The organism is Nocardia nova NBRC 15556, assembly GCF_001613005.1.
In the GTDB taxonomy this organism is placed as follows: Bacteria; Actinomycetota; Actinomycetes; order Mycobacteriales; family Mycobacteriaceae; genus Nocardia; species Nocardia nova.
Genome location: NZ_BDBN01000002.1, coordinates 1 through 57,671, shown reverse-complemented (window position 1 = coordinate 57,671; position 57,671 = coordinate 1). Strand labels below are relative to the sequence as shown.

The window sequence follows — 57,671 nt, the reverse complement described above, 5'->3', positions numbered from 1 at the left end:
GGCGCTGACGCGACCGGCCCGGCCGCCATCGGCCCACCACGACGCACGCCACTTCCCCTCTGACACAAAGGATCCGAGTACATGTGGGATTTCCGGACCGAGCCCGACTTCCAGGCCAAGCTGGACTGGATGGACACATTCGTGCGTGAGGAGTGCGAGCCCCTGGACCTGCTCTTCCCGCACATCGGCCAGCCCTACAACACCGAGAACGCCGCGGCCCGGGCGATCCTGAAACCGTTGCAGGACCAGGTGCGCGAGCAGGGTTTGTGGGCCTGCCACCTCGGTCCCGATCTCGGCGGACAGGGCTACGGGCAAGTGAAACTCGCACTGATGAACGAGATCCTGGGCCGGTCGATGTGGGCGCCGACGGTATTCGGTACTGCGGCTCCGGACACGGGGAACGCGGAAATCCTGGCCATGTTCGGGACCGCGGAGCAGAAGTCGCGGTATCTGCAGCCGCTGCTCGACGGCGATATCGTCTCCTGCTTCTCCATGACCGAGCCGCAGGCGGGCGCCGATCCGAAGGAGTTCGTCTGTGCCGCACGCCGCGACGGCGACGAGTGGGTCATCAGCGGAGAGAAGTGGTTCTCCTCCAATGCGCGCTACGCGGCCTTCTTCATCGTCATGGCCGTCACCGACCCGGACGCCTCGCCCTATCGCCGGATGTCGATGTTCGTGGTGCCCGCCGAAACGCCCGGCATCGAGATCATCCGCAATGTGGTGGTGATGCCGGACCGGGAGGAACTCGACGAGGGCACGCACGGCTACATCCGCTACAACGATGTGCGGGTGCCCGCCGATGCGATCCTCGGCGGCGCCGGCCAGGGATTCGAGGTGGCCCAGGCCCGGCTCGGCGGCGGCCGGGTCCACCACGCGATGCGCACGGTCGGCAAATGTCGACGTGCCTTCGACATGATGGCCGAACGGGTGCTGTCGCGGCGCACTCAGGGAGAACTGCTGGCGGACAAGCAGATGGTCCAGCAGTTCATCGCGGATTCGTGGATCGAGCTGGCGCAGTTCCGGCTGCTGGTGCTGCAGACCGCATGGATCATCGACAACGAGCCGCACGGTACGGCTCGCACCGATATCGCGATGTGCAAGGTGGCGATGGCGAAGATCTTCGCCGACATCATCAGCCGTGCGGTGCAGATCCACGGCTCCCTCGGTGTTACCGCCGAACTGCCGCTCTACGAGTGGTGGACCAGCGTGCCCTCGCTGGCGTTGGCCGACGGTCCCACCGAGGTGCACAAGGCGACTGTGGCCAAACAGGTGCTCAAAGGCTACAGGCCGGCCGCGGGACTGTTTCCCTCCGAACACATTCCGACGCGACGCGAGGCCGCTCGCGCGCGGTACGCCGACATTCTGAAGGAGCACGGACTCGCATGACGGATCTGTTTCACTCGCGGGTAAGGTCGCGCTCGTCACCGGGGGCAGCCGAGGACTGGGCAGACAGATGGTGCTGGCTTTCGCCGCGGCCGGCGCCGATGTCGTGATCACCAGCCGCAAGGCCGAGGCGTGCGAGGCGGTGGCGAAAGAGGTTGCGGCACTGGGACGCCGAGCGCTTGCGGTGAGCTGCCACGTCGGCAAGTGGGATCGGATCGATGCCCTGGTCGAGGCCGCCTACGCGGAGTTCGGAAAGGTCGACGTGCTGGTCAACAATGCCGGGATGTCGCCGCTGGCCCCGTCGTCCGCGCAGACCAGCGAGGAGCTGTTCGACAAGATCGTCGACGTCAACTTCAAGGGCCCGTTCCGGTTGTGTGCGCTGGTGGGGGAGCGGATGGCCGCGGGCGAGGGCGGCTCGATCATCAACGTGTCCTCGTCCGGTGCCCTCATGCCGCAGCCGGGATTCGGTCCGTACTCCGGCGCGAAGGCCGGACTGAACGCGCTGGCACAGGTCTTCGCGCGCGAGTACGCGCCGAAGGTCCGGGTCAACACCATCTCGGCGGGCCCGTTCCTCACCGATATCTCCAAGGCATGGTCCGAACAGGCGCGGCGGTTCACTCCCAGCGCTGTCGGACGTCCCGGTGATCCGGCCGAAATCGTCACCACCGCATTGTATTTGGCGAGTCCCGCGTCGAGCTACACCACGGCCTCGCTGATCCGGGTGGACGGTGGTCTGTATTGACATCGACGGAGGGGACACGATGCGACCGCCGGGAGCCGGGAGGACCGCATGGATCACGCTGAACTGGTCGCCCGGGAGCAGGTGCGCGACCTTGTCGCGACCTAAGCCGGTACTCGCTCATCGTGGCCGTATCGTGGGGTCGAGGACGATCTTCCCGCGGGCTCCGCGGTCCCGCATCAGGGTGAGCGCGCGCGGCGCATCCTCGAGTGCGAACACCTCGGAGACGTGCGGCCGCATGCCCTCGGAGATCATGCGTGCGATCGCCGTCGTGCCCTCGGATACGGCGTCGGGCCGGTGTTCGGCGAGGGTTCTGATCTCGAAGCCGCGCAGGATCGCCCCCTTCAGCAGCACGAGATTCATCGGTATGCGCGGAATCTCGCCGTTCGCGAAGCCGACGCATACGTAACGACCGCCCCAGCCGGTGGCGCGGATCGACTGTTCGGCGTGGGCGCCGCCGACGGGATCGATAACCACGTCGGCGCCGCGACCGCCGGTGATCGCCTTGATGCGGTCCTTCAGGTTCTCGTCCTCGTAGGCGATACCCGCGACCGCGCCGAGGCGGCGGCACAATTCGACCCGCTTGTGCGACGACGCTGCCGCGATCACCCGGCCCCGGAGCCGGGTCGCGATGTCGACACACGCGGTGCCCACTCCGCCCGCGGCGCCCAGGACGACCACCCAGTCACCGGGCCGCATCTCGCCGATGGTGACCAGCGAGTGATACGCCGTCCGATACGTGACGCCGAACGCCGCGGCATGAATCATGCTCAACCCGTCCGGAATCGGCGACAGGGCACCTTCGGGTACCGCGATCTGCTCGGCGAAGGCGCCGGTGAACGCCACGCCCATGACCGGATCCCCGGGTGCGACGGCTCGTACTCCCGAGCCCACCGCCAGTGCGGTGCCCGCGAACTCGCTTCCTACGGTGAATGGTGTCGGAACACTGATTTGGTACCGGTCGGCGGCAACCAGTACATCGGGGTAATTGACGGCGGCGGCCGCTACTCGGACGACCACCTGTCCGGGACCCGCCTCGGGGGCCGGAATGTCTGTGACAGTAAGGGATTCGGGCCCACCGTAGGTCTCACACCGCACCGCGCGCACGTGTCGTCTCCTCGTCGTTCGGCTCTCCCCGGAAAGGGCCGCGTCATGCCAATTTCAGAATAATATTTCAGAATAGCGTTCTAGATTGGTATGCCGGCTGGTGGACCCGGATTCGTGAGGATGTGAGCACCCCCTCCGGTGGACGGCGGCCGCTGTGACCGCCGTCCGAAGCTGGACTCAGCGGACGGAGAAGCCCGCGTCGACCGGCAGGGAGACGCCGGTGATCCACTTCGCCTGATCGGAGACCAGGAAGGCGATGGCGTCGGAGATATCGCTCGGCTGCAGGATCTCGATCGGCATCGCGTTCTGCATCTGCGAGATGGAGTTGTCGCCGCCCGCCGCTGCCTCCTGGGCGAGCCGGGCCATGGCCTCGTTCATCGTCATGCCGGATGCCACGCCGGTCGGATGCACGATGTTGACTCGAATCGAATGTTCGGCCAGCGATGCGGCGTACTGCTTGCAGATGCCGACCAGGCCCCATTTGGACGCGGTGTAGGCCAGCGCGGCGGTGTTCAGGCTCGCGGTGGGGCGCACGCCCGCCGTCGATCCGGTGAAGACGATCGAACCGCCTCGTCCGCCGGAAACGATATGCGGCACAGCGGCATCAACCACGTGGAAGCCGCCGCTCAGATTTGTCGACACCACGTCCTGCCACGCCTGCGCGTAATCGTCGGGCCCATCGCTGAGCCGGACGATGCCGGCATTGGACAGCACGATGTCGATCCGCCCGAAGGTTTCGTGACCGCGGTCGACCGCGGTGCGGGTCGCGGCGGCGTCGCGGACATCGGTCTCGATCGCGACGATGCGGCGGCCGAGCGCCTCGACTTGGGCGGCCGTTTCCTTCAGGTCCTCGGGGGTGGCGTTGGGGTAGTCCATCGTGTCGATATCAGCGCAGATATCGAGGGCGATGATGTCGGCGCCTTCGCTCGCCAGGCGCACCGCGTGTGAGCGGCCCTGTCCGCGTGCGGCTCCGGTGATCAGGGCGACTTTGCCTTCGAGTCCGGGCATGGGGGTCCTCCGTCGGTTCGACACGGGTTCGCCGCGCAGGAGGCCCCCGTGTACGGGGTATGGAACATGCGGTGCATGTGAACCTAAGGTAACCAACGAAGTTATCTATGTGCAATTACTATTTCGGTGGTCGCACCGAACGAGCGATGACATCGACGAGCGGTCCGACGTGCTCGGCGGGGTGGGCGCGGGCGTGGGCGCGACCCTCCTGGGTGCGCGAGAGTGTGTGCATCAGTACCGCGCCGAACAGGGATTCGATCAGCGGTTCGTGGGCGATGTCCGCGGCCATCTCGCCGCGCTCGACGGCGCGGGTGAAGGCTCCGTCGGCGAAGGCGCGCAACGAGTTCACGATGCGCTGCTGGAAGGGTTGCAGATCGGTGAACTCGGCGGTGACATCGATCGTGATCCGCAGGGTCGCCCAGCCGATGGGGTCCAGGAAATGTTCCAGCAGTGCGGTCGCGAGCACGGTCAGATCGCCGGTCAGCGAGCCGGTGTCCATATTGACCCGTAGAGTCAGCGCTACCGATTCGATGCTGTCGAGTAGGAGCTGTTCTTTGTTCGCCCAGCGCAGATAGAGGGCGGACTTTCCGACGCCCGCGCGTCGGGCCACGCCCTGCATGGTGAAGGCGCCCCAGCCCAGTTCGGCGTATTCGAGTAACGCCGCCGTCATGAGCTTCTCGTCCAGTTCGGGGTCGCGCGGACGTCCGAGTGGTGTGGCTTGCCGACCCATGGAGTGCCTCTCTTCGTGCGAGCTGTCCGTGCGTTCGCCTCGAATCAAACCAACCACAGTCGGACGGCTGAGCTGTCCGGTGGTAGTCATATGGTGCTACTTGCGGACTTTTGCTGTCCGTAATACTGTGTGAGCTGCGCAACATCGTTAACTAAGATGGCGTTGTCAAAATTCGATCGCAATGAAGCGCGGTGACTCATCCATGACCAGTCAGACAATCGACACGACCAGGCCCGCGGTCCACCTTCGGATCGGCGCCGAGCGGATCACCAGCGGATCGGGCGGAGCGCATCAGCACATCAACCCCGTCGACGGCAGGGTGGACGCGACGATTCCGCTGGCGGGCCGGGCCGAGGTCGACCTGGCGGCACGCACCGCGCACGAGGCCTTCGCCGACTGGCGCCGCACCCGGCCCTCGGAGCGCCGCCGGCTGCTGCTCCAGCTCGCCGACCTCATCGAAGCCAACGCCGACGAGTTCGCTCGCTTGGGTGCCATCGACAACGGCACGCCCATTCCGGTCGCTGCCGGTCTGGTCGCCTCCTCGATCGAGTGGACCCGCTACTACGCGGGCTGGGCGGACAAGCTCACTTCGGAGGTCACCGGATCGTTCGGCCCGGACGGCGAGTTCTCCTACTCCCTCGGGCAGCCCTATGGCGTGATCGGCGTGATCATCACCTGGAACGGACCGCTGATCTCGCTGGCGATGAAGATTCCGGCCGCGCTGGCGGCCGGGAATACCGTCGTGGTCAAGCCGTCCGAGCTGACCCCGTTCACCGCGGAGCTCTTCGCCGACCTCGTCGAACAGGCCGGCATTCCGGCCGGCGTGGTCAATATCCTGCCCGGTGCGCCCGAGGCGGGGGCCGCGCTCGTGGAGCATCCGCTGGTCAAGAAGGTGACCTTCACCGGCGGTCCGGACACCGCACGCAAGATCCTGCACAGCTGCGCTGATCTGATGAAGCCGTCGGTGCTGGAACTCGGTGGCAAATCGGCCAATATCGTGTTCGCGGACGCCGATCTCGACCAGGCGTGCTCACACGGCACGATGATGTCCATCGGCGCGCTCAGCGGTCAGGGCTGTGCGCTACCCACCCGAATGTTGGTGCAGGACAGCATCTATGAGGAGATGATCGGCCGGGTCAAGGCGTTCGCCGAATTCATCACCGTCGGCGATCCGCTGGCCGAGGGGACCGTATCGGGCCCGGTCGTCAACGAGGCGGCGCTGCACCGAATCCTCGGCATGATCGAGCGCGCTCGAGCAGACGGCGCGCGGCTGGTCACCGGCGGCCACCGGATCGAAGGGGCGCTGGCCGATGGATTCTTCCTCGAGCCGACCGTCTTCGCCGACGTCGACCCGCAGTCCGAACTCGCGCAGAAAGAGGTGTTCGGCCCGGTGCTGGCCATCACCCCGTTCGCGACCGAGCAGGAGGCGATCGAGATCGCCAACAACAGCGAATACGGCCTGTCCGGCTACATCCAGACCAACGATCTGCGCCGCGCGCACCGCGTCGCGGAGGAGCTGATCACCGGTGAGGTGCTGATCAACGGCGCCATGAACCTCGGTGTGAACCGGGCGTTCGGCGGCATCGGGCTCAGCGGCCTGGGCAAGGAAGGCGGCCGGCAGGGCATCGAGGAGTTCCTGCGGCTCAAGAACATCGCCATCGCTTGATCTCTCGCCCGGCCACGGACCGGGCATGGCACCGCGGTGCCGAGCGGATTCGCACGAAAGGACATCACCGTGACGACAGGACCGGACCAGGGAAGCTCGGGTCCCCTCGCGGGCTTGGTGGTCATCGACCTCTCGACCACATTGCCGGGCGCGCAGGCGAGCCAGTTTCTGGCCGACTGCGGCGCGGACGTCATCATGGTCGACCCCCCCGGCGGCAGCGACCTGCGCAATCTCCCCGGCTGGCCAGGTCTGTTGCGTGGCAAACGCAGCGTCACGCTGGACGTTCGTGCCGGCGAGGATCTCGCCACGCTCAGGGCGCTGCTGAGCACCGCGGACGTCGTTATCACGACGATGCGGCCGGCCTCGGCCACCAGGATCGGGCTGACGCCGGAATCGTTGGCCGAGAAGTACCCGCGGCTGGTCTGGGCCTCGATCACCGGGTGGGGCAGTTCCGGCCCGTGGAAGGACTACAAGGGCTGGGAAGGTCTGGTGATGGCCAAGACCGGTGTCATGTTCGAGAAGCGACAGCTGACCATCCGTCCGGGACCGGCCTTCGTCGCCGCTCCCTATGCCTCCTTCGGCGCATCGCAGGCCGCCGTCCACGGCATCCTGGCCGCGCTGATCGAGCGTATGTCGAGTGGCCGAGGGCAGGCCGTCGAATCCAACCTGGTGACCGGGATGGGCGCGATGGATCCGTACAACTGGTTCTACGAGATGGTCCTCGAGCGCTACCCCGACGCGTTCAGCCCGATGGATGTGGCCTACGACGATGCGGGACGCCCACAGGCGTACCTGATCTACGCGCTGCTGATCGCGGCCACCAAGGACGGTCGCTGGCTGCAGTTCGCGCAGACCGCGCCACGGTTGATGCAGGCATGGCTCGCCGAACTCGATCTGGTGAAGGAGCTGGCCGATCCGAAATGGACCGGCTTCCCGATGTTGCCGACCCCCGGCCTCCGCACCGAGTTCTGGGAGATGATGCTCGACCGTGTCGGCGCGCGCACCTTCGAGGAATGGCAGCACGTCTTCGAAACCAATCACGACATCAGCGCCGAGGCCTTCCGCACGCCCGAGGAGGCCTTGGACCATCCGCAGGTCGTGGCGGAGGGACGAGTCATCACGGTCGACAACCCCGCGGTCGGGCCGGTGCGCCAGCCCTCCACTCTCATCCATACCGAAGGTAAGCCGTTGACCGTGCCGGGTCCGGCACCGCTGGCGGGCCAGCACGATGACGAGGTGCGGGCCGCAATCGCCGCACCCGCGGTGAATCGAGCTGTGGCAGTGTCGAATTCGTCCGAGGAGAGTGCCGCGCCGCAGGAATTGCCGTTGCACGGCGTGACGGTCCTCGAATTCGGCACCATGTTCGCCGGACCCTACGGTGCGACCCTGCTCGCCGACCTCGGCGCCAGGGTGATCAAGGTCGAACCGATCGGCGGCGACAATATCCGCAATCTGGTGGCCTTCCCCGAGGCTGGTGGGGCAAAGGTGTTGCAGGGTAAGGAAAGTGTCGCGGTAGATCTCACGACGCCCGACGGACTGGAGCTCGTCTACCAGCTGGTCCGGCGCAGTGACATTGTGCTGCAATGCTTCCGGGGCGCGGCCGCCGAGCGGGCACAGATCGACGAGACGACACTCAAGGCGATCAACCCGGACATTGTGTATCTGAGCACCCCCGGCTATGGCGTCGAGGGTCCGTACGCGGCCCGGCCCGCTTACGCGCCCTCGATCGGCGCGGCCACCGGACTGTCGGCATTGGACGGTCGCGACGCTGTGAACCCGCCCCGCGACCGAGACGCTCTGCGAGCCGGAGCGCGCACGCTGCATGCGGCCGGTGCGGTGCCGGCCGTGCAATCCGACGGCATCGCCGCATTGGGCGTCGCCTCGGCCATGTTGGTGGGCCTGTATGCCAAACGCAATGGCGTAGAACTGTCGAACATGGTGACCACCATGCTCGGCACCGTGCACCAGGCGCTGATCTCGTACAACACCAGCTATGCGGGGCGGCCGGAGATCGACGTTCCCGACGCGCAGTTCTACGGGCTGGGCGCGCTCTACCGGATGTACCAGGCCGCCGACGGCTGGGTCTTCCTGGCCGCGCCGCTGTCGAGCGAATGGGAGGCGCTGGTCAAGGCGCTGTCGCCCTATGCCGATCTGGCCTCGGATTCCCGCTTTTCCACCGTGCAGGATCGCCACACCAACGACGCCGCACTCGCGGACGTGCTCGCGGACGTGTTCGCGGGCAAGGAAAAACAGCAGTGGGAGGACGAACTCACCGCCCTCGACGTCGGGTGTGTCGCGATCCTCGAGCGCAACTCCGAGTCGGCACTGCAGTCCGATCCGTTCTTCGAGGCCGGATACAGTGTGGAAGCGATCAGCCCGATCTTCGACGAACACCGTCGGCTGGCCCCGCTCACCCGTTTCTCGCGTTCGCGGACCAAGGCCGATGCGGGTTGCACCGTCGGCCAGCACACCCGGCCGGTGCTGCGTGAGATCGGGATCGGGGAGGAGCGGATCGACGAGTTGGTCGAGCTCGGAATCATCGCCTGCGACAACTGAATTGGTGAGGGCACACGGGCGCTCGCCGGCGCCCGCGGCTCACCACTGTGCCGGCTCCCGCGCGAATCACCCGCCCGATGCCGGTCGGCTACCGAAGTACGACGAGGAGAGACTCCGATTGTCCGCCGCATCGACGCTCGCATCCAAGGTCACCGATCCGGCGTCGGTGCTGCCGGCCCAATTGCGTTCTCGCGCTGCATCGGAACCGAATCGGCTGTTTCTGCAGGAGGTGTCCGGCGCCCGTGCCACCTACGGCGAGACGTGGGAAGGGGTGCGCAACTGGGCCGAGTGTCTGCGTGATCTCGGTGTGCGGCCCGGCGCCCGGGTGGCGACTCTGCTGCCGCCATCGATCGACGCGGCGATGATCTGGCTGGCGCTCGGTTGCCTGCGGGCGGTGGAAGTTCCGGTCAATCCCGAACTGAAGGGCGCCTTCCTCGAACATGTCCTCGACGACGCCGCGCCGATCCTGTGCCTGGCCCGGCCGGAATTCGTCGACCACCTCCGAAATGCCCGGCCGGCCTTGGTGGTTCGCGCGGTCGAGCGTGGTGCGTGGCAAACGCTGAGCGCCGCCACCATGGCATTCGATGCACTACCGATGCCGACCGATATCGCGTGCGTGATCTACACCTCCGGTAGTACGGGACCCGCCAAGGGCGTGATGCTCGATTGGGCCCAGTTCGCCACCATGGCCGATCGGATCCCTCTGGGCCCGGACGATGTGACCTACAACTGCCATCCGATGTTCCATGTCACCGGGCGCAGCCCCCTGGTGTCGATGTGCGCGACCGGCGGCCGGGTCGTCTTCCGGGAACGGTTCTCGGCCGGGGCCGCCATGGACGACATCCGCGAATTCGGGTGCACCACAGCCACTCTGATCGCCTCACTCCTGCTCGCGCGGCCACCGCGCGCGGACGACGCCGACAACCCGCTACGGTCGGTGTTCGCGGGCCACAACGTCGCGCTCGCCGCGGAATTCGCGCAACGATTCGGCGTGAAATGCTATGACCTCTACGGCTCCACCGAGGTCGGTTTCCCCTTGGTGCTGAGCGAGCCACCCGATCTCGCGCACACGTGGTGCGGGCGGGTACGCGAGGGTTATCGGGCTCGAGTCGTCGACGAAAACGGACGAGCCGTAGCCGACGGCATGCCCGGAGAGCTCTGGATTCGCCCCGGCAACCGGCTCATGATCATGGTGGGTTATCTGAACCAACCGGAGGCGACCGAGCGCGCACTGGCGGGCGGCTGGTACCACACGGGCGACATCGTCATCAAGCACGTCGACGGCACCTTCGAATTTCTGCACCGAGCCGGTGACACCGTTCGCCGGCTGGGCGAAAACATCTCGGCCACCGCCATCGAGGCGGTGATAGACGAGCATCCGGAAGTCGTCGCCAGCGCGGTACTCGGTGTACCTGATTCCGTTGCGGGACACGAGGTCCTGGTCGCCGCCGAGGTCGTGGAAAGTTCCGCTCTGAACGAACCGGCACTCTACGAGTGGATGACGAGCCGCCTACCCAAACACGCGCTGCCGAAATACCTCACCCTGACCGATGCTCTACCGCGCACGCCGACGAACAAGATTCTCAAGGCCGGCCTGCTCGACAGCATCGAGTTGAACTCCGTATGGAGCCCGCCGGGACGACGAAGCTGACAGATCACACCGCCTGAACTTCATGGAAGGAGTGACCCGACACCGCTTCACCTGGTAGTACTCCCAGGTGTTTTCGGCATCGGGTGCGGTGCGGGCGGCGATGCTCGGATCGCGGGCATCGGTCACGAACACGTGACGGGCCGACATCGATGCCCGTTTTCCTGCCGGGACTTCCGTGGACCTCAGGAAGACAGCACGTCCAGCGCGTTCTGGTACGTGGCGATCGGCCGGCCGACCTCGTCGGCGAGCGCGATGGCTTGCTTGATCATGTCCGTGTTGGTGTGGCCGACGGTGCGCAGCGGGTCTTCGAGGCCCATCCGCAGGTTCCCGCCGGGGTCGAAGGCGAACATCATCATCCGGCCGGATTCCGCGAGCGGACGCAGATGCAGCATCTGTTCCTCGACCTTGTGTCCCGGCATATAAGCGGGGTACACCATCGCCCCCGGTATTGGCGACGACGGGGGACATGGCGACCTACTCTTCGGATGCGCAACCCGACTACTGACATATGAAGGATAACTTAGTAAGCTTTGTTGATATCGGCGCGACTGCAGGAGGAATGGTGGATCTGAACGGTTTGACCACGGTCATCGCGGAGCTGAAGGAGCACGTGCTGACCATCACGCTCAACCGGCCGGATCGGTTGAACTCCTTCACCGACGCGATGCGCGCGGAGTTCAAGGCACTGTGGCGGTTCGCCGCCAACGAGGACGACGTGCACGCGATCGTGCTGCAGGCCAACGGTGATCGCGCATTCTGCACCGGTGTCGATGTGAAGGAAGGGACCTTCCTCGCCGACAACCCCTTCAGCCGGGAGGATCCTGGTGTCGATCTCTCACCCAAGCAGAATGGGTGCTGGAAGCCGCTGATCTGCGCGGTGCACGGTATGGTCGCCGGGGGAGCCCTGTATTGGCTCAACGAAGCCGACATCATCATTGCCGCCGACGATGCCGAGTTCTTCGACCCGCACGTCTCCTATGGCATGGTGGCGGCCCTCGAGCCGATCGGTCTCGCCCATCGAATCCCGATCGGGGAGGTGCTGCGCATGGTCCTGCTCGGACTCGACGAACGAATGTCGGCCCAGCGTGCGCTCGAGATCGGTTTCGTCACCGAGGTGCTGCCCCGGGGGCAGCTGCGCGATCGGGCGCAGGACCTCGCCGCGCGGATCGCCGCCAAGCCGCCGGCGGCGGTGCAGGGCAGCGTCCGGGCGATCTGGGAGTCTCGCGACACCGGCCGCTCGCACGCCCTCGCCACCGCCATGTCGTACACGATTATCGGCAATCCGATCGGGCAGGAGCAGGTCGTGCGTTCCGAGGTGCCTACCCGCAAGTACGAGGTTCGCTGACCACGGGGTCGCCCAGGCGCATCCGCAGAAGGAGTAGCTGAGATGGACTATGGAATGAGCCCGGAGCTGGAACGGTTCCGGCTGGAGGTGCGGGAATTCGTCGAGGCCAACGCGCCCGCGATCCCGCCGAAGGCCGGTGTGCGCAGTGCCGAGAATCGGGCCGAGCACGCGCTGATCACCGAGTGGATCGGCAAGCTCTACGCTGCGGGGTACATGGGCGGGGACTGGCCGGAACAATATGGGGGACAAGGTAGTTCGTACTCGGCCGAGCGTGATGTGGTGGTGGGCGAGGAAATCGCCCGCGCGCAGGCCCCGCATTTCGCGGGTGCGGGCACGCTGGTCTCGTATGCTTTGATCGACTTCGGGACCGAGGAACAGCGTCAGCGCTATCTGCCCGGCATTCGCTCCGGCGCCGACACCTGGTGCCAGCTGTTCAGCGAACCCGGCTCCGGCAGTGACCTGGCGTCGTTGCGCACCAAGGCCGTTCGCACCGAGGGCGGTGGCTTCCGGGTCACCGGTCAGAAGGTGTGGACCACCAACGGCCACTGGGCCGACTACGGCTATCTGCTGGCCCGCACCGATCCGGGCGTGCCCAAGCACCAGGGCATCAGCGCCTTCATCGTCGATATGAGCCTGCCCGGCGTCGATGTGCGGCCGCTGCGCGAAATGACCGGGACGTCGGACTTCAACGAGGTGTTCCTCGACAACGTCGAACTGCCTGCCGACGCCCTGATCGGTGAGCTCAATGCCGGTTGGGCCATTGCCAATTCGAGCCTCGGACACGAACGCAGTGGCGTCGCGACCAGCGTGGTGCGGTTGCGTGGGAATGTGGACGCGTTGGAAGATCTGGCGAAGCGAATCAACCGGGATGGGCGACCCGGCATTCAAGATGGGGCGGTCCAGGAGACACTCGGCAAATTCCGGGCCGAGGTCGAGGCGCTGTCGGCACTGGTCTACGCCAACATCAGCCGATGGTCGCGCGGCACCGAGCGGGTGCAGGACGCGCCTATGGCCAAGCTGATGTTCAGCGAACTGGGCGTGGACATTTCACGGTTCGCACTGGAACTGTGCGGCGAGGCGGGCATCCTGGTCGAAGGTGACCCGGCCGCCGTCGACCGCGGCCGCTGGCAGGACGAGTTCCTCTACGCCCGTGCGTACACGATCGCGGGCGGCAGTTCGGAAATCATGCGCAACATCATCGCCGAGCGCGGACTGAAATTGCCGCGCTGAGGCCGGATAGACACCGCTGTCGAGTGAAACCAGCCCCGGAGCGCATGCGCTCCGGGGCTGGTTTCCTGTGATTCGCGCCAGTTGGGGCTCGGCGAACTTGGCATCCGCACCGGCCGGTGGGGCGCGATGCGGATGTCTCGTATTCGATCGTGCTACTGGGTACCCGCGGTGTGGGCGCGGGCCAGGGCCAAACCCTCGTCGCGAGTGGGGGCCTCGACGTCCCAGCGGCCACAGGTGCAGTGGCACAGATACCTGCCGTCGGCGGGGAGGATGGACTGTGCGTCGCAGTAGCCCGAGGCGGCGGCCATGTCGGCGAAGAACTCCGTCGGCAGGTCGTAGAGAACGCTGTCTTCCATGAGGTGTTCTCGATTCTTTCGGAGGCGGCGGGCCGTCAGGCAGTCGCCGCGGCCGGCGCTACGGTGCCCGGGGCGGGCGGCAGCGGGGCGTCGGGGAACAGTTCCTGGAACGCGCCGAAGGTGATGCGGTCCCGCGTCTTCTGGTCGACATTGTCGAACAGGTGGTGCAGGGTCTTCTGGGTGTGCCCGTAGGTGCCTTCCATGTGCGGGTAGTCGCTGCCCCACATGACGTTGTTGTAGCCCATCGCGGTCATCGCGTGGACGGCCGATTCGTCGTGCTGGAACGACGCGTACACCTGCGAGTAGATGATCTCCTTCGGCGAGCGGTTCAGCTTCGGGCGCACCACCTGCGAGTGCTGGCGATAGCCCTCCTCCATCCGGTCGGCGATGAACGGCACCCAGGTGGCACCGCCTTCGGAGACAAGGACTTTCAGGTTCGGATGCCGGTCGAGCGCACCGGAGGCGACCAGTTTCATCACCGCGCGCTGGCCGCCGAAGGTGGTCTCGGTGTAGTTCAGCACCGCGCCGCCGGGGCCCCGGTACATGACGCCGGCCGCGCCGCCGCTGGCCATATCGATCGGTTCGGTGCCGATGTGGAACGAGATGACCATGCCGATGTCCTCGGCGAGCGCCCAGAACGGCTCCCACGCGTCGTGGTTGTAGTCCTTCTGCTGAGGATGCGGGGCCACGGTCAGGAATACGGCCTTGAATCCCATCTCGCCGCAGCGCTTCAACTCGGCACACGCGTCCTCGATGGACAGCGTCGAGACCTGCGCGGTGGGGAGCAGGCGCGGCGAGTAGTCCATGATGACCTCTTTGGCCCAGTCGTTGGAGGCCCGGGTCGCCTCCCGCAACACCTCGGGGGTGCGGAACGACGATGCCCACATGCCCAGCGACGGGAAAACCAGCTCCGACCAGATGCCCTCCTCGTCCAGGTCGGGCAGCCGCTTGGTCACGTCGCCGGAGCCGGGCGCACGGTGGCTCGCGGCGAAGAACTCCTCCTGCGAGATGGTGGGGAGCCGGCGGCGGAAGGCCTGGCCGTCGACGAATACCGTCTCCCACTTGCCATCCGGATCCTTCTCCGAACGGGGGACGAGTTCGGCGAGCCGCTTCGGCAGCCGGGTGCGCCACAGGTCCTCGGGCTCGAGGAAGTGCGAGTCCGCCGAGTTCGCCCATAGCTTGATTGTCATGTGATGCCTCCTGATCGCTCACCGTGAGGGTGAGACGGATTGTGCTGCCGATGCCGGGCGGGGTGGTCCCCGCGGGCCGGCCGCTGTGCTCCGGTGCCGGGAACGGCCAGACGAGCAGAATTAGTTTCTAGAATGACATTTTAGAATGTAAGGTGATTATCACCACCGAGGGTGGGAGAAGTCAAGGCGCAGATCTCGGGCTACGGAGGATCGATCGATGACGGAGACGAAGGGCCGCACCCGCGGCTGGACGAGTTCACCGGAAACCAAGGATCGGGTTCTCGACGCCGCCGCGGAGATCTTCGGCGAGCGCGGATTCACCGCCGTGACGATGGCGGATATCGTCGACAAGTCGGGAGTCAGCGTCGGCAGCATCTATCACCACTTCGGTGGCAAGGCTGAGGTGTTCCTGGCGATCTGGGCCGATCTGATCGAGCGGATCGACGGGCGGGTGCGCGAGGCGGTCGACAAAGCCCGCGCGGACGGCATCGACGATCCGATGCGACTGTACGGGGTGAGCACCCGAGCGTATCTGGAGCTGTTGTGGGAGAACCAATCTCGCGCGCGAGTCGTGGCCATGGGTGATACGCCGCCGGGCTTCGACGCGATCCGCCGGGGGCAGGCCCGCCGGGGCAGCGATCACGACATCGCGCTGCTGCGGCTGGGGTCGACGCGACGGGAGAAACTACTTCGCGATTTTCTGCTGGCGATGCGTGCGGAGTCGGCGCGCGTCGTGCTCAAGTGCCGCACCCGTGCCGAACTGAACGAGGCGATAGACACCGCGCTCGAGTACATCGGGTGCCTGGATCCGGCGAAGTTCGGACTGGGTCCGGCGCGGGACCGAGCCCGGCCCGGGAGCTCATGAGTCGCCGCCGGAAAGCTGTCTGCCCGCATCGAATGACGCTGCGGGAGAGCTGAACCGGGCCCAGTGCGAGCTCAGGCGCCGACGAGTCGCCTGCGGTGCCAGCTGACCGAACCGTTCAGCAACTCGTCCACTTTGATCCGGCGGGTCAGCAGGTGCAGGTCGTGTTCCCAGGTGAAGCCGATCCCACCGTGCACCTGCAGTGCGAGAGAGGCGACGGTACTGGTCGCCTCGCCGGCGTAGGCTGCGGCAGCGGACACCGCGGTGGCGCGGCGAGCGGCGTCGGCCCCGTCGAGGGCGACGGCGGCGGCCCACAGTGACGCCCGCGCCGCCTCGGTCCGCAGTGCCATATCGGCGCAGTGATGTTTGACGGCCTGGAACGAGCCGATCGGCTGGCCGAACTGGGTGCGCTGACCGGCGTACTCAACGGTCTGTTCCACCAGACGTTCGGCGGCGCCCAGCGCATCCATCTTCCGGTAGAAGGCGAGCGCGTCCGCCAGCGCGGGCACGGTGCCGGCCGGCACGGTTGTCCAGCGCTGTCCCGGAACTGTCACGTCGAGCTCGATGACTGACCAGGATCTGGTGAGGTCGAGCGTTTCCAGGGTGCGTACACCGGCGCCTGCGCTGTTCGCCGGCAGGTGGACGAGAACCTCCCTGCCGTCGGAAGTCGGTGCGGCAACCAGGAATCCGGTGGCATCGAGCAGTGCTGTCGCCGGCGCTGTGGTGCCGGTGATCCGCAGTTCCGTGCCGCTGATCTCCACGGTGAGCGGGGCTCCGTCGACCGAGGTCAGGGCCAGGGGGACCGACTCCTTCCCCTCGGCATTCGCGGTGGCGAGAGTATGCAGCGGATGGTCGAGCGTGTCGAGTGCGGCGGTGGCCAGCGCCAGTTCGGCGAGCGGCACGGCGCTGGCGGCCCGTCCGTGCTCTTCGACCAGGACTGCCAGGTCGACGTGGGTCCCACCCGTCTCGGCGGTGAGCAGGCCGACCAGTCCCGACTCCACGACGTGGCGCGCGGCGAGATCGGGAACTCGCGCCGGACCGTCATCGATGCTCGGCCGCCGCGCGGCGATGGGGTCGTTCTTGACCAGCCACGCGCGCTCGCCGGCGGCCAGGTCTTCCTGTTCGGCGCTCAGTGCGAAATCCACGGCGTTCCTCCCTTGAAAGCCTACTGAATGTTGACCTAGTTAACCATGTCAGCTATCTTCTGAATAGAGCATACGACAGCCGGATTTCCGGCTCGCGTGATCATGGCGATCGATACGGCCGGGCCGCCGGAGCACGGTGTCCCGACTCGGTGGCCCGCTACCGCAAGAGTGGGAGGAAACAATGACGAGCATCAGAGGCGCGTTGGGGCGGCTATGGGAGGCCGACGACGACGCCCCCATGATCCAGCAGGGTGACACCTGGTTCACCTGGGGAGAGGTGCGGGTACTTGCGGAGACCCTGGACGCCGAACTGGCCGCGGCCGGATGCAACGGCGGTAGCCGGATCGGTGTGGTGCTCGACAATCGGATGGAGTCGATCGCGGCGCTCATCGCCATCCTCGGCAAAGGGCGCACGGTCATCACGCTCAACCCCATGCAGCCGGTGGCGCGCCTGAGTGCCGATATGGCAGAGGCGCATCCGCACGCCGTGCTGGCGCCGGAGTCGCTGTGGAACGAGCCGTTGTTCCGGTCCGCGGCCGAAACCGGTGCCATGATCGGGTTCGCCGTGGACGGTGCGCGGGTCGTCGCGACCACCGAGGCGGGCGCGGCCACGCCGCCGGAGGCCGACGGTGCGATCGGCGATGCGGTGGGCGTGGAGATGTTCACCTCCGGTACCACCGGGCCGCCCAAGCGGATCCCGCTCACTTGGCGGCAGCTCGAGGCCGCACTCATCGCCGTGCACGGACATACCGGAGCGGCCGGACCGCCCGACCGGAAGCTGCTCACCGGTCGCGTCGCGCTGGTAACGCTCCCGATCGTGCACATCGGCGGTCTGTGGGGTGTGCTGCAGAACCTTGCCGAGGCGCGGCCTTTCGTGATGCTGCCGCGCTTCACCGTCGAGGGCTGGTGCGCGGCGGTCAAAGAACATCAGCCCAAGGTGGCCGGCCTGCCGCCGGCGGCCATGCGTGCGGTGATCAACGCCGACGTCCCGGCCGAGGATCTCGCCAGTCTGCGTGCCATCACGGCGGGTACGACGTTCGTCAATCCGGATCTGGCCGACGAATTCACCGCGAAATACGGCATCCCGGTGCTGATCATGTACGGCGCCACCGAGTTCTCCGGCGCGATCGCCGGATGGACCAAACCCATGCACGCCCAATGGTGGACCAAGAAGCGTGGCAGCGTCGGGCGGGAAATGCCGGGTGTGAAACTGCGGGCGGTCGCCGAGGACGGCACGGTCCTGCCCATCGGGGAGTCCGGGCGCCTCGAGGTCAGATCCAGCCAGACCGGCGACGGCAAACACGAGTGGGTTCGCACCTCCGACCTGGGCCATCTCGACGAGGACGGCTTCGTCTACATCGACGGTCGCGCGGACGACGCGATCGTCCGCGGCGGGTTCAAGGTTCACCCCGAGACGGTCGCCGACGCGCTGCGTGCGCACGAGGCGATCGCCGATGCGACGGTCTACGGCCGCGACGACGAGCGGCTCGGAAAGGTGCCCGTGGCGGTCGTCGAACTACGCGACGGCGCTGCCGAGGTCGCCGAGGACGAATTGAAAACCTTCTGCCGTGACCGGCTCACCGCCTACGAAATCCCGGTGCGGATCTACACGGTAGCCGAGTTGCCGAGAAGTGTGTCGTTGAAGGTGGATCGGCGTCGCCTGCTCGAAATGGTTTCGGAGATGGACGAATCCGCGGCGGCTCCCGCGGTCGCCTCGGGAAGGTAGACAACGATGCAACGAGAAATCTTCGACAGCGAACACGACCAATACCGCGAAACCGTTCGAGAGTTCTTGGCTCGCTACGCGACTCCGCATCAGGAGCAGTGGGAAAAAGACGGGATCATCGACAAGCAGCTCTATGTCGAGGCCGCCAAATTCGGGTTGATCGGCTTCTCGGTCCCCGAGGAATTCGGCGGCGGCGGGATGTCGGGCGACTTTCGCTACAACGCCATCGTCGCAGAGGAAGTGGTCCGGGCGTCCTCCGGTGGTCCGGCATTCACCCTGCAAAACGACGTGCTCGCCCCCTACATGCTCGAACTGACCAATGATGAGCAGAAGGCGCGATGGCTACCGGCGTTCGCGAGCGGGGAACTCGTCGTGGCGGTGGCGATGACCGAACCTGGCGCGGGCAGCGACCTGCAGGGTATTCGGACCTCGGCGCACAAGGACGGCGACGACTGGGTGCTGACCGGAGCGAAGACCTTCATCTCCTCCGGTATCCACGCCGACCTCGTCATCGTGGTCGCCCGCACCGACTCGGACGCGAAGGCGAGCGCTGCGTTCACGCTGCTGGGTGTCGAGCGTGGGATGGCCGGATTCACCCGCGGCCGCAACCTCGAGAAACTGGGCATGCACTCCCAGGACACCGCCGAACTGAACTTCGATCAGGTCCGGGTCCCGTCCGCGAACGTGATCGGCGAGGTCGGCAAGGGCTTCCTGCACCTGATGCGCAACCTGCCGATGGAACGGCTGTCCATCGCCGTCGCAGCGGTCGCCTCGTGCCGGGCGCTGCTGGATACGACTCTGGAATATGTCAAGTCCCGCAAAGCTTTCGGGACGCCGATCGGCTCTTTCCAGGCCAACAAGTTCGAGCTGGCGGCCCTCGAGACGGAGGTCGATCTCGCGCAGGTCTATGTCGATCGGTGTATCACCGCGCTGAACGCGGGCACCCTTGACGGGGTCGACGCGGCGAAGGCCAAGTGGTGGACCACCGAACTGCAGCAGCGCCTGATCTACGCCTGCCAGCAGATGCACGGCGGTTACGGCTACATGATGGAGTACCCGATCGCCAAGGCCTACGCCGATGCTCGGATCCAGACGATCTACGGCGGTTCGACTCAGATCATGAAGGAAATCATCGGGCGCTCGCTCGGACTGTAGAAAGGAAAACCCTATGGGTGCAGTAATTGTCGAGGCCGTCCGGACCCCGGTCGGCAAGCGCAACGGTGGTCTTTCCGGAATTCATCCCGTCGACCTGTCGGCCCTGGTGCTGCAGGAACTGGTGAAGCGCGCGGGTATCGAACCCGAGCTGGTCGAGGACGTCATCTGGGGCTGCGTCGGGCAGGTCGGCGAGCAGACCCACGACATCGCGCGCAATGCGGTGCTCGCCGCGGGCTGGCCGGAGTCGGTTCCGGGCGTGACCGTAGACCGTCAGTGTGGATCGTCGCAGCAGTCGCTGAACTTCGCCGTGGCCGGCGTGCTCGCCGGTCATTACGAAGCCGTGGTCGCCGGTGGTGTCGAGTCGATGTCGCGGGTGCCGATGGGTGCGGCGGTGGCCGGCGGCGGCAGTCCGCTCAGCCCCAAGTTCACCGAGCGCTACAACGCCTCGCCCAACCAGGGTGTCGGCGCCGAGATCATGGCCGAGAAGTGGGCGCTGTCGCGCACCGAGGTCGACGCGTTCTCGGCTCGCTCGCACGAACGTGCCGCGGCCGCGCAGGACGCCGGTCTGTTCGACGCGCAGATCGTGCCGGTCACCCTGCCCGACGGGACCGTCGTCTCGAAGGACGAGGGCATTCGCCGGGGAACCACCGTCGAGAAGCTGGCCGGCCTGAAGCCGGTCTTCAAGTCCGACGGTGTCATTCACGCGGGCAACGCCTCACAGATCTCCGACGGCGCCGCAGCCCTGCTGATCGTCAGCGACGAATTCGCGAGCAAGCACGGACTGACCCCGATCGCCCGCGTGCACACCGCGGTGGTCGCGGGCGCCGATCCGGTGATGATGCTCGGGGCCCCGATCCCCGCCACGGAAAAGGCGCTGGAACGCTCCGGTCTGTCGGTCGACGATATCGGTGTGTTCGAGGTCAACGAGGCGTTCGCGCCGGTGCCGATGGCGTGGCAGAAGGAGATCGGCGCGCCGGACGAGAAGCTGAACCCCAACGGTGGCGCCATCGCCCTGGGCCACCCGCTCGGCGGTTCGGGTGCCCGCATCCTGACCGACATGATCTTCCATATGCGCCGCAACGACATTCGCTACGGCCTGCAGACCATGTGCGAGGGCGGCGGTCAGGCCAACGCGACGATCCTCGAGCTGGTGAAGTGATGACGGCGGCAACCGAGACCGGCGCCCTGGTCGAGCGCAAGGGCAACGTCCTGCTGATCACCATCAACCGTCCCGAGGCGCGCAACGCGGTCAACGCCGCGGTGAGCGAGGCCGTCGGCGGCGCGCTGGTCGAGGCGGAGAACGATCCGGAGATCCGGGTGGTCGTGATCACCGGCGCGGGGGACAAATCCTTCTGCGCGGGAGCGGATCTCAAGGCCATCTCGCGAGGCGAAGGTCTGTTCGCGCCCGGCAACGAGCACTGGGGCTTCGCCGGCTTCGTCCGGCACGTCATCAGTAAACCGACCATCGCCGCGGTCAACGGAACCGCACTAGGCGGTGGCACCGAACTGGCTCTCGCCGCCGACCTCATCGTCGCGGCGGAGGGCGCCAGCTTCGGACTCCCGGAGGTCAAGCGCGGTCTGATCGCGGGTGCGGGTGGCGTGTTCCGGCTGCCGGCGCAGATCCCCCAGCGCCTGGCCATGGAGATGATCCTCACCGGCGACCCGATCCCGGCGGCCACCGCCCGCGAGTACGGCCTGATCAACCAGGTCGTCCCCGACGGCACCGTGGTCGAGGCCGCGCTCGCGCTGGCCGAACGGATCGCGGTCAACGCTCCGCTGTCGGTGCAGGCCAGCAAACGGATCGCGCTCGGCATCCAGGCCAATGACCGGCCCGCCGAGAACGACCGGTGGAGTCATTCCGAGGTCGAATGGCAGAGCTTGATGAGCAGCGAGGACGCGAAGGAAGGTCCGCTGGCCTTCGCCGAGAAGCGCGCCCCGGTGTGGAAGGCGCGGTAACCGTCGCGAGACTACGGTAGTTGTCGAAGGCGCTGTGCGCCAATGTGATTCGAGCATCAGCGCCGAGCGGAGAGTCTGTCCCTGCGGTAGTGGGGCGGACTCTCCGCGTATGCGGACTTCGGTACGTCATCAGCCCGCAAGCAGGTGATGGCACCAGGCCACCGGTCAGTCTGTTACCGGGGATGCGGCCGGGCGTTGATCCGCGAGAGTGACGATCCCGTAGTGGTCGAGCGGGCGGCGGAGGAGCCGCTGTCGTCCGCGCGGCATCCGGTGACCGGTCGGGCCGAGGGTGGGCGGCGGATCGCGGAATTGTCCTGGCTACCTCTGAGACAACTTCGGGTCTATCGTTTGTGGGGTGGTCGGTGAGCCCGCGTGGGTCCGGCCATGATGCGACGGACTACCACCGTCCCGATAGCTGAGGACCGAAGTGGACAACGTCACGACACAACGGGATATGTCCAGCGGGATTGTCGGAGAATTGCTCGCGGCAGGTTTCGGCGACCCCGTCGAGGTCGGGCGCGGCGGTTCCGGGGTGGTCTATCGGTGCCGGGAGTACGCACTGGACCGGTATGTCGCGGTCAAACTGTTGCTGTCGGAGGTGCGGGGTGAGGAGCGCGAGCTGTTCGTGCGCGAACAGCGGGCGCTGGGCCGGTTGTCCGTGCACCCGCACATCGTGCAGGCGCTGCATGTCGACCTGACACCGACCGGCCGCCCCTATATCGTGATGCCGTATTTCGCGCGCGGGTCACTGGATCAGCGCATGCGCCAGACCGGCCCGCTGCGCTGGCCCGAGGTGGTCTCGATCGGGGTGAAGATGGCCGGCGCGCTGGCCGCCGCCCATGCCGCGGGCATGGTGCACCGCGACGTGAAACCGGGCAACATCCTGCTGACCGACTACGGCGAACCCCAGCTGTCGGATTTCGGCATTGTCCACGTCGGCGAGGTGACGACCGGTTCGACGCCGCTGGTGCACGGGACGCCCGCGTTCACTGCCCCTGAGATCCTGCGCGGCGCGACCGCGACCGAAGCGGCCGACATCTACGGTCTGGGCGCCACGATGTTCTGCCTGCTGACCGGGCACGCGCCGTTCGAGCGGCGCAGCGAAGAACCACTCGAGGTGCAGTTGACGCGGATCGCCGAGGCAGCGTTGCCCGACCTGCGCGAGTACGGTGTCCCCGACGCGGTGTGCATGGTGGTGGAGTCGGCGATGACCCGCGAGCCCGCGGATCGCCCCGCATCGGTCCTCGAACTCGGCGAACGGCTGCGTGATGTGCAGCGCGAGACCGGACAGCCGGTCGATGCCGTGGTGGTTCCCCCCTCCGACGAAGACGTCGCCGCGGGGACAGGCTCGGGCTCGCCGATACTGCCCGCCGTCTCCGCGGGCTCGGTCACCACACCGCCACCACCCTCCGCGGCCACGAAATTCCGGCCGCCGACCGCCGCCCGCACCGCGATCGAACGCACGCGCCTGCGCGAAATTCTCGACGCCGGTGGCAGACGGCGGGTGATCCTGATTCACGGCCCGGCGGGGTTCGGCAAGACTACCCTGGTCGCGCAATGGGCCACCGCCCTCGAGGCCGACGGCGTCCCGGTGGCGTGGCTGACGACCGATCACGACGACGACAACGTGGTGTGGTTCCTGGCCCACCTGGTCCAGGCGATCCGCCGGGTGCGCCCGGAGCTGGCTCGCGAGCTGGGCGCGCTGCTGGAGGAGCGATCCTCCGACGCCACCCGCGCGGTGCTCTCGGCCCTGATCGACGAGATCCACGACAGCGATCAGGCGATGGTGCTCGTGGTCGACGACTGGCAACTGGTGCGCGGTGAAAACACCTTGGCAGCAATGAATTACCTGCTGGAGCACGGTTGCCATCACCTGCGGGTCGTGCTGGTCACCCGGGGCCGGGAAGGGCTGGCGCTGACCAAGCTGCTCGTCCAGGACGAACTGATCGAAATCGACACCACCGCATTGCGTTTCGACGCCGACGAGGCCACCGCGTTTCTGGTCGGCCGCAACGATCTGCGGCTGGCGGCCGAGGACGTGGCCAAAGTACGCAGGTCGACCGAGGGCTGGGCCGCGGGGCTGCAACTGGCGCAACTGTCGCTGGCCGGCCGCGACGACCCGGCCGCGTTCATCGACAACCTCACCGGTCGACACCACATGATCGGCGAATATCTCACCGAGAACGTGCTGGGCTCGCTGGATCAGCCGCTGCTGGAGTTCCTCATGTCCACCTCGATCACCGGGGCTACCTGTGCTGATCTGGCGGCCGCCCTGTCCGGGCGGTCCGACAGTCAGGAACTGCTCGAGCTGGTCGCCGACCGGAACCTGTTCCTGCAGCGGATGGACGAGGACGACCGATGGTTCCGGTATCACGGTCTGTTCGCCGGTCATCTGGTGCGCAGGCTCGAGCATCAGGACCCGGATCGGTTGCGGCAGTTGCACTCTCGCGCGTCGAACTGGTTCGCCGAACACGACATGCTGGTCGAGGCCGTCGATCACGCCCTGTTCGCCGCCGACCCGCACCGTGCCGTCGAGCTGGTCGGGGCGCGCGCGATCGAACTCATCGAATCCTTCCGCACGTCCACGTTCCTGGGCCTGATGGCGAAACTGCCGACCCCGCTGACCGAATCGCGACCCCGGCTCCAGTTGTGCCTGGCCTGGGCGGCGCTCGGCCAAGAGCGGCACACCCAGTTCCATACCGCGCTGGACAGAGCCCTCGCCGCCCTCGAGACGAGCGATGTCGACGGGCGGGCCGCGAGGGTGCTGCGTGCCGAAGCTGCCCTTCTGGTGGGTTTGGAGGACTACGCCCTCGACCGGCTCGAGATCGTGCCCGACACGGTCACCGAGCATATCGATGATCTGGCGGCTCCGGTGATATCGGTGTCTGCGGCCGACCTGCTTGCCGCCGACGCGCTGAACCGGTTCGAGTATCCCGCGGGCCGCCGCTGGCACCGTTCGGCCCTGCGGCACGGTGCGAGCAGCGGCGCGCTGGCCGTTCAGCACAGTCACTGCATCGCTGGGCTGGCCGCGTGGGAGCAGTTCGACATCGCCGGGGCCGAGCGGCATTTCGCGGTCACGCCGACGGTGCCGCGCGGCGCGGATCTCGGGACCCGCATCGCGCTCATGTCCGGCGCCCTGCTGGGAGATCTGCGGTATCGGCAGGGCCGTCTGGTCGAGGCTGAGCGACTGCTGCGGGCCGGCGCCACACTCGAACGGCTCGGCGGTATGCCGGATGTCCTGCTCGCCAGCTACGGAACCGGTGCGCGGCTGGCCATCGCGCTGGGCGAACTCACCGATGCCGAGCGGCTGCTGAGCATCGGCGCGCAGATCGCCGAGGACAAATCGCTGCCCCGCCTGGCCGCGCGCATCGTCAACGAACGCGTGCGAGCGAATCTTCCGATCCCGGACGACATCCGCTCATGGCTCCCGCCCTGCCGCCGTACCGCGCACAGGACACCAGAATCCGCGCAATGACCGCCGAACTGGCCCAGGACTCGCTCATTCGTCTCCTGCTGGCCGAACGATCGCCCGCCACGATCGGCGAAGCGTGCGACCGCTCCGAGATCCTCGTACGCGAAATCGGCCGGCAGGCTCGGCCGGTGGCGCTGGTGCAGGCGCAGCTGTTGGCCGCCTGCTGCCAGTGGGCCGCCGGACATCACGAAAAGGCGAAAAGCCTTGCCGCACCGGTGATCGCGCGGTGCATCGCCCAGGGAGTGCCGAGGCTCGTGGACGATGCCGGGCCGGGGATTCACGACATCGTCGGCGATCTGGTGGTCGGCTGAGGGCACGTCGGAGACCGGCGAGGCCCGGCCGATGGCACGGCGTGCGAACGGGCCGGGACCGGTCGCGGGGTGATCCCGCCGATCACGGGCGAGGGCGTGAAGGCCGAGTGTCGCGCGGGCTCAGGCCGCTGAGCAGAAGCCGGATCAACTCCTCGCGGCGGTCGGCGGGCAGGACGTCGGAAGGGTGGGTGGTGGCCCGGAACATGATGGTGCCGGTGATGACATCGGCCACGGTGGCGCGGTCGATGTCGGCGCGGATCTCGCCGCGGATGACGGCGTCGTGCAGCGCGTCCTCGATGGCCGCGAGACAGCGATCGATCGAGTCGCGTGTGAAGGCGGCATACATCTCCGGGTGATCGGCCATCTCCGCCGCGCAGCGGCGCAGGATGCTCAGCCGCGGCTCGACGAAGACACCGGCGATCCGGTCGAGCAGCACGGCCAGATCCTCGGCGATCGATCCCGTATGTGGTGGAACCAGTCCGGCGGCGAGGGTCGACATTCCCGCCAGGATGAGATCCTCGCGCCGGGGCCAGCGCGTGTAGATGCTTCGTTTGGCGGCGCGGGCGCGGGCGGCCACCGAGGTGATGCTGAACTCGGCGATGCCCTTCTCCGCCAGCTCCTCCACTGCGGCATCGAGTACACGTTGGTCCACGGTCTCGTCCCGAGGGCGTCCGCGCGGACGGGCCGATGTCATCCCGGCAGCATATATGGATCTGGTACCGTTGCATAATTCGTGATACTGAAATACGCTGGCCGCTATGGCATTTCATGAATTTTCCGTCGCCACTGCCGACGGTGGAAGCCGCTCGCTCGAGGAGTACGCGGGCCGCGTCGTCCTCGTGGTCAACGTGGCCAGCAAGTGTGGCTTCACGCCCCAGTACGAAGGCCTGGAAGCCCTCTACAAGAAGAACCGGGACCGTGGGCTGGAGATCCTCGGCTTCCCGTGCAACCAGTTCGGAGATCAGGAACCGGGCGCCGACGCCGAGATCCAGGAGTTCTGCTCCACCAACTACGGCGTCACCTTCCCGGTGTTCGGCAAGATCGAGGTCAACGGGCCCGGCGCGGATCCGCTGTACACCTACCTGCGTGCCGAGGCGCCGGGTGATTTCGGTCCCTCCGCCGGGCGGTTGTACGACCACGTCAAGGCCACGCGGCCCGAGGCGATCGGAACCGACGAGGTGAAGTGGAACTTCACGAAATTCCTCGTCGGCCGTGACGGCACGGTGATCCGTCGCTTCGAGTCGACCGTGACGCCCGAGCAGATCGAATCCGAGATCGCCGACCTGCTGGACTGAGACCCCCGACGGACCGGGCGTATGGCGGCCGACGACGTATAAAGCCGTGCCGGAGTGACAGCGGTCCTGATCGAGCGGCAGGTCGCAGATCATCGGGAGATGTCGGCGTAATGCCCACGTATCGAAAGGGAAAGTTGATGTCGCACAAGGACAACGGTGGAACCGGTAATGCCGAATCGAGCAGCCGCGAGCCCTACGACGCGAGCCCGCTGTCGGGCGAATCCGCCTGGAAGGTGGCGGTGGCGGCCGAGGGCGCGCAGCAGTTCGCCGCGATGATCGAATCGCTGCGGGCCCTGCAGGACCGGGTCGCCGGGTCGAACCCGCCGGCCTCGGAGATCGTCGAGGTCACCAAGCGCATCGACGAGCTCGAGCGGCTGCTGTCCGCCTACCAGGTCCCGCATGCGGAGTCGGTGGCCGGTCATCTCGAGGTGCCCGGCCGGGGACAGTCGCTGGCGCCCGCGTTCGTGGTCGACCACGGCGACGCCGATCAGGTCAGCGGACACGTGACCTTCAGCCGCTTCTACCTCGGCGGCGGGGGAGCGGTGCACGGCGGGGCGATCCCGCTGGTATTCGACGAGGTGCTGGGGCGCCTCGCGAACGCCGCCGGCCGTCCCCGCTCGCGCACCGCATATCTGCATGTGAACTACCGGGCGATCACTCCGCTCGATCGCGAACTGACTCTGACCGCTCGCTTCGACCGCGAAGAGGGCCGCAAGCGTTTCCTGACCGCGGAACTGCGCGACGGCGACACATTGCTCGCCGATGCGGAGGGATTGTTCGTCGCACTGCGGCCGGGACAACCCTGAGCGAGGGGGTGGCGACTGACTCGTGAAGGCGTTTCAGTACTGGATAACGCCTGCGTCGACGCGAAGACGAGAACACTGACCCGCGTCTGGATGGCTAACCCGGTGACTTCAGTTTTCGTCAGTTGTCTATCTAAGTGAGATAACTTATTCTCGGTGGGATGGCGACTACCGCGTTGCCGATACAGCCGGGGCGGCCCTGGTGGCTCTGTTCGCAGCCACGCCGGCCCCGTTCCGCCGAGCACAGGATCCATGCATGAAAACGACAGCAGCAGTACTCGAAGGTCCCGGAAAGGCTTGGGAGATCCAGCAGTTGGACCTTCTCGCACCCGGGCCGGGCGAGGTTCTCATCGCTAATCGGTTCGCGGGGCTGTGTCATTCCGATGCGCATCTGAAGCACCTCGGTGCGATGGGGACGTACCCGCTGGTCGGCGGACACGAAGGCTCCGGTGTCGTGGAAGCGATAGGCGCAGGTGTGGACCGCGTCCAGGTGGGCGACCATGTCGTCTTCTCGTTCATTCCCTCGTGCGGAATGTGTCGTTACTGTGCGACGGGGCGGTCCTACCTGTGTGACAGTGGTGCGAACGCCGGAACGGGTTTGATGGCCGACGGTACGCACCGGTTCGAACGCGACGGGCAGGGCGTGGGTGGATTCTGTGCACTCGGTACCTTTTCCGAGCGCATGGTGGTGTCCCAGCGTTCACTGGTGAAGATTCCCCAGGATGTGCCTCTGGACGTGGCGGCGCTGTTGTCCTGCGGGGTTCCGACCGGGTGGGGTGCCGCGGTCAACGCGGCCGAGGTGGCGCCCGGCGACATCGTGGTCGTTTTCGGTGCCGGCGGAATCGGGATCAACGCGGTCCAGGGCGCGCGCCACGCCGGGGCGAGTCACATCATCGTCGTGGACCCCGTGCTCGCGAAGCGGGAGTTCGCATCCGAACTCGGAGCCAACCGTGCCACTGGCGACCCGGTAGAGGCGGCGGCGTGGGCGCAGGAGCTCTCGGCGGGTACTGGCGCGGACGCGGTCATTGTGAGCACGGGTGTGCTCGACGCGGCGACGATCGGGCGGGCGATCGCCTGCACCGGCAAGGGTGGCCGGGTCGCGGTAGTGGGGCTCAGTGACGATCCCATGGATATCGCCATCGCCCTCCCGGCAGGCGCGGTGACGTACAACGTGTTGCGTATCCAGGGCGTGCTGTTCGGGCAGTGCAATCCGCAAGCCGATATTCCGCTGTTCCTGCGTCTGTGGGCGCAAGGCCGACTCGAACTCGGGCGTTTGATCACCCGGCGCTACCGGCTCGAGGAGATCAACGAGGGTTATGCCGACCAAGAGGCCGGCCGGCTCATCCGTGGCCTCATCGAGTTTTCGTGACAGCCGGGCTTCAACTGCCGTCTCCCGAACGCCCACTGCTGGAAAGGAATCACCGATGAAGCGCGAACACTTCCTGATCAACGGCAAGTGGAGGGCGCCGTCGGGTGCCGATGTCCTTCCAACGATATCGGCGGCCACCGAACAACAGATCGGGCAGTCACCCGTCGCGACGACTGCCGACATCGATGTTGCTGTGCAAGCTGCACGCGATGCGCTGCCCGCCTGGCGCGACCTCTCACCGGTCGAGCGCGCGGGCCTCATGGAACGGCTGAGCGAGAATCTGCAGAAACGGACGGCTGAGATCGGTCCGATCGTTGCGCAGGAGGTCGGAACTCCGCTCGCATTCGCCGGTGCGGCAAATGTGCTCGGCCCGGTATCGCAGTTGCGTTACTACGCCTCGAAGGCGCGCGATCTGGTAATCGACGAAGAACGGCCCGCGTTCGCGGGGCGCACCATTGTGCACAAGGAGCCGGTCGGTGTGGTCGGCGTGATCGTTCCGTGGAACTACCCGATCGGGCTGATCCATTTCAAGCTGGCTCCTGCGCTCGCGGCAGGATGCACGGTGGTGGTCAAGCCGTCGCCGGAAACGGCGCTGAGTTCGTACCTGTTTGCCGACGCCGTATACGAAAGCGGTTTTCCGCCAGGGGTGATCAATGTCGTGCCCGGTGATCGCGTCGTGGGCGAGCACCTCGTCCGTCACGACGGTGTCGACAAGATTGCTTTCACCGGTTCGACTGCGGCCGGACGCCGCATCGGAGAATTGTGCGGTGCTGCCCTCAAACCGGTGACGCTGGAACTCGGTGGTAAGTCCGCTGCGGTCCTGCTCGAGGACGCGCCTCTGGAGGCGTTCATCGCGAGCATGGGCGTTGTCTGCATGGCGAACAACGGCCAGACCTGCGTGAACAACACCCGGATTCTGGCGCCGGCGTCGCGGTACGACGACGTCGTGGACGCGGTCACGAACGCGATGTCCGGCTATCGGGTCGGTGATCCGCTCGAGGCCGCGACCGAGGTCGGTCCAGTCGTCAACTCCGTCGCCCGGGACAGGATCGAAGGCTATATCGCGGAGGGTCTTCGAGCTGGTGCCCGCATCACTACCGGTGGTGGCCGCCCCGCCGGACGCGAGAAGGGATGGTTCGTATCGCCGACTGTGTTCGCCGATGTCGATCCCGGCATGAGTATCGCCCGCGAGGAAATCTTCGGCCCGGTCCTCACCGTGCTGCCTTACGAAGGTGGCGATGAAGGTGCCGCGCATGCGGCGAACGACTCCATCTACGGGCTGGGCGGCACGGTGTGGAGTGCGGATGTCGAGCGCGGCAGAGCCGTTGCCCGGCGGATCGACACCGGAACAGTCGGGGTCAACACCTACACCCTCGATGTGAACTCGCCCTTCGGAGGGCACAAGGCCAGTGGTCTCGGCTATGAGCTCGGTGACGAAGGCTTGGCCGCGTACTTCAAGCTGACCTCGATCTACCTGCCGGACTGAAATCGGTTCGGTATCCGGTGTGAACGCTCGGCGGCGACCGCCCCAAGACCGTCGCCATGGCGAAGAGCCCGTCCTTGCCAAGTCGCAAGGGCGGGCACTTCGCGTTCCGGCGGCACGAATCCGATGGCGGGTCAGGCTCTGACCTCGGATTCCACCGTGCCCAGGTAGGCCCGCTCGATCCGTTCCTGATCGGCCGCGAGTTCGGCGGCACTGCCACGTAGTACGTCGCGTCCGTGCGCGAGAACGATTGCGGTGTCGGCGATGTCGAGGGCGAGCCGTACGTGTTGTTCGACGAGGATTACCGCGGTGTCGCTCTCGTCGGCGACCCGCCGGATCACCGGCAGTAGCGATTCCACGATCACAGGGGCCAGACCCATGCTCAGTTCGTCGATCAGCAGTACCTTCGGCCGCTGCATCAGGGCACGCCCGATCGCGAGCATCTGTTGTTCACCGCCGGACAGCATGCCCGCGGCGACCTTCAGCCGCTCGCCGAGTCTTGGGAAGTACTCGATGATCTCGCCGACGGCCGGGCCCGAGCGGCGGCGGGCGAGCTCGAGATTCTCCTTCACGGTCAGTCCGGTGAACAGTGCCCGGTCGTCCGGAACGAGTACCAGTCCGGCCCGTACGGACGCGCGCGCGTGCCCCGGTTTGATGCCGGCGCCCGCGATGGAGACCGTGCCGCCGAGACCGGGCAGCAAACCGGCCAGCGTCATCAGCAGGGTGGTCTTGCCCGCACCGTTGGGCCCGAGCAGGCACAACACCTCACCCGCGGCGAGCGAGAGGTCGAACCCCCGCACACACGGGCGCCCCTTGGCATATCCGGCGTCGACTCCGGCGCATTCGAGAACCGTGGTCATGCGGAGACCTCCGTGGTGGCGTGGGTGGTGCCGAGGTAGGCGCGCACCACATCGGGATTCGACTGGATTTCCTGGGGCGTACCCTCGGCGATGACCCGGCCGAGATCGAGTACCACGATCCGGTCGCAGATCTCGAGGACGAGTTCCATATCGTGGTCGACCATCAGCACGGTCACGCCCGCATCCCGCACAGCCTTCAAACGCGCACCGAGCCATTGGCTTTCGGTGCTGTCCAGACCTGCGGCCGGTTCGTCCAGCAGCACGATCCGGGGGCGCCCGGCCAGGGTGCGGGCTACCGAGACCAGCTGGCGCCGGCCCTGCGACAGCTCGCTGACCGAACGGTCGGCGACGGTGTCGAGGTGGAGCATATCGAACAGGGCATCGATGTCCGGCGGTGCGGAGCCGGCGCCCCGGGCGCGGTCGACGGCGGCCACCGTGCCGACAGTGACGTTCTCGCGCACCGTAAGATCGTCGTACAACTCGATGCCCTGGAAGGTCCGGCCCAGGCCGAGCCTGCTGCGTTTGTGCGGTTCGAGCCCGTCGACCCGATGATCGCCGAGTGTGACCGTTCCGGAGCACGAGGCGAAGCCGCTGAGCGCATCGATGCAGGTGGTTTTACCGGCGCCGTTGGGCCCGATCAGCCCCACGATTTCACCGGGCCGCACCTCGAATCCGACGTCGTCGAGGGCCACTACACCGCCGTACCGGACGCCGATGCCCGCGGCGGACAGCAGAATCTCATCGGAGACCTCGCGCAGCCGCGGCGCCGCTTCGGGCGCGGGAGTCACGGCCGGGCGGTCGGGTTCAGCCGGACGGATTCTGCTGAACCACCGGCGAATTCGTGCCGAATGCTGATGCAGGTGGCCGGCGAGGCCCTCGGGGTACTGGATGATCGTCAGCACCAGCAGGATTCCGGAGATGATCGAGTAGTAGTCGCCGAGGTGCAGGACACGGTCCATGAAGATGAACAAGACGCCGCCCGAGCCGATGATTCCTGCGAGAATGCCGCCCGAGACACAGGTGATACCCGCGATGTAGACGATCGCGAACAGTCCGATACCGGCGAGGACGGAAAACGATTCAGCGGTGGCGACGGTCTGCTGGTAGCCCATCAACGATCCGCCGAGTCCGGCGATGAACGCGCTGATCGCGAAGGCTTTGATCTTGGTGCGGGACACGTCGATTCCCGAGGCCGCCGCCGAGCGCTCGTTGGCCCGCACGGCCAGCATCGAGGCGCCGAGGCGGCTGGTTCGCAGTTTCGCGACTCCCACCGCGACCAGGACCAGCACTACGAGGCAGACGATTCCGAAGGCGATCCGCGGATATGCCTGTCCCGCACCGATACCGAGATCGATGCCGAACAGGGTCGGATTCGCGATATGCGCGCCGTTCAGTCCGCCGTTGAGGTTGCTGTTGCGGAACCAGAAGGCGTCGAGAAACACCGCCAACGCGAGCGTGACCACGGTGACGGGCAATCCGCGGATCCGCAGCGCGGGCAGTCCTACGATGACGCCGATCACGGTGGCCGCGAGTGCCGCGAGGATGGGGGCGATGGGGAAGGGAATCCCGAGGTCGCTGGTCAGGCGGCTGAGGGTGAACGCGCCGATGCCCGCGAGTGTGAGCTGGGCGAGCGAGATCTGGCCCGCGAACCCGGTGACGACGACCTGTGACAGGGCGACGACCGCCAGGATCAGGGTGGTGATGACGGCGGCACGGTAGCTGCCCGTGGTCGTCAGCATGGCGACAAGTGCGACGGCGACGGACAAGACGGCCGGAACGAGCAGGCTTTTCGGTCGCGGTGCGCGGCCCAGGGTCTGGACGATGATCGCGCCCCGCGAAGGCAGCGGCCGGCCTCGGAACACGAGGAAGATGAGGATCAGCACCAGCGGAACAAGCTCTGCCATACCGGATTTCGGAAACCAGTCGATGGTGCTCTGCAGATGCGTCGTCTCCGACTGCAACATGCCGATGCAGAGACCGGCGACCACCGTCAGGCCCAGCGCGGTGAAATTGCCGACCAGCGCGGCCGCGAGCGCGGGCACGATGAACAGCGTGTAGGAGACCGGGATGAGCGGCACGATCGGTGCGATCAGGATTCCGCTCAGCCCGGCCACCATCGTGCTCAACGCCCAGTTGCCGTAAGCGATGCGTTCGGGGGACAGGCCGGTAACCAATGCGCCCTTCTCGGTTTCGGCCGCAGCGCGGGTGGCCAGGCCGAATCGCGTCCATCGGAACGACAGCGTGAGAACCACCGCGAGCGCCGAGATCACCCCGGCGAACCACAGCCGGTCCGCTGGAATACGGGCATCGCCGATCGACAGCACCCCGGACGGCAGAATCGCCTTCACCGAGACCGGGGTTGTGCCGACTCGCACCGCGAGCAGGGCCTGCACGAACAGCATCACCCCGATCGAGGCCACGGCCTTCGCGACCGGTGGCGCGGTGCGCAACGGCCGGAAGACGATGGCGTAGATCGCGATTCCGAGCGCGGCCGCGATGACGAGTGAGATCGCCATCGCCGGCCACAAGCCGAGGCGCGCTCCGAGATGAACCGATTTCGCCATCCCGGGAATCGGGTTGAGCAGTTCGCCCTTGCGCAACATCCCGTACGTGTAGGCCACGTACAGGGCGATCGCGCCGGTGCCGAAGTTCACGACGCCCGAACTGCGGAATGTCATCACCAGGGCCAGGCCCAGCGCCGCGTACACGGCGCCGTTGCCCAGCCCCAGCGCCAGGAAGACGAGATGGTCGGTCACGGAAAGCTCCTCGGATACCACATATTTCGCTGCAGCCTGGACTTACTTGGTGACCTGAGGGTCGGTGGGCTTGCCGTCGCTGACGGTGACCGTCACCAGCTGTGTGCTGCAGATCGAGGGCAGCTGCGCCAGGGCGGTGGCATTGCAGGTGAAGGTGATGCCGTGTCCGGCGGGCAGGACAACGTTCTGGGCAGATTTGATCGCGCTGGAGACCGCCGCGGCGTTCGGATCGGCGGTTACGCCCTGTGCCGCGCGGACCAGGCCGAGCATGCCCTGGTAGCCGGTGTAGGTGTAGCCGCCGAGGTCGGTGTTCGGGGAGTACTTCTTCATCACGCTGCGGTAGAGCACCGCCTCGGGATCATTGGAGACCAGGTCCGCGGTCGTGAAGACGTGCGCGCCGTTCATCGCGTCGCCGACTGCTTCGACGGTGGCGGGGTCCAGGCACGGCTGGATGAGCATCTTGTCCTGGGTGGCGCCCAGGGTGCCGAGGGCCTTGACCACGGAGGTGCACATCGTCGCGTCGCCCACCACGGCGATGGCGCCGACATTGCCGGAGATCCCGGAGCTCACCTGCGGGGTCGCGTCCGGCGTGCCGAGCGGAATGGGCACGACCTGCAGGTCGATGCCCGCGGCGCCGAAGGCGGCCCCGCCCATGGTCTTCGCGGTAGCGGGGGCGGCGCCGGAATCGGTGACGAAGGCGGTGACCTTCTTGTAGCCCTTACCCGCCGCGTAGACCGCCATCGACTTCAGGGTGCCGGGGAACCCGCCGGTCAAGGCGAAGGCGCCGGGGGTTGTCATCTCCGCGCCGCTGGCCCCGGCCGGGGTGAGATAGGGGATCCCGGCTCCGGTGATGACCGGGACCATCGCGTCACCGTAGGCGGTGGTGGTGACGACGACGGCGGAGACCTTGCTTTCGACCATCTGGTTGGCGCAGTCACGGTTGGACGCCGGATCCTCCTTCGCCGCGCAGGTGACGAGTTGGATGGGGTGCCCGGCGATACCGCCGAGGTTCGCGTTCGCGTACTTCACGACCGCCTCGGCAGCTTCGCGGTTCGACGGCTGCGACACCGCGGGCCCGCCCTCGGGATTGATCAGGCCGATCTTGATCGGGCTGCCCGTCGCTGGTTTGTCGGGGAAGGCGCTGCTGGGAGCCTCGGCCGAGGAACTCGAGGAGCTATCGCTGCTGCCGCAGGCAGTGGCGAGTGCGATCGCGGGAACCAGCGCGATCAGGCCGAGCCGACCGACTCGGGTCTTGATGGATCGCCAGTTGTCACGCTTGTCGGTCATGGTGCTTCCTTCTCTCAGGGCGCCTGAGCTGCGCCGCTCGGCGGTGATGTGGATCACAAACCCGGGGTCAGGTAAACGTAGGTGCGAAAATCAGATGTGTCAATAAGCAATCTAAGTTCACTTGGTACGCATTGAAGGTCGCGGACGGCGGCAAGCGTGGCGGGTGTTGCGCAGCCCCTGCCGGGAGCGGTTGCGAGGGGCAAAAATACAGGCTGAGCACCGTAAATCTACTGAGCATTGCTAATAATCTCGGTGCGCTGAGGGCGTTCACTGGACGTTGCGACGCGATCTTGCGGCGCGTTAGATAGTGAACTATGTTATCTATGTGAGTTCCCGGTGATGCCGCCGGAAGGCTTGGCAGAAAGGTGGGCAGGGTGCAGACGGTCGAAGTCGAACGCCACGACGGGGTGGTGACGGTCGTGATGTCGCGGCCGGAGAAGAAGAACGCCGGCAGTCCGGCCATGTGGCGCGAGCTGGCCGAAACGTTCACCGAGATCGAACGCACGCCGGGCGACCGAGTCATGGTCCTGACCGGCGCCGGCGGCGACTTCTGTTCCGGCGCCGATCTGGACGGCATCTCCGGCGACGCGCTGGACTACATGAAGCGCGCGAGCCATGCGGCCGCGGCGCTGTCGGCGCTCACCATCCCGACCATTGCCAAGGTCGATGGGGTCGCGGTCGGGGCGGGCTGGAACCTCGCACTCGGATGCGACCTCGTCGTGGCCACCGACCGGGCCAGGTTCTCCCAGATCTTCATCCGCCGCGCCCTCTCGCTCGACTTCGGCGGCAGCTGGCTGCTGCCCCGGCTCGTCGGCCTGCAGAAGGCCAAGGAACTCGCCTTCTTCGGTGAGATCCTCTCGGCCGCAGAGGCTTACGAGCTCGGTCTGGTGACTCGAATCGTGGCCCCCGACGAGCTCGACAGCACGGTCGAGTCCATGGCCCGGCAACTGGTACACGCACCCGCCCAGGCCCTGTCGCTGACCAAACAGCTGCTCGACGCGGCCGCGGACGGCGGCAGTATCGAGGCCGCGCTGCAGCGCGAGAACCATGTGCAGGCCAACAACATCGTCGGGGCGGACGCGGCGGAGGCGCGGGCGGCGTTCCTGGAGAAGCGTGCGGCCCTCTTCTATCGACCCGATTCGCAGCCCGCCCCCACCGCGCACGTCTAGGAGTCCCTCATGTTGACCACACGATTCACCGAAGAGTTCGGCGTCGAGCATCCGATCGTCCAGGGCGGAATGATGTGGGTCGGGCGCGCCGAACTCGCCGCCGCGGTCTCCGAGGCCGGTGGCCTGGGCATCATCACCGGGCTCACCCAGCCCACCCCGGAGGATCTCGCCAAGGAGATCGCCCGCACCCGGGAGATGACCGACAAGCCGTTCGGCGTCAACCTCACTCTGACGCTGTCGATCAACCCGCCGCCGTACGAGGAGTATCGCCACGCGATCATCGACTCCGGAGTGAAGATCGTGGAGACGGCCGGCTCGAACCCACAGGTGCACGTCGAGCACTTCAAACAGCACGGCATCAAGGTGATTCACAAGTGCACCAGCGTTCGGCACGCCCTCAAGGCGCAGAGCCTCGGCGTGGACGCATTGAGTATCGACGGTTTCGAATGCGCCGGGCATCCCGGCGAGGACGATGTTCCGGGGCTGGTGCTCATTCCCGCGGCGGCGGACAAGTTGAGCGTCCCGATCCTGGCCTCCGGTGGTTTCGCCGACGGTCGCGGTCTGGCCGCGGCGCTGGCGCTGGGCGCCGACGGCATCAATATGGGCACCCGCTTCATGTGCACCGTGGAGAGCCCGATTCATCAGCGGGTCAAGGAACAGATCGTCGCCGCGACCGAACTCGACACCCAGCTCATCTTCCGGCAGCTGCGCAACACCATGCGCGCGGCGAAGAATTCGGTCAGCGAAGAAGTCGTCGAGATTCTGGGCAAGGGTGGGCGATTCAAAGATGTGCAGGAGCTGGTGGCGGGAACTCGCGGCCGTAAGGTCTACGAGAACGGCGATCCCGAAGCCGGCATCTGGACCGTCGGCATGGTGCAGGGCCTGATCAACGACATCCCGACCGCCGGTGAGCTGGTCACTCGGATTGCGGCCGAGGCCGAGAGCGTCCTGCGTCGCAACACGGCCCTGATCTCGGACCCGGTCGCGGTCTCCTGACCCCGTCGTACGAGGAGCATGATGAGTATCGCGACCACCGGTTCGGCCCGGCCCGTGGAGTTCCGCGGGGCCGGTGGCCTACGGGTGGCGGGGGATTGCTGGGGTGACGACGGCGATCGGGTGGTGCTCCTGCTGCACGGCACCGGGCAGACCAGGCACTCGTGGAAGAGGACCGGTATTCACCTGGCGGCCAGGGGGTTTCGCGTCATAGCGATCGACACACGCGGACATGGGGACAGCGCCTGGGCATCGGCGGCCGAGGGCTATGCGCTCGATGTCCTCACTCAGGACGTATGCGCGGTGCTCGATCAGATCGGGGAGCCGGTCACACTTGTCGGGGCAAGTCTCGGCGGGCTGATCGGTTTGCAGGTCGCGAGTGAACTGGGCGCCGATCGAGTCCGCAAACTCGTGCTGGTCGATGTGGTGCCGCGGATCGAGAAGGGCGGCGGCACCCGCATCAGAACCTTCATGCAGGGTAATCCGGACGGTTTCGCCAGCCTCGAGGAGGCGGCGGACGCGATCGCGGCCTACCTGCCGCATCGACCGCGGCCGCGGAGCTCGGAAGGCTTGCGGCGCAATCTGAGACTGCGCCCGGACGGCCGCTGGCGATGGCATTGGGACCCGCAGTTCCTCCGCAAGCCCGATCACCGCGTGCACGCATGGGTGGGCGAACTCGAGTCGGCGGCCGCGACACTGGGTGTGCCGATCCTCGTGGTCCGGGGCGCGTTGTCCGATGTGATCAGCCGCGAGGCCGTCGAGCAGTTCGTGGCGGCGGTGCCGACCGCGAAATTCGTCGAACTGAGCGGTGCGGGCCATACCGCCGCCGGCGACGACAACGACGCGTTCACCGATGCTGTAGTCGAATTCGTTTGAGAGACAAGGGAGTCCCGATGGGTGAGAAGAACGAGGGCGTCGAGGCCGAACCGGTCCTGGTGACCAGGCAGGGCCACGTCGCGATCCTGACGTTGAATCGCCCGGACCGGCGCAACGCCATCAACCGGGCGATGCGCAAGTCGATCAAACGGGAATTGTGGAAGGCTGACGCCGATGATGATGTCCGAGTGGTGGTGATCACCGGCGCGGAGACCGCATTCTCAGCAGGCGTCGATCTGCCCGAGGCGCTGACCGGACCGCCTCCGCGCACCGAGGGGACCACTCCCACCCAGGTGTTGCGGGCGATCGGCAAACCGGTGATCGCCGCGGTCAACGGCCCCTGCTACACGGGTGGTTTCGAGTTCGCGGTGAACTGTTCGTTCATCATCGCTTCCGAGCAGGCCGTCTTCGCGGATACGCATGCCTCGATCGGACTGCTCAATGGCTGGGGCGGCAGTGCGATGCTGCCCCGCATCGTCGGGTTGCCGGCCGCGATTCAGATCATCCTCAGTGGCGATCCGATCGACTCCGCGACGGCCCTGCGTATCGGCCTGGCGAACGAGGTTGTGCCACACGAGAAGTTGATGGAACGTACCCTCGAGATCGCGGAATCGATCGCGGCGAGCCATCCGGTGGCGGTGCAGCGCATGCTGCGTCTGCTCAAGGAGGGCGCCGGCGCTTCGGTAGCGCATGCGCTCGGCTTGGAGGCCGAGGCATCGGCCTCGTGGCGTCCCGACGGCAAGGATATCGGTGACCGCTTCGGCAAGCGCTCGATGAAATCGAAGGCCGATGACTGAGGTGGACGTGGCGCGCAATGCCGACGAATTGCGCACTGTTCCGCTCACCGACGTATTGCGCCTGGATCGTATCGACCGTGATCTGTTCCGTTCGGTGCACCGCTTCGATGTCGAGCGCCCGCTGTACGGGGGTCAGGTGATGGCGCAGGCGCTGCTGGCCTCCGGTGCGACAGTCGAACCCGAGCGGGTGCCGCACTCGCTGCACGGTTACTTCCTGCGCCGAGGCGATGGCGCTCGATCGGTCCTGTACCGGGTGGACAACGATCGCGACGGCCGCTCGTATTCGGCGCGCCGAGTGGTCGCATTACAGGACGGCGAGGTCATTTTCAGCATGTCGGCGTCGTTCCGGACGGTCGCCGAGGGCCAGGAGCGGACCCGCTCGGGAGTGACGCCGGTGGCGGCGCCCGAGGAGTGCCGGGTCCTCACGCTCGATCCGGAACTCGCGCTGCAGGTGCGGGTGCAGGACTGGTCGAGCCCGGACCCGTTCTTCCCGGTCAGGTTCTGGGCCCGACCCTCTGGTGAACTGCCGCAGCATGATCCGCTCGTTCATGCGGCAGCGATCGCCTACCTGTCGGATTTCTCCGCGGGACTGCAGCGCACGGTCGGCAGCGAAGTCCTCGGACCGAGCCTCGATCACGCCCTGTGGTTCCACCGGCCCCCGCGCTGGGACGACTGGCTGTTTATCGACTATCGCAACGGTGTGTCGGCGGGCCTGCGCGGCTGGTATCAGGGCGGCGTCATCGACAACGGCGAGGTGGTGGCGAGCTTGGCTCAGGAAATGGCGTACTACGATACCGCGCCTCGGCTCGACGGCCAGGCGCGATGATCGACTGGATCGCACCCGCCCGGCGAAAGTTGTTGTCCCGCTTAACTCCTGGTGATCCGTCCCTGACCGCGTTGCCGATCGACGATCCGCTCAACGATTCCGCGACCGCGGTGCGGCGCATCATCGGCGCGTTGGCGCGCACTGCCCCCGACGACGCCGCACTACCCGCGGCCGCGGCCGAACTGGAACGCATCGCCGAGGCGCTGGAGAGCCGTACCCGCCCCGTTCGAGCGCAGCTCTCGCAAATGTGGCAGGGGGAGGGGATCGCGCGACACGATCCGGCGACCGGCCCGGAGAACCCGATCGCGCCGCCGTTGACCATGCGGGACGCCGGTAACGGCTGGGCGGAAGGCGTTGTCACCCTGGGGCTTCCGTACCAGGGGCCGCCCGCACTCGTGCACGGCGGCGTGTCCGCGCTGCTGCTCGACGGTGCGCTCGCGGTGGCGAACGAGCTGTCGGGTTCCGGCGGTATGACCGCACAGCTCGAGATCAGCTACCGCAGGCAGACTCCGCTGTACGTTCCGCTGACCGTGCGGGCCCGGCGGCTCCGCCGGGACGGCCGCAAGGTGTACACCATGGGCGAGATCGTCGCCGACGGACAGGTGACGGTATCGGCGCAGGGGCTGTTCATCGTGACCGACCGGCCCGGTGCGGGAGGTGCCGAATGATCGCCGCTCTCCCGCTCGAGGCGTATCCGTGCCGGCGTGAGATCAGTCTGATATTCGCCGACATCGACACCATCGGCCACGTCAACAATGTCGCCATCGCGCGATTCTTCGAAGAGGGCCGCGTCGCGGTGGGCCGGATGATCGCCGAGCTGCTGGGCGAGCGAGTGCCGCTGCGCATGGTCCTCGCGCACGTCGAGATCGATTACCTCACGGAAGTGATGTATCCGGGTGAGGTTCAGCTCGGCGCCGGCGTGCACCGGGTCGGACGGACCTCGATCGAGTTCCGGGCCGGGTTGTTCCAGCACGGCAGACCGGTGGCGGTGTCACGTTCGGTCGACGTCAACACCGTCGTGGGCCGGCCGGGGGCTGTCCCGCTGAGCGGGCAGTACCGGACCGTGGCGCAGAAGCTGCTCCTGCCCGGCGCCTGATTCCCGAACGTCGAAGCGGACCGGCCTGGATATTCGGTCGGTCTACGGGCCTTTCGCTGGACAAGCGAGGGCGGTAATCTATAACTAAGTTAACCTAGTGCTGATTTAAGTCCAGCGCGTAGTGAAAGAGGCCGAGGAGGCGTGGTGGAAGGATCGACAGGCGCGGCGAAGGTACCGGCCGCGACGGGCGACTGGCGTGCGCGTTTGACCGCGCTGCTCGACGACTATGTGCGGCGTCCGCGGCCGGAAACGTCGAGAGAGCGCGCCGCGGCCGCCCGCGCCTGGCAGTCGGAGATGGTCGACGCGGGCGTTGCCGCGCCGGGGTGGCCGAAGTCGGTCGGCGGGCTCGAGCTGGGGCTCGAAGACCAGCTCGACTACTACCGGATGACCAGTTCCGCCGGTGTGCCCAAGCATCCGAACCCGATCGCCTTCATCGTCGCGCCCACCCTCATCGTCTACGGCAGCGACGCGCAGAAGAAGCGTTTCCTCGAACCGCTGCTGCGGGCCGACGAGACCTGGTGCCAGGGCTTCTCCGAACCAGGCGCCGGCAGTGATCTGGCCTCGCTGTCCACCAAGGCCGTGCGCCACGGCGACGCCTACCGCGTAACCGGCCAGAAGATCTGGACCACCCAGGCCACCGAGGCCGACTGGATGTTCACGCTGGTGCGCACCGGGCCCGCCGGGCGCGGCACCGACGGCATCAGCTATCTGTTGATTCCGATGAACTCACCCGGTATCGATGTCCGCCCACTGCGCGACGCCTCCGGCGGCTACCACTTCGCCGAGGTCTTCTTCGACGATGTCGTGGTGCCCGCGGAGAATCTCGTCGGCGAGGAGGGTAAGGGGTGGTCGGTGATGCGCACCTCGCTCGGTCACGAGCGCGCCACCGCATTCCTCGCCGACGAATTCCGCTACCGCGGCTTGGTGGACAAGGTGTTCTCGCTCGCCATCAGCCAGGGTTATGCCGACGACGCCTTGATTCGCCAGGAACTCGCTTTCGTCGAGACCGGTGTGCGAGCCATCGCGGCGAACAGTGCACGCGCCCTCGATGCCGTTCTGCGCCAAGCGGATCCGGGTGGAGTCGCCTCGGTGAACCGGCTGGTGAAATCGGAATTCGAACAGCAACTGCATCGACTGGCGCTGCGGCTCACCGGATCGGGTGCGGCCCTCGGTGGCCGGTCGCCCGGCGCGGTCGCCGGCGGCAGTTGGACTTACGGCTACTTCATGACCCGGGCCTCGACCATCGGCGCCGGCACCGCCGAAATTCAGCGCAACGCCATCGCCGAGCAGGTGCTCGGCCTGCCGTCGCATCGCGGTGAGGGCACGCGCCCCGCGGCGGTGGTGCCGGGCCGTCCACTGTCACCGCCCGACGAAGACGAGGCCGCGCTGCGCGAGGTGCTCGGCAAGGCGCTCGCCGCGCACACCGGAACCGACCAACTGCTCACTTGGGCTACCAAGACCGCCGACTACGACATCGGGCTCTGGGACGAGCTGATCAGGTTCGGCCTGCCCGGACTCGCGCTGCCCGAGGCCCTCGGCGGCGGGGGCGCGAGCCTGCGCCTGCTGGCCGCCGCCGTCGAGGAAGCTGGCTACGCGGTGGCCCCGGTACCGCTGGTCCCGACGCTCATCGCGCTCGAGGTTCTGCGGCAGGCCGGCGCCACCGACGCCGTGCGCGCGATCTGCGACGGCGCCACCGCCGCATTCGTCGTCCCGGTCGACGACCACGGCTGGGCGGTCGAGGGCGGGCTGCCAGTATTGGACGGAGCCCGGCTGTCGGGGTCGGTCGAGCGGGTGTCCGGTGCGCCGGTCGCTGATCGGCTGGTGCTGGTCGCCCGCGATAGCAGTACCGGCGAGTTGGTGCTCGGTACGGTGAAACCCATCGAGGTCGAGATAGAACCGCAGGAATCGGTGGACGTTACCGGCACCATCGGCGTGGTGGTATTGGACGGGGTCGAGCCGGAGGTCATCGCCCGCGGCGCTGACGCGACCCGGATCCTCGACGCCGCGCGGCCGGTGGCCCAGCTGGTTCTGGCGGCCGACTCGGTCGGTGTGGCGAACCGGGCCCTGGCGCTCGCCGTCGACTGGGCCGGACAGCGCGAACAGTTCGGCCACCTGATCGGCTCCTATCAAGCCATCTCACATCGCTGCGCCGACATGCTGGTGCGGGCCGAGGGTGCGCGCGCCCAGGTATTGTCCGCCGCGGACGTCGAGTCCAACGACGCCGAAACGCGACTGTCCGTGGATGTCGCCACCGCGGCCGCACTAGACGCCGCGGTCTGGGCGGCCGAGAACTGCATCCAGATCCACGGCGGCATCGGTTTCACCTGGGAACACCCGGCGCATCTGCTGCTGCGCCGAGCCACCGGCAACCAGGTGGCGCTGGGACGCCCGGAGAATCTGCGCGACCGTGCCGCCGGCGCGGTGCTGGCCCGGCTGTCGTGAACGAGGAGGTTTCGTGACTGCGATCGATGCGGGCCTGGCCCTGCTGCGGGTGTGCCTGGGACTGACCATGGCCGCCCACGGATACGCAAAGCTGGTGCGCGGCGGCCGAATTCCCGGCACCGCACGATGGTTCGACAGCATCGGTATGCGGCCAGGCAAGGTGCAGGCGTGGTTGGCCGCGGGCACCGAGCTGGGTGCCGGAGTTCTGCTCGCTCTGGGCCTGCTCACGCCGTTCGCGGCGGCGGCATTCGTGTCGCTGATGGCGGTGGCCGCTTGGACAGTGCACCGCGGGCACGGCTTCTTCATCACAGGTAACGGGTGGGAGTACAACCTGATCCTCGCGGTCGGGGCAGTCTCGGTCGCGATCGGCGGAGCGGGCAGGTTCAGTCTGGACTGGGCGATTCTCGGGCACAACGTCTTCGACGGATGGGCCGGATTCGCGCTGTCGGTGGTGCTCGGCCTCGCCGCCGCGGCCGCACTACTGGGTGCGTGCTATCGCCCGGTGCGGGAGCCGGAGGCTGCGCGGTGACCCAGACACCCGTACGGAAGGGACGATGACCATGGAGTTCGAACGTCTCGGACGCAGCGGAGTCACCGTGTCCAGATTGTGTCTGGGCGCGATGTCGTTCGGAGCAATGGGCAACGCCGACCACGACGACTGCCGCGCGATCATCGACCGGGCCCTCGATGCGGGCGTCAACTTCATCGATACCGCCGACGTGTACTCGCGCGGCGAGTCCGAACAGATCGTCGGGAAGGCGATCGCCGCTCGCCGCGACGAGGTGGTGGTGGCGACCAAATTCTTCAACTCGATGAGCCGCGATCCCAATCACCGCGGGGCGTCACGGCGATGGATCGTACGGGCCTGTGAGGACAGTCTGCGCCGTCTCGGCACCGACTATATCGACCTGTACCAGGTGCATCGGCTCGACGAGGCCACCGATCTGGACGAAACCCTCGGCGCGCTCTCCGATCTCGTCCGCGCCGGCAAGGTCCGGATGGTCGGCACCTCGACATTTCCGGCGGAGGCGATCGTGCAGGCGCAGTGGGTGGCCGCCGATCGCGGCCATATCGCGCCGCACTGTGAGCAGCCGCCGTATTCGATCTTCGTGCGCGGCGCCGAGCGCGATGTCTTTCCGATCTGTCAACGCTACGGCATGGGCGCGATCGTCTGGAGCCCACTCAACGGGGGCTGGCTCACCGGAAAGTACCGCGGGGACAGCACATCCGACGAGGGGGCACGGTTCAACCGCCTCGGTCGCGGGGCTTGGCGGATGGATTCCGAAGGGGCGCAACGCAAACTCGCGCTGCTGGGGCGGCTCGACGAGATCGCTGCCGAGGCGGGCACGGATCTGATCACCCTGGCGCTCGGCTTCACCCTCGCACATCCGGCGGTGACCTCGACCATTATCGGCCCGCGCACGATGGAGCAGCTGAAAAGCCAACTGAAGGTGCTGGACACAGCGCTCTCGGACGAGGTGCTCGATCTGGTCGACGAGGTGGTCGCCCCCGGCGTGACCCTCGCCCGCGCCGACCTCGCCTACGAACCACGGGCGTTGCGGCACAAGCATTTACGACGCGCCGCTCGCCGGATCGGAACCATCGCATGACCACCGGCGAGATCACCACCTACGACCCCGAGGCGTTGCGCGCCAAGTGGTATCGCGACGGTTGGTACACCGATCGAACCCTGCTCGACGCGTTCGAGGCCGGTGCCGAGTCTCACGCCGGTTCGGCGCTCGTGTTCGCCGGGGCGGACACGGTGCTCGAAACCACGGTCGGCGACCTCCATCGCGAGGCACAGCGTGTCGCGGCCGCCCTCCAGGGCATGGGGATCGGCCCCGGCGACGCGGTGGTCGTGCAGCTGCCCAGCCGGTTCGAATGTTCGGTGGCCTACGAGGCGGTGCTGCTGACCGGTGCGACGCTGGTACCGGTCGTGCATATCTACGGCACCGCCGAGCTGTCGTTCATTCTCGCGGAATCCGGGGCGAAAGTCCTGATCATGCCCGAGCGAGTGCGTTCGACCCGGTACACCGACCGGATCACCGACCTGTCGGCGGTGCCCACGCTGGAACGGATCGTGGTCGTCGGCCCTGGCGAATGCGAGGGTGCGACGACGTGGGCGCAGTTGGACCGCGACGGGATGTATCGCGCCCCGCAGGTGCGTTCGGACGACGTATGCCTGCTGGTGTACACATCCGGGACCACGTCGGCGCCGAAAGGTGTGCAGCACAGCCATAATTCGATACTGGCCGAGCAACGCACCATGCCGCGCCTGCAGAATTCGAGTCCGGGAGCGGTGCATCTGGTGTCGTTCCCGCCGGGCCACATCGCGGGACTCGGCGCCGTGCTGCGCCCGATCCTGCACGGCACCGACACCGTCTACCTGGAGAACTGGGATCCGCACGCTGCGGTGGAGTTGATCGCGCGTTACGGAGTCACCTCCACGGTCGGCACCCCTTTCCATCTGACCGGGATCCTCAACATCGCCGACCGGGGTGACAAGCTGGCCACTCTGACCGAATTGATGCTCGGCGCGGCCACTGTCCCGGACGAACTCGGCAGGCGGGCCGCGGCGGCGGGCATCACGACCTATCGGTGCTACGGCTCGACCGAACACCCGACCATCGCAGTCTGCGGTGTCGACGATCCGCCGGACGCGCGGATCAACACCGACGGAGTTCCGCTGCCCGGCGTGCAGATTCGGGTCCTGGACCCCGCCGGTCGCGACGTGGCGGCCGGAGTCGACGGCGAGATCGTCACCCGCGGCCCCGACCAGTTCGTCGGCTACCGCGACCGCGCACTCGACCGGAGCGCATTCACCGACGACGGCTGGATGCGCACCGGAGATCTCGGCCACCTCGACGCCGACGGCCGGCTCTCGATCACCGACCGGATCAAGGACGTCATCATCCGGGCCGGAGAGACGATCTCCTCCGGTCAGATCGAGGACGTGCTGCGCACGCACCCGGCTGTCGCCGAGGGCGTGGTGGTCGCCGCGCCGGACGCGCGGTACGGCGAGGTCGCGGCCGCGATCGTCGTCCTCGCATCGGGCACCGAACTCGATATGGACGAGCTGCGGCGGCATTTCGCCGCCTCGGGCCTGGCGAAGCAGAAGACTCCCGAGAAGCTCATGATCGTCGACGAACTGCCGCGTACCGCGGTGGGCAAGATCCGCAAGGCAGACCTGCGCAGGAAATACTTCACCGAGGTGGACCACATATGATCGCCTGGAACTCGCTGCGAATCCCGGTGATGGCGGCGCCGATGTTCATCGTCTCCAACCTCGACCTGGTCATCGCCTCCTGTCGCGCCGGCATCATCGGCGCGTTCCCCTCCGCCAATCCGCGCCGGCCGGAAACCTTGGACACGTGGCTGCGCGCGATCCGTGAGGCCGAGAAGACGACGCTCGACTCCGGCGGGGAGTTCGCGCCGTTCTGCGTGAACATGCTCGCCTCCGCGGCCCTGGACAAGCGGGCCCGCGACGAGGCGGTGGCCACCGTGCGCAAGCATCGGGCGCCGCTGATCCTGACCAATATGGGCGACCCGCGTGAGGTCGTCGACGCCGCGCACGAATGGGGCGGCATGGTCTTCCACGATGTGACCACCATCCGGCACGCCGAAAAGGCGATCGAGGCGGGAGTCGACGGGCTGATGCTGGTCTGCGCGGGCGCGGGGGGACATGCGGGAACGCTGTCGCCGTTCTCGTTCCTGCCGAAGGTGCGCAGCATCTTCGACGGCCGAATCATGCTGGCCGGCGGCATCGCCGACGGCAACGGCATCGCCGCCGCCCTCGCACTCGGCGCCGACATCGTGGTCATGGGGACTCGTTTCATCGCCACCGCCGAATCGGGCACCGTCGAGGACCACAAGCAGATGCTGGTGACCTCCGAGAGCGAGGACGTTCTGTTCACCGATGCGATCGCAGGGCTGCCCGCCAGCTTCCTGGAGCCCTCGATCGTCAAGGCCGGACTCGATCCCCGGAATTTGCCACGCCCGACCGGTAAGCACCGGCCCAACCTGCCCGAGGGTGTCAAACCGTGGAAGTCGGTGTGGAGCGCCGGTCACTCGACCGGGCTGATCAACGACGTGCCGACCGTGGCGGCGGTCGTGGACCGGCTCGCGGTGGAGCTCAGTGCCGCGCGCGTTCCCGGCGATTGGCGAAAGAGGCTGTCGGACAAGGGGACGCGGTGAATCTCACAGAACTGGCCGCTCGATACGGGGACAAGCCCGCGATCGTCATGGGCGTAGGCGGCGAGACGCTGAGCTATCGCGAACTCGAGCAGCGGTCGAACCGGATCGCGCACCTGTTCCGGTCCCGTGGGCTGCGCCCCAGGGACCATATCGCGATCCTCATGCGCAATCAGCTCGAGGTGTTCCCGGTGGCGTGGGCGGCCCAGCGATCCGGCCTGCTCTACACACCGGTCAACTGGCATCTCAGCGCCGAGGAGGCGGCCTACATCGTCGCCAATTGCGGTGCGCGGATGCTGATCCACTCGGCATCGCTGACCGATCTCGCGGAGGCCGCGCACGCCGCCGCACCCCAACTCCGGTCACGGCTGGTGGTGGATGGCAGCGCCGCGGGAGCCGAACGACTCGAGGAGGCGGTCGCGGATCTGCCGACCACGCCGGTCGATGACGAGTTCGAGGGCTACTACATGCTGTACTCGTCCGGAACGACGGGACGACCCAAGGGGATCCTGCCGAAACTGACCGGTCAGCCCTTCGGTGCCGGCCTCGGGATCGACCACCTGATGGGCACCGCGTTCGGTTTCGGACCGGACTCGGTCTATCTCAGCCCCGGCCCGCTCTACCACGCCGCACCGCTGGGCTGGACCCTCGGCACCGTGCGCAACGGCGGCACCGCGGTCGTGATGGAGAAATTCGACGCCGAACGCACGCTGGCGCTCATCGACGAATTCCGGGTGACGCATGCGCAGTTCGTCCCGACGATGTTCGTGCGAATGCTCAAGCTGCCCACCGGAATTCGTGATCGCTACGACGTTTCGAGTATCCGCTTGGTCGTGCATGCCGCCGCCCCGTGTCCGGTGGAGGTCAAACAGCGCATGATCGACTGGTTCGGACCCAAGCTGACCGAATTCTATTCCGGCAGTGAGGGAACCGGATTCTTCATGATCAACACGCCGGAATGGCTCACGCACCGGGGATCGGTCGGCAAGGCAGTGCAGGGTGTCGTGCACATCTGCGACGACGACGGCAACGAACTCCCGCCCGGCGAGGTCGGCACCGTCTGGTTCAGCGACATCCGGCCGTTCGAATACCTCGGCGACGCCGCCAAAACCGCCGAGGCGTTCAACGACAAGGGCTGGAACACCCTCGGCGATCTCGGTCATGTCGACGCGGACGGTTACCTCTACCTGTCGGCACGTCGCTCCGATCTGATCCTGTCCGGTGGGGTGAACATCTACCCGCAGGAGATCGAGGACGCCCTCACCCTGCATCCCGCGGTGTTCGACGTGGCGGTCATCGGGCTACCGGACGAGGAGATGGGCCAGCGCGTGCACGCCGTCGTCCAGCCGGCAGCCGATGTGACGCCGGGCCCGGATCTCGAGCGACAACTGATCGACTACTGCCGCGACCGGCTCGCACACTACAAAGCGCCTCGGTCGATCGCCTTCGGCGAGGTGCCACGGCTGCCGAGCGGAAAGATCCTGCGCCGCCAACTGATGTCCGAATACATCGACGCGCACACAACATCGACGCAGAACTGAATTCGGCTGCCTCCCGAGCGGAATCACGTGTTTGCGCTGCCGTCCCTCCGCAACTCTACGGTGGGCTTTGACGTGCCGGGCGTCACTGGTCACGTTGTCTACCGGGGCGGTCGGCCCACTCAGCGTATGTGCGGCGGTCCGGTCCGGTCTGTTCACGGATCGAACCGCCGCACGATCAACCTCAGCGCGGGGCCATGCGGATGGCGCCGTCGAGGCGGATGGTTTCGCCGTTGAGCATCGGGTTGGACACGATGTGCGCGGCGAGGGCACCGTACTCGGACGGATCACCGAGGCGGGCCGGGTGCGGCACCTGGGCGCCCAGTGACTGCTGCGCCTCGTCGGGCAGGGTGCCGAGCAGCGGCGTCTTGAACAGCCCCGGCGCGATGGTGTTCACGCGAATCAGCAGCGAGGCCAGATCGCGGGCGATGGGCAGGGTCATCCCCACGACACCGCCCTTGGAAGCGGAATAGGCGGCCTGGCCGATCTGGCCCTCGAAGGCGGCAACCGAAGCGGTATTGACGATGACGCCACGCTCGCCATCGACCGGTTCGGTCTTGGCGATGCGTTCGGCAGCCAGTCGTATCACGTTGAAAGTGCCGATCAGGTTGACGGTGACGACCTTGGTGAAGCCGTCGAGTGGGAAGGGGCCCTTCTTGCTGACGGTCTTGGCGGCGTTGCCGATGCCGGCGCAGTTGACCGCGACCCGCAGCGGCCCCAGCGACTCGGCGACATCGAGCGCCTGCGATACCGCGTTCTCGTCGGTGACATCGGCGGCGACGAAACGCACCCGCTCGCCGAGTTCCTTGGCGACGGCCTCGCCGTTGGAGGAGGGGAGGTCGATGATGACGACGTGGGCGCCGTCTGCCAGCAGCGCCTTGGTTGTGGCCAAGCCGAGGCCGGAGGCTCCGCCCGTGACGACGGCGACGCTGTCGTTGATCTGCATCCGAGTGTCCTTTCGCGACGCGGGAGATTCCGACACTCCCGTTACATAGTTCACTATGTAATCTATCTGAAAGAAATAACGGGCGGTAGCCGCGAGTTCCGATCGAAGGTTCGATCCGTGGGTGCCAGGATCGAGGGGTGGTGTACGAACGGTTGTCGCTCGCCCCGGGCGAGTGGGAGTTGCGGCTCGGTCCGCTCGGTGAACCCGAGGGGCCGCTGGTGGCGGTGTCGTTGGACGAGTGGCGAGCGGAGTCGCCGGCCAGGATTCGGCAGGCGGCCGAAGCGGTAGCGGGGAGCCTCCGGATCGTTGTGGGCGTTCTCGAGTCCGAGCCGACGGCTCGGTTGGAGCCGCTGCTGCGTGCCATGACGCTGACGCTGTCGTCGTCGGCCGGGGGGCGGGAGCTGATCGGGTGTGCGGATCTGCGGTCCGGCGTGGACCGGATTTCGGACGCGGTGGGCCGGAACCCGCGTGCGAGTGTGGCTTTGGCGCGGTTGGTGCGTCAGACGTCGGTGCTGGATGTCGAGGCGGGGCTCGCCGCGGAGGCCGCGGTGTATTCGATGTTGCTGGGTGACAGTGAATTCGCGCGCTGGCGTGCCGAAAGGCCGGTGCGCCCGGTGATGGCCCCGGAGCGGCCGGTGGTGCGGGCCGAGCGCCGCGGCGACCGGCTCGAGGTCGTGCTCGACAATCCGGGACGTCGCAATGCGGTGAGTATGCGGATGCGTGAGTCGCTGCTCGAGGCGTTCCAGCTGGCGGAGCTCGATCCTTCGATCGCGCGGATCGAATTGCGCGGCGCCGGACCGGCTTTCTGCAGTGGTGGTGATCTCGACGAGTTCGGTGTCGCTACCGATCTGGTCGCCGCGTATCTGGTGCGTCTGGAGCGGGCGCCGTGGCGGATCATCGATCGGCTGCGTGATCGGGTGACGGCCCGGGTGCACGGTGCGTGTATCGGGGCCGGCATCGAGATGGCGGCCTTCGCGGGGCGGCTGACCGCTGCTCCCGACGCATTTTTCCAGCTGCCCGAGATCGGGATGGGATTGGTGCCGGGTGCCGGTGGCACGGTGAGTGTCGTGCGGCGCATCGGACGATGGCGAGCGGCCTGGATGATGCTCACCGGGGAACGGATCGACGCCGAGACCGCCGTGCGCTGGGGGCTGGTCGACGAGGTCGGCCCCGTCGAACCCGGGTTCTCCGTATAGAAGGTGTCCCGCCCGAGGGTGAGGCGCCGACCCGATCACCGACTGGATCGAGTCGTCAGCCCCGCCGGAAAACGATCTCCCCCGCTTGCACGACGACGCGGACCGCCGAGGAGGCTGGGTGGGTCAGCGCGACGCCCAGCGGTTCGGACAGCAGGCACAGATCTGCCGGGCAGCCGGTGTGCAACCGCCGCGGCGGCCCGCCCGGATTGTCGGGCGCGGAGAGAAATCCGTCCAGGGCCACTCGAGCCGAAACACGTTCTGCCGCCGCCACTCTCGCGCCCGAGCCGGTGGTCCTGCGGACGGCGGCGCGGATAGTGTGCCACGGATCGGCCGCGCCGAAGGGGGCATCACTGGAGGGGGCGACTCGGACTCCCGCGGCTACCAGCGACGCATACGGGTACAGCAGGTGATGGTCACGTTCGTCGACGGTGGCGAGGTATTCATCGCCACGGTCTGCGATGAAACACGGCTGGGTCACCACAGCCAGGTCCATGCGAGCCAGGTCGCGTCGCGTCTCGGGCGGGACGATCGCGGCGTGTTCGATGCGGTCGCCCGGCATCGTCCCGGTCGATTGCAGCGCGGCCAGTGTCAACAGCAAGGATTCGCGGGTCACACAATGGACGGCGACGGCCCGTCCCTGTTCTCGTGCGGACCCGATAGCAGCGATGAGCTCGGGCAGGGTGGGCAGGTCGTGGTCGTGTAGCAGGAATTTGCGTGGTCCGGCGGTCAGGCCTGGGACGGGGTGTGTGATCGCCGCGGCGCCGAGGACGTGGACTCGCAGCCTAAGCCTGCCGTCGCGGACGGCGGCGCCGAGAGTGAGCTGGCCGGTGCCGTCCTCATCGGGGGTGGCATCGGTGACTCCGGTGATGCCGTAGGAGGCAAGCCGCGTGCCGAGTGCCGCGAGGTCGGGTTCGGAGGTTCCGAGTGCCTCGCGCAGTTGTGCGTCGAAGCGCCAAAGCCGTCCCGTGGCAACACCTTCGGCGTCGCGCTCCACGTCTGGGCTGGTGTCGACGGTGCTGCCGAGCGCGGCGATACCGGCCGAATTGAGTGTCCACAGCGCGCCGCCGCGGTGCTGGATTCGGACAGGCCGGTCGGCGATCATCCGATCGAGGATGGCGCGATCGAGAATTCCCGCCACGGATTCGTGATAGTTGACACCGCGAATCCAGTGACCCGCCGGCAGCCGATCGCTCACCTCGCGCAGCGCGTGCCGAAGTTGTTCGGCCGAGCGCACCTGGGGCGGGCCGCAGTCGAGGGAGTCGGCTGCCGCCGCCGCGGCCAGCAGGTGAATGTGATGATCGTGCAGGCCCGGAATCAGGGCGCCACCATGTGCCGCGATCACGTCCTCGTCCGCCCGCGGAACCAGACCGGGTGCCAGTTCGCGGACCACACCGTCGGCTATCCGGGCATCGAGCAGCCGCCCCGCTACGTCGGCGCCTTGGATCAGCACGCTCATCCGCTCAACCATCGCGACAACGTCTCCTGTGTATCGGCGCCCAACGCTGCGGCCGCGGTCGGTGCGTGGCGGGCGCGAGGTGCGGCGACCGGAAATTCTGCGTCCGCGGTCCGCACGTGCCAGAGGTCGTCCGGGCCGTGGACCACTTCGTGGGGCTCGACGCGATCGCGGAGGGTGGCAGCGAGGACATCGCGCATCGACAGGTCGACCAGAAACGCCCGGTCCGACGACAATACGGCGGCCGCGGCAACCGCGGCGTGCACTCCGGCCACCGGATCTGCCAACGCATCGCCGCAGGGCAGCACCTCGCAGCCGTCGAAGACGACCGCTCCGGCCGCAGCGGCCACATCGTCACCGAAACCGACCCGATCCGACCACGGTCCCGTCCGCCCGTAAGCGGTGATACTCAGCCAATTCGTGCCGGCCGCGATCGCGGCCTCGGCATCGATACCGAGCTGGCGTAGCGCTCGTGGCCGGGAGGCCTCCAGTACCAGATCGGCGACGTCGATGAGACGCTGTAGTGTTTCGACACCTTCGGCGGTGGTCAAATCGACTGCCACGCAAGCGTGTTCGGCATGCATCAGGTCGAAGAAGTCGCGGGAACCGGAACGAGCCCCGTCCGGTCGGCGCGTGCTTTCCACTTTCACGATGTGGGCCCCGGTGCGGCCCAGCAGGTGTGCGCACAGGGGCCCCGCCCACAGCGCGGTCAAATCGACGACGACCGGCTCGGCGCGGCGAGGTTGCCGAACGCCGCCTGGCCGCACGACGATTCCGCGCCCATTGCGATGTCGGAACTGTGCGTCCTGAGGCATTCCGGGGGTGTCGGGGACCGCCGCGGCGGCGATTCCCAGCAGTTGGGCGCGCGCCGCCGCATCCTCGGCGGAACACGTTCGCGCCCATTCGGCGACCGCCTGCCATGGGTCACCGCCGACCTCACCTTCGACCAGGGCGGGCAGCAAAGTGAAGTCGTCCTGTCGTGGCAACGAGATACCCAGGTACCCGTGCGTAGTCGGAAACATTCGAAAGGCTCCACCCACCGACCATGGCGCATTGCGACCACGTCCGAACAAGGCTGCACGTTCACTCAGAACTTCGATCCCGGGCCACGGCGGCGCGCTCGACTCGTCAGGGGGGCGCAATGCCGCCAATAGAGCCAATGCGGCCCCGGTCGCGGCGGCCGGCGCGCCGGGGGAGACCAGTGGCGGGCCGCCGGCCCGGCCGGTGAGCGCCATCGCGCCGGAGTCCGCCCAGGCCCGCACCGCCGAACGAGCATCGACGGATACTGTGCGCCGCTGTCCACGGTCGTTTTCAGGGCGGGCGCCGAGCTCCTGGAGCAGTCGCCGGGCATGCTCCGCGGCCACTCCCTCGCCCCGCGCCTCGATGGCGACGCCGGACAAGGGCATGACATCGGCCGACTCGGCCGTCACCGCCTCGCAGTGGCGTACGGGTCGCGTCTGCTCGATGTCTGATTCGCTCATCTGCCGATTCGGTCTGCGTCGGTAGGGCCCGTGCCAGCCTACGTAAATGTTGTGGAAGAGTGCGGAAACCGCGGCGACTTGACAGATACAGAGGTATCACGGGTTAGGGAGATATCTGATCAACCGTTGGCTCTGTTTCAGTGCCACCAAACCGACGCTGACAGCGAGCTGCCTCGCCTATGTGCTGGCTGGCCGGGGTGTCACAGTGAGAACCTTCTCGCGCTTCGTCTGGCTGCTGGGTGCGTTGTCCGGGTTCTCCGGGTCGGATCTGGGTGGTTTCGCCATCAAGGCGGCGCTGGAGCGTGGCGGGGTGGCGCCCGAGCAGGTCGACTACGTGATCATGGGTCAAGTGCTGACCGCGGGTGTGAATCGCCCCGGTGAGTCCGGAGACTTTGATGTCCCCCTACTCACCGGGGCGATTCACACAGATCGGCACGATCCTCGGTTGGTCGGACTGGGTAGCGTGTTTCCACGGCTGTGATGAGCGCGTCGGCCCATTGGTTGAGTATGTGTGCGCCGGTGGTTGGGTTGGCGGTGGTGGGGTCGCCGAGGATGCCGGTGTCGGTGACTGCTCGGATGCCGCCGGTTCGTAGGTGGGCCATGAGTTGGGGGAGGGGTTGGGTGTTGCCGGGGCGGGCGCGGTGGGTGGCGACGAGGTCGGGTGCGATGTGGAGCATGGCTGAGGTTTCGGTGTGTCCGGCGTGGCTGTCGTTGGTGGGGCCGGCGGGGGACCAGAGGAGGATGTGGCGGCCTTCGGTGGTGAGTTGTTGCTGGGCGTGGCGGAGTGGTTGGAGGTTGCCGCCGTGGCCGTTGACGATGATGATGCCGCCGAATTCGTCTGCGGAGCGGATCAATTCGGTGAGCAGGAGTTGCAGGGCTTGGTGGCCGATGGACAGTGTGCCGGGGAAGCCGGCGTGTTCGCCGCTGGATCCGTAGGGGATCGGCGGTGCGACGACGATGTCGGGGCGGGCGTGGGCGAGTCTGCGGCAGAGTTCGACGGCGATGGTGGTGTCGGTGCCCAGTGGAAGGTGTGGGCCGTGTTGTTCGGTGGCGCCGAGGGGGACCGCGAGCAGTGGGGGTGTGGCTGTTTCGGCGAGTTGGGCGGAGGTGAGGTCAGCGAGGCGCATCGGTGGCCCGTCCTGGTGAGTTGAGTTGCGGCAGGAGAGGTTCGGGTGTTCGTGTGCGCAGGCATGCGGTCCAGACACCGCATCCGTAGGCGAGGTCGTCGGTGATACGCAGCAGCGCCGCGCGGGGGTCGCGTGCGCGGACGGCGGCGTCGACGGCGACGGGCAGGTAGGCCAGGGCCAGCAGCCGGCGGCCGCGGCGGGTGAGAAGTGCTGCGGGCCACCAGATTCGACGCAGGGCGTCCAAGAGTTGCAGCAGGGCCGACACCTCGCCGTCGCCGACGACGGCGGCCGCGGTGGCGGCGGGCAGGCCACGTCGGCGTAGTCGCCGGAATTGCCGGAGGGGTTCGATGAGGGTGGGTGGCATGGCTCGTGGCCGGCCGAGGGCGAGGGCGAGCCAGCGGGCCGCGGTGAGGCGGGGTAGGCGGGCGCAGTGGAGGTGTCCGGGGTGCCGGTGGGCGAGGTCGGCGGCTGAGGTGCCGTAGGCGTAGCGCTGGTGTAGCCAGGCGCGCAGTGTCGGGCGGGGTTGGTGGCGGACGAGGGAGTCGGGTTGATAGCGGATGGTGTGGCCGGTCGCGGTCAGTCGCCAGATCAAATCGACATCTTCGCCGTTGCGCAGTGTTTCGTCGAATCCGCCGATTTGCGCGAGGGCGTGGCGGCGGACGATCAGCGCGGCGGTCGCGACGTAGGCGATGCGGCCGCCGGGGCGCGCGACTGCGGGTTCCGGGCCCATGTCCAGGCTCGATCGGTGGGTTTCGTAGCGTCCGAGTAGCCCGTGGTCGTGGCTGCGGATGCGGGGTGCGACGGCGGCGACGGTGGGGTCGTCGAACAGGGGCAGGATCGGGTCGAGCCAGTGGGGGTCGGGTTCGACGTCGGAGTCGAGGAATGCGATGAGTTCGGTGTCGGCTGTGCGGTAGCCGGCATTGCGGGCCGCTGCCGGGCCGCGTGGAATGTGGTGGCGGATGCTCGCGTCGGTGATCGGTTCGGTGGACCCGTCGTCGACCACGATCCGTCGGGAGATGTCGGCGGTGACGTGCAGTAGGCGCGCGAGCCCGGCGGCGTTGTCTTTCACGGGGATTACGACGGTGACGTCGTCGCGGGTGTAGCGGCCGGGTGAGGGTGTCGGATGGATCATCCCCGCGGCGAGCATGCGTCGTGCCAGCGCGCGGGTGCCGGGGTCGGTGCCGACCGGTTCGCCCGCGAGCCAGGCACGCACCTGGCCGGCGCCGGTGGGGGACAGACGCAGGATGCGCATCGGGGTGCCGCCGACCAGGACCTGGCCGTTGCGGGAGATGCGTAGCCGTGAATCCGGTCGCACGGTGGCCGGCACCGCAGATACCCGGCCTTCACGGCCGGGGTGTTGGTGTGCTGGCTGGTTCATGATTGGAAGCCGCCGTCGGCGTGGACCACGGTTCCGGTGAGCGCGGCGGATTCGGGCGAGCACAGCCAGGCGATGGTGGCGGCCACCTCGTCGGGTTCGAGAAGTCGGTCGAGGAGCTGATGGCGTGCGAATTCGTCGACGGTGTCGAGGTGGTAGAGGCGGGCTGTTGCGGTGAGCAGGTCGGTGCGGGTGGAGCCGGGGGAGACCGCGGTGGCGGTGATGCCGGTGCCGCGCAGGTCGTGGGCGAGTCCTTTGATCAGGCCGACGACGGCGTGTTTGGCGGCGTTGTAGCCCGATAGGTGCCACAAGCCGTGGTGGGCGGCCGCCGAGGCCAGGGCGATGAACCGGCCGCGGCGGGGTTCGGGTTGTGTGAGCATGGCCGGGATGGTGGCGCGGGCGAGGTTGGCGACGCCGTGGACGCCGATGTCGAACATCGGAGCCCACTCGGCGGTGTCGGTGTCCCACAACGGTTTTCCACCGGTCATCACCGCTGCGGCGGCAACGGCGGCGGTGATCGGCCCGAACCGGTCCTCACCCGCCCGCACCGCAGCATTCAGCGCGGCGGGGTCCCGCACGTCGGCAACGATGTCGAGAACCGCGCCGGGATGGGACTGCGCGACGGCCCGCAATTGCGCGGGTGTGGCAAGGGGATACGGTACGTCCGCGTCGTCGCGGCAGATGTCCACGGCCACGACGCGCCAGCCCGCGGCGGCGAGCCGGT

General features: G+C 67.3%; 49 protein-coding genes and 3 pseudogenes (1 of these 52 running past the window's edge). 35 read left to right on the top strand and 17 right to left on the bottom strand.

Annotated features, from left to right (window positions below):
* The 3 genes and pseudogenes from NN2_RS01355 to NN2_RS01345 all read left to right on the top strand — a co-directional run.
* Positions 1 to 8 carry the 3' portion of a phosphotransferase family protein gene (locus tag NN2_RS01355; protein WP_063009560.1) on the top strand. It extends 1,036 nt beyond the left edge of the window, so the window shows 8 of its 1,044 coding nt (coding positions 1,037–1,044); its start codon lies off the left edge, out of view; its stop codon occupies positions 6 to 8.
* Between the two features lie 73 nt (positions 9 to 81).
* On the top strand, positions 82 to 1,386 hold the full coding sequence (locus NN2_RS01350) for an acyl-CoA dehydrogenase family protein (RefSeq protein WP_063009557.1): 1,305 nt from the start codon (positions 82 to 84) through the stop codon (positions 1,384 to 1,386).
* A gap of 10 nt (positions 1,387 to 1,396) precedes the next feature.
* Positions 1,397 to 2,125 (top strand): annotated as a pseudogene (locus tag NN2_RS01345) (SDR family NAD(P)-dependent oxidoreductase); the annotation flags it as partial.
* A 117-nt stretch (positions 2,126 to 2,242) separates the two neighbouring features.
* Here NN2_RS01345 and NN2_RS01340 read toward each other — a convergent pair.
* From NN2_RS01340 to NN2_RS01330, 3 genes are all read right to left on the bottom strand, one after another.
* The gene (locus tag NN2_RS01340; protein ID WP_439955839.1) at positions 2,243 to 3,142 is read right to left on the bottom strand and encodes an NADPH:quinone oxidoreductase family protein; all 900 of its coding nucleotides are present in this window, start codon (positions 3,140 to 3,142) and stop codon (positions 2,243 to 2,245) included.
* A gap of 264 nt (positions 3,143 to 3,406) precedes the next feature.
* On the bottom strand, positions 3,407 to 4,237 hold the full coding sequence (locus NN2_RS01335) for a mycofactocin-coupled SDR family oxidoreductase (RefSeq protein ID WP_063009551.1): 831 nt from the start codon (positions 4,235 to 4,237) through the stop codon (positions 3,407 to 3,409).
* Positions 4,238 to 4,355: 118 nt separating this feature from the next.
* Positions 4,356 to 4,967: a TetR/AcrR family transcriptional regulator gene (locus NN2_RS01330; RefSeq protein WP_063009549.1), complete on the bottom strand. Its 612-nt coding sequence runs from the start codon at positions 4,965 to 4,967 to the stop codon at positions 4,356 to 4,358.
* Positions 4,968 to 5,169: 202 nt separating this feature from the next.
* On the opposite strand from NN2_RS01330, the gene NN2_RS01325 reads away from it, so the two are divergent.
* From NN2_RS01325 to NN2_RS01315, 3 genes are all read left to right on the top strand, one after another.
* The gene (locus tag NN2_RS01325) at positions 5,170 to 6,633 is read left to right on the top strand and encodes an aldehyde dehydrogenase family protein (protein ID WP_063009547.1); all 1,464 of its coding nucleotides are present in this window, start codon (positions 5,170 to 5,172) and stop codon (positions 6,631 to 6,633) included.
* A gap of 69 nt (positions 6,634 to 6,702) precedes the next feature.
* The gene (locus NN2_RS01320) at positions 6,703 to 9,189 is read left to right on the top strand and encodes a CaiB/BaiF CoA transferase family protein (RefSeq protein ID WP_245658489.1); all 2,487 of its coding nucleotides are present in this window, start codon (positions 6,703 to 6,705) and stop codon (positions 9,187 to 9,189) included.
* 118 nt (positions 9,190 to 9,307) lie between these two features.
* Entirely contained in the window at positions 9,308 to 10,840 is a 1,533-nt protein-coding gene (locus NN2_RS01315) for an AMP-binding protein (RefSeq protein WP_063009542.1), read from the top strand.
* A 182-nt stretch (positions 10,841 to 11,022) separates the two neighbouring features.
* Here NN2_RS01315 and NN2_RS01310 read toward each other — a convergent pair whose 3' ends face one another.
* Entirely contained in the window at positions 11,023 to 11,259 is a 237-nt protein-coding gene (locus tag NN2_RS01310; RefSeq protein ID WP_169812364.1) for a 3-keto-5-aminohexanoate cleavage protein, read from the bottom strand.
* A 140-nt stretch (positions 11,260 to 11,399) separates the two neighbouring features.
* Here NN2_RS01310 and NN2_RS01305 point away from each other — a divergent pair, with 140 nt between their 5' ends.
* Both NN2_RS01305 and NN2_RS01300 read left to right on the top strand, forming a co-directional pair.
* The gene (locus tag NN2_RS01305) at positions 11,400 to 12,185 is read left to right on the top strand and encodes an enoyl-CoA hydratase/isomerase family protein (protein ID WP_104363342.1); all 786 of its coding nucleotides are present in this window, start codon (positions 11,400 to 11,402) and stop codon (positions 12,183 to 12,185) included.
* 42 nt (positions 12,186 to 12,227) lie between these two features.
* The gene (locus NN2_RS01300; protein ID WP_063009537.1) at positions 12,228 to 13,415 is read left to right on the top strand and encodes an acyl-CoA dehydrogenase family protein; all 1,188 of its coding nucleotides are present in this window, start codon (positions 12,228 to 12,230) and stop codon (positions 13,413 to 13,415) included.
* A 152-nt stretch (positions 13,416 to 13,567) separates the two neighbouring features.
* Here NN2_RS01300 and NN2_RS01295 read toward each other — a convergent pair whose 3' ends face one another.
* A complete protein-coding gene (locus tag NN2_RS01295; protein ID WP_063009534.1) occupies positions 13,568 to 13,771 on the bottom strand; it encodes a hypothetical protein in 204 nt (67 codons plus the stop codon).
* 35 nt (positions 13,772 to 13,806) lie between these two features.
* On the bottom strand, positions 13,807 to 14,961 hold the full coding sequence (locus NN2_RS01290) for an amidohydrolase family protein (RefSeq protein ID WP_063009532.1): 1,155 nt from the start codon (positions 14,959 to 14,961) through the stop codon (positions 13,807 to 13,809).
* A gap of 217 nt (positions 14,962 to 15,178) precedes the next feature.
* Here NN2_RS01290 and NN2_RS01285 point away from each other — a divergent pair, with 217 nt between their 5' ends.
* Entirely contained in the window at positions 15,179 to 15,826 is a 648-nt protein-coding gene (locus tag NN2_RS01285; RefSeq protein ID WP_063009531.1) for a TetR/AcrR family transcriptional regulator, read from the top strand.
* 71 nt (positions 15,827 to 15,897) lie between these two features.
* On the opposite strand, the gene NN2_RS01280 is transcribed toward NN2_RS01285, so the two are convergent.
* Positions 15,898 to 16,968: an acyl-CoA dehydrogenase family protein gene (locus tag NN2_RS01280; RefSeq protein WP_063009529.1), complete on the bottom strand. Its 1,071-nt coding sequence runs from the start codon at positions 16,966 to 16,968 to the stop codon at positions 15,898 to 15,900.
* 181 nt (positions 16,969 to 17,149) lie between these two features.
* Between NN2_RS01280 and NN2_RS01275 the strand changes: the two genes are divergently transcribed.
* From NN2_RS01275 to NN2_RS38330, 6 genes are all read left to right on the top strand, one after another.
* A complete protein-coding gene (locus NN2_RS01275) occupies positions 17,150 to 18,694 on the top strand; it encodes a class I adenylate-forming enzyme family protein (RefSeq protein ID WP_063009527.1) in 1,545 nt (514 codons plus the stop codon).
* A gap of 6 nt (positions 18,695 to 18,700) precedes the next feature.
* Positions 18,701 to 19,849: an acyl-CoA dehydrogenase family protein gene (locus tag NN2_RS01270; RefSeq protein ID WP_063009525.1), complete on the top strand. Its 1,149-nt coding sequence runs from the start codon at positions 18,701 to 18,703 to the stop codon at positions 19,847 to 19,849.
* A gap of 13 nt (positions 19,850 to 19,862) precedes the next feature.
* On the top strand, positions 19,863 to 21,008 hold the full coding sequence (locus tag NN2_RS01265; protein ID WP_063009523.1) for a thiolase family protein: 1,146 nt from the start codon (positions 19,863 to 19,865) through the stop codon (positions 21,006 to 21,008).
* The gene (locus NN2_RS01260; protein ID WP_063009521.1) at positions 21,008 to 21,805 is read left to right on the top strand and encodes a crotonase/enoyl-CoA hydratase family protein; all 798 of its coding nucleotides are present in this window, start codon (positions 21,008 to 21,010) and stop codon (positions 21,803 to 21,805) included. Before NN2_RS01265 ends, NN2_RS01260 begins: the two co-directional genes overlap by 1 nt.
* Positions 21,806 to 22,259: 454 nt before the next feature.
* Positions 22,260 to 25,280 (top strand): serine/threonine-protein kinase, encoded by a 3,021-nt coding sequence (locus tag NN2_RS01255; protein ID WP_063009519.1) that lies wholly within the window; start codon positions 22,260 to 22,262, stop codon positions 25,278 to 25,280.
* A complete protein-coding gene (locus NN2_RS38330; RefSeq protein ID WP_063009517.1) occupies positions 25,277 to 25,588 on the top strand; it encodes a hypothetical protein in 312 nt (103 codons plus the stop codon). Before NN2_RS01255 ends, NN2_RS38330 begins: the two co-directional genes overlap by 4 nt.
* A gap of 82 nt (positions 25,589 to 25,670) precedes the next feature.
* Here the strand turns inward: NN2_RS38330 and NN2_RS01245 are convergent, their stop codons facing one another.
* Entirely contained in the window at positions 25,671 to 26,282 is a 612-nt protein-coding gene (locus tag NN2_RS01245; protein ID WP_063910628.1) for a TetR-like C-terminal domain-containing protein, read from the bottom strand.
* 64 nt (positions 26,283 to 26,346) lie between these two features.
* Here NN2_RS01245 and NN2_RS01240 point away from each other — a divergent pair, with 64 nt between their 5' ends.
* From NN2_RS01240 to NN2_RS01225, 4 genes are all read left to right on the top strand, one after another.
* Positions 26,347 to 26,883: a glutathione peroxidase gene (locus NN2_RS01240; RefSeq protein WP_063009513.1), complete on the top strand. Its 537-nt coding sequence runs from the start codon at positions 26,347 to 26,349 to the stop codon at positions 26,881 to 26,883.
* Between the two features lie 110 nt (positions 26,884 to 26,993).
* Positions 26,994 to 27,689 (top strand): hotdog domain-containing protein, encoded by a 696-nt coding sequence (locus NN2_RS01235; RefSeq protein ID WP_245658487.1) that lies wholly within the window; start codon positions 26,994 to 26,996, stop codon positions 27,687 to 27,689.
* Between the two features lie 253 nt (positions 27,690 to 27,942).
* Positions 27,943 to 29,055 carry a Zn-dependent alcohol dehydrogenase gene (locus tag NN2_RS01230; RefSeq protein ID WP_063009511.1) on the top strand — a complete coding sequence of 371 codons (1,113 nt, stop codon included), beginning with the start codon at positions 27,943 to 27,945 and terminating at the stop codon, positions 29,053 to 29,055.
* A gap of 55 nt (positions 29,056 to 29,110) precedes the next feature.
* Positions 29,111 to 30,541, top strand: coding sequence for an aldehyde dehydrogenase (locus tag NN2_RS01225; protein ID WP_063009509.1), 1,431 nt, complete (start codon positions 29,111 to 29,113; stop codon positions 30,539 to 30,541).
* 131 nt (positions 30,542 to 30,672) lie between these two features.
* Here the strand turns inward: NN2_RS01225 and NN2_RS01220 are convergent, their stop codons facing one another.
* From NN2_RS01220 to NN2_RS01210, 3 genes are read right to left on the bottom strand one after another with little or no spacing between them, the layout of a single operon-like run.
* Positions 30,673 to 31,398, bottom strand: a complete 726-nt coding sequence (locus tag NN2_RS01220) for an ABC transporter ATP-binding protein (protein WP_063009507.1) — start codon at positions 31,396 to 31,398, stop codon at positions 30,673 to 30,675.
* Entirely contained in the window at positions 31,395 to 34,154 is a 2,760-nt protein-coding gene (locus NN2_RS01215) for a branched-chain amino acid ABC transporter permease/ATP-binding protein (RefSeq protein WP_063009505.1), read from the bottom strand. The genes NN2_RS01220 and NN2_RS01215 overlap by 4 nt, the downstream gene beginning before the upstream one ends.
* A gap of 42 nt (positions 34,155 to 34,196) precedes the next feature.
* Entirely contained in the window at positions 34,197 to 35,441 is a 1,245-nt protein-coding gene (locus NN2_RS01210) for an ABC transporter substrate-binding protein (protein ID WP_082856645.1), read from the bottom strand.
* 374 nt (positions 35,442 to 35,815) lie between these two features.
* Here NN2_RS01210 and NN2_RS01205 point away from each other — a divergent pair, with 374 nt between their 5' ends.
* From NN2_RS01205 to NN2_RS01145, 13 genes are all read left to right on the top strand, one after another.
* The gene (locus tag NN2_RS01205; protein ID WP_223273611.1) at positions 35,816 to 36,610 is read left to right on the top strand and encodes an enoyl-CoA hydratase/isomerase family protein; all 795 of its coding nucleotides are present in this window, start codon (positions 35,816 to 35,818) and stop codon (positions 36,608 to 36,610) included.
* A 9-nt stretch (positions 36,611 to 36,619) separates the two neighbouring features.
* A complete protein-coding gene (locus tag NN2_RS01200; RefSeq protein WP_063009503.1) occupies positions 36,620 to 37,606 on the top strand; it encodes an NAD(P)H-dependent flavin oxidoreductase in 987 nt (328 codons plus the stop codon).
* 21 nt (positions 37,607 to 37,627) lie between these two features.
* Positions 37,628 to 38,479, top strand: coding sequence for an alpha/beta fold hydrolase (locus tag NN2_RS01195; RefSeq protein WP_063009851.1), 852 nt, complete (start codon positions 37,628 to 37,630; stop codon positions 38,477 to 38,479).
* 17 nt (positions 38,480 to 38,496) lie between these two features.
* A complete protein-coding gene (locus NN2_RS01190; protein ID WP_063009501.1) occupies positions 38,497 to 39,276 on the top strand; it encodes an enoyl-CoA hydratase-related protein in 780 nt (259 codons plus the stop codon).
* A complete protein-coding gene (locus tag NN2_RS01185) occupies positions 39,269 to 40,102 on the top strand; it encodes an acyl-CoA thioesterase (protein ID WP_063009498.1) in 834 nt (277 codons plus the stop codon). The genes NN2_RS01190 and NN2_RS01185 overlap by 8 nt, the downstream gene beginning before the upstream one ends.
* On the top strand, positions 40,099 to 40,770 hold the full coding sequence (locus NN2_RS01180; protein WP_156511184.1) for a PaaI family thioesterase: 672 nt from the start codon (positions 40,099 to 40,101) through the stop codon (positions 40,768 to 40,770). The genes NN2_RS01185 and NN2_RS01180 overlap by 4 nt, the downstream gene beginning before the upstream one ends.
* Positions 40,767 to 41,198, top strand: a complete 432-nt coding sequence (locus tag NN2_RS01175; RefSeq protein WP_063009496.1) for an acyl-CoA thioesterase — start codon at positions 40,767 to 40,769, stop codon at positions 41,196 to 41,198. Before NN2_RS01180 ends, NN2_RS01175 begins: the two co-directional genes overlap by 4 nt.
* 141 nt (positions 41,199 to 41,339) lie before the next feature.
* Entirely contained in the window at positions 41,340 to 43,640 is a 2,301-nt protein-coding gene (locus NN2_RS01170) for an acyl-CoA dehydrogenase family protein (protein ID WP_439955838.1), read from the top strand.
* A gap of 13 nt (positions 43,641 to 43,653) precedes the next feature.
* Positions 43,654 to 44,169, top strand: coding sequence for a DoxX family protein (locus tag NN2_RS01165; protein WP_063009494.1), 516 nt, complete (start codon positions 43,654 to 43,656; stop codon positions 44,167 to 44,169).
* A gap of 31 nt (positions 44,170 to 44,200) precedes the next feature.
* On the top strand, positions 44,201 to 45,250 hold the full coding sequence (locus NN2_RS01160; RefSeq protein WP_063009845.1) for an aldo/keto reductase: 1,050 nt from the start codon (positions 44,201 to 44,203) through the stop codon (positions 45,248 to 45,250).
* Positions 45,247 to 46,866 (top strand): AMP-binding protein, encoded by a 1,620-nt coding sequence (locus NN2_RS01155; protein ID WP_063009492.1) that lies wholly within the window; start codon positions 45,247 to 45,249, stop codon positions 46,864 to 46,866. Before NN2_RS01160 ends, NN2_RS01155 begins: the two co-directional genes overlap by 4 nt.
* Positions 46,863 to 47,834, top strand: a complete 972-nt coding sequence (locus NN2_RS01150; RefSeq protein ID WP_063009490.1) for an NAD(P)H-dependent flavin oxidoreductase — start codon at positions 46,863 to 46,865, stop codon at positions 47,832 to 47,834. The genes NN2_RS01155 and NN2_RS01150 overlap by 4 nt, the downstream gene beginning before the upstream one ends.
* 47 nt (positions 47,835 to 47,881) lie before the next feature.
* Positions 47,882 to 49,372 carry an acyl-CoA synthetase gene (locus NN2_RS01145; RefSeq protein WP_245658507.1) on the top strand — a complete coding sequence of 497 codons (1,491 nt, stop codon included), beginning with the start codon at positions 47,882 to 47,884 and terminating at the stop codon, positions 49,370 to 49,372.
* Positions 49,373 to 49,553: 181 nt separating this feature from the next.
* Here the strand turns inward: NN2_RS01145 and NN2_RS01140 are convergent, their stop codons facing one another.
* Positions 49,554 to 50,315 (bottom strand): 3-hydroxyacyl-CoA dehydrogenase, encoded by a 762-nt coding sequence (locus NN2_RS01140; RefSeq protein ID WP_063009486.1) that lies wholly within the window; start codon positions 50,313 to 50,315, stop codon positions 49,554 to 49,556.
* Between the two features lie 137 nt (positions 50,316 to 50,452).
* On the opposite strand from NN2_RS01140, the gene NN2_RS01135 reads away from it, so the two are divergent.
* Positions 50,453 to 51,511: an enoyl-CoA hydratase/isomerase family protein gene (locus NN2_RS01135; RefSeq protein WP_245658485.1), complete on the top strand. Its 1,059-nt coding sequence runs from the start codon at positions 50,453 to 50,455 to the stop codon at positions 51,509 to 51,511.
* Between the two features lie 55 nt (positions 51,512 to 51,566).
* Here NN2_RS01135 and NN2_RS01130 read toward each other — a convergent pair whose 3' ends face one another.
* Both NN2_RS01130 and NN2_RS01125 read right to left on the bottom strand, forming a co-directional pair.
* Positions 51,567 to 52,967 carry an amidohydrolase family protein gene (locus tag NN2_RS01130; protein ID WP_063009484.1) on the bottom strand — a complete coding sequence of 467 codons (1,401 nt, stop codon included), beginning with the start codon at positions 52,965 to 52,967 and terminating at the stop codon, positions 51,567 to 51,569.
* Positions 52,964 to 54,445, bottom strand: coding sequence for a CoA transferase (locus tag NN2_RS01125; RefSeq protein WP_156511183.1), 1,482 nt, complete (start codon positions 54,443 to 54,445; stop codon positions 52,964 to 52,966). Before NN2_RS01125 ends, NN2_RS01130 begins: the two co-directional genes overlap by 4 nt.
* A 30-nt stretch (positions 54,446 to 54,475) precedes the next feature.
* Between NN2_RS01125 and NN2_RS38325 the strand changes: the two are divergent.
* Positions 54,476 to 54,622 (top strand): annotated as a pseudogene (locus tag NN2_RS38325) (hypothetical protein); the annotation flags it as partial.
* A 7-nt stretch (positions 54,623 to 54,629) separates the two neighbouring features.
* Positions 54,630 to 54,857 (top strand): annotated as a pseudogene (locus tag NN2_RS35930) (thiolase family protein); the annotation flags it as partial.
* On the opposite strand, the gene mftE reads toward NN2_RS35930, so the two are convergent.
* From mftE to NN2_RS01110, 3 genes are all read right to left on the bottom strand, one after another.
* On the bottom strand, positions 54,853 to 55,572 hold the full coding sequence (gene mftE / locus NN2_RS01120; protein WP_063009482.1) for a mycofactocin biosynthesis peptidyl-dipeptidase MftE: 720 nt from the start codon (positions 55,570 to 55,572) through the stop codon (positions 54,853 to 54,855). The pseudogene NN2_RS35930 and the gene mftE overlap by 5 nt on opposite strands.
* Positions 55,559 to 56,899, bottom strand: a complete 1,341-nt coding sequence (gene mftF, locus NN2_RS01115) for a mycofactocin biosynthesis glycosyltransferase MftF (RefSeq protein WP_218021977.1) — start codon at positions 56,897 to 56,899, stop codon at positions 55,559 to 55,561. The genes mftE and mftF overlap by 14 nt, the downstream gene beginning before the upstream one ends.
* Positions 56,900 to 56,946: 47 nt before the next feature.
* On the bottom strand, positions 56,947 to 57,671 hold a 725-nt coding region (locus NN2_RS01110; protein WP_063009480.1), incomplete at its 5' end, for a mycofactocin-coupled SDR family oxidoreductase.

Bases quoted from the DNA above. Each gene is read 5' to 3' on its own strand.
- NN2_RS01350 (WP_063009557.1), top strand. From the start codon at position 82: ATGTGGGATTTCCGGACCGAGCCCGACTTCCAGGCCAAGCTGGACTGG.
- NN2_RS01335 (WP_063009551.1), bottom strand. From the start codon at position 4,237: ATGCCCGGACTCGAAGGCAAAGTCGCCCTGATCACCGGAGCCGCACGC.
- NN2_RS01330 (WP_063009549.1), bottom strand. From the start codon at position 4,967: ATGGGTCGGCAAGCCACACCACTCGGACGTCCGCGCGACCCCGAACTG.
- NN2_RS01325 (WP_063009547.1), top strand. From the start codon at position 5,170: ATGACCAGTCAGACAATCGACACGACCAGGCCCGCGGTCCACCTTCGG.
- NN2_RS01310 (WP_169812364.1), bottom strand. From the start codon at position 11,259: ATGCCGGGACACAAGGTCGAGGAACAGATGCTGCATCTGCGTCCGCTC.
- NN2_RS01305 (WP_104363342.1), top strand. From the start codon at position 11,400: ATGGTGGATCTGAACGGTTTGACCACGGTCATCGCGGAGCTGAAGGAG.
- NN2_RS01300 (WP_063009537.1), top strand. From the start codon at position 12,228: ATGGACTATGGAATGAGCCCGGAGCTGGAACGGTTCCGGCTGGAGGTG.
- NN2_RS01295 (WP_063009534.1), bottom strand. From the start codon at position 13,771: ATGGAAGACAGCGTTCTCTACGACCTGCCGACGGAGTTCTTCGCCGAC.
- NN2_RS01290 (WP_063009532.1), bottom strand. From the start codon at position 14,961: ATGACAATCAAGCTATGGGCGAACTCGGCGGACTCGCACTTCCTCGAG.
- NN2_RS01285 (WP_063009531.1), top strand. From the start codon at position 15,179: ATGACGGAGACGAAGGGCCGCACCCGCGGCTGGACGAGTTCACCGGAA.
- NN2_RS01275 (WP_063009527.1), top strand. From the start codon at position 17,150: ATGACGAGCATCAGAGGCGCGTTGGGGCGGCTATGGGAGGCCGACGAC.
- NN2_RS01270 (WP_063009525.1), top strand. From the start codon at position 18,701: ATGCAACGAGAAATCTTCGACAGCGAACACGACCAATACCGCGAAACC.
- NN2_RS01265 (WP_063009523.1), top strand. From the start codon at position 19,863: ATGGGTGCAGTAATTGTCGAGGCCGTCCGGACCCCGGTCGGCAAGCGC.
- NN2_RS01260 (WP_063009521.1), top strand. From the start codon at position 21,008: ATGACGGCGGCAACCGAGACCGGCGCCCTGGTCGAGCGCAAGGGCAAC.
- NN2_RS01255 (WP_063009519.1), top strand. From the start codon at position 22,260: ATGTCCAGCGGGATTGTCGGAGAATTGCTCGCGGCAGGTTTCGGCGAC.
- NN2_RS38330 (WP_063009517.1), top strand. From the start codon at position 25,277: ATGACCGCCGAACTGGCCCAGGACTCGCTCATTCGTCTCCTGCTGGCC.
- NN2_RS01245 (WP_063910628.1), bottom strand. From the start codon at position 26,282: ATGACATCGGCCCGTCCGCGCGGACGCCCTCGGGACGAGACCGTGGAC.
- NN2_RS01240 (WP_063009513.1), top strand. From the start codon at position 26,347: ATGGCATTTCATGAATTTTCCGTCGCCACTGCCGACGGTGGAAGCCGC.
- NN2_RS01235 (WP_245658487.1), top strand. From the start codon at position 26,994: ATGCCCACGTATCGAAAGGGAAAGTTGATGTCGCACAAGGACAACGGT.
- NN2_RS01230 (WP_063009511.1), top strand. From the start codon at position 27,943: ATGAAAACGACAGCAGCAGTACTCGAAGGTCCCGGAAAGGCTTGGGAG.
- NN2_RS01225 (WP_063009509.1), top strand. From the start codon at position 29,111: ATGAAGCGCGAACACTTCCTGATCAACGGCAAGTGGAGGGCGCCGTCG.
- NN2_RS01220 (WP_063009507.1), bottom strand. From the start codon at position 31,398: ATGACCACGGTTCTCGAATGCGCCGGAGTCGACGCCGGATATGCCAAG.
- NN2_RS01210 (WP_082856645.1), bottom strand. From the start codon at position 35,441: ATGACCGACAAGCGTGACAACTGGCGATCCATCAAGACCCGAGTCGGT.
- NN2_RS01200 (WP_063009503.1), top strand. From the start codon at position 36,620: ATGTTGACCACACGATTCACCGAAGAGTTCGGCGTCGAGCATCCGATC.
- NN2_RS01195 (WP_063009851.1), top strand. From the start codon at position 37,628: ATGAGTATCGCGACCACCGGTTCGGCCCGGCCCGTGGAGTTCCGCGGG.
- NN2_RS01190 (WP_063009501.1), top strand. From the start codon at position 38,497: ATGGGTGAGAAGAACGAGGGCGTCGAGGCCGAACCGGTCCTGGTGACC.
- NN2_RS01185 (WP_063009498.1), top strand. From the start codon at position 39,269: ATGACTGAGGTGGACGTGGCGCGCAATGCCGACGAATTGCGCACTGTT.
- NN2_RS01180 (WP_156511184.1), top strand. From the start codon at position 40,099: ATGATCGACTGGATCGCACCCGCCCGGCGAAAGTTGTTGTCCCGCTTA.
- NN2_RS01175 (WP_063009496.1), top strand. From the start codon at position 40,767: ATGATCGCCGCTCTCCCGCTCGAGGCGTATCCGTGCCGGCGTGAGATC.
- NN2_RS01160 (WP_063009845.1), top strand. From the start codon at position 44,201: ATGGAGTTCGAACGTCTCGGACGCAGCGGAGTCACCGTGTCCAGATTG.
- NN2_RS01155 (WP_063009492.1), top strand. From the start codon at position 45,247: ATGACCACCGGCGAGATCACCACCTACGACCCCGAGGCGTTGCGCGCC.
- NN2_RS01150 (WP_063009490.1), top strand. From the start codon at position 46,863: ATGATCGCCTGGAACTCGCTGCGAATCCCGGTGATGGCGGCGCCGATG.
- NN2_RS01145 (WP_245658507.1), top strand. From the start codon at position 47,882: ATGGGCGTAGGCGGCGAGACGCTGAGCTATCGCGAACTCGAGCAGCGG.
- NN2_RS01140 (WP_063009486.1), bottom strand. From the start codon at position 50,315: ATGCAGATCAACGACAGCGTCGCCGTCGTCACGGGCGGAGCCTCCGGC.
- NN2_RS01130 (WP_063009484.1), bottom strand. From the start codon at position 52,967: ATGAGCGTGCTGATCCAAGGCGCCGACGTAGCGGGGCGGCTGCTCGAT.
- NN2_RS01125 (WP_156511183.1), bottom strand. From the start codon at position 54,445: ATGAGCGAATCAGACATCGAGCAGACGCGACCCGTACGCCACTGCGAG.
- mftE (WP_063009482.1), bottom strand. From the start codon at position 55,572: ATGCGCCTCGCTGACCTCACCTCCGCCCAACTCGCCGAAACAGCCACA.